The organism is Luteimonas sp. TWI662, assembly GCF_039673825.1.
Lineage (GTDB): Bacteria > Pseudomonadota > Gammaproteobacteria > Xanthomonadales > Xanthomonadaceae > Luteimonas.
In genome coordinates, this window is the sequence record NZ_JBDJMI010000016.1 from 1 (window position 1) to 55722 (window position 55722).

Consider the following 55722-nt stretch of genomic DNA (forward strand, 5'->3'; position numbering starts at 1 on the left):
CCACGCGCCCGTGAGGGCGCGACCCCGGCGACGTGTCAAGCTGGCGCGTTACGCAGACGTTGCAATCCACGCGCCCGTGAGGGCGCGACGGAACTGGAAGTGATCGAGCAGGCGGGCGAGCGCGTTGCAATCCACGCGCCCGTGAGGGCGCGACGACTTGCACGCCGCATCCGTCCCAACGTTGTATCCGTTGCAATCCACGCGCCCGTGAGGGCGCGACTTGCAGGGGTCCGGTAACGGGGTGCGTTTCAGCCTGTTGCAATCCACGCGCCCGTGAGGGCGCGACCGCCGAAAACGCGCCCGACCTGGACACGTACATCGTTGCAATCCACGCGCCCGTGAGGGCGCGACAACTGGACCTGTTGAACGCGCACAACCGCGACCACGTTGCAATCCACGCGCCCGTGAGGGCGCGACCGCGAGCCTGCTACCATCACGGGGGTGTTCAGCGGGTTGCAATCCACGCGCCCGTGAGGGCGCGACGTGCAATCCGGGTTCGTCCGCGAGGGTGATATCGGTTGCAATCCACGCGCCCGTGAGGGCGCGACTACAAGCAATCAATGGCAATCACCCAAGCCTAGAGTTGCAATCCACGCGCCCGTGAGGGCGCGACCGTCCCGACATACCACGCTGGAGCGGTGTACGTCATGTTGCAATCCACGCGCCCGTGAGGGCGCGACGGGTTGAGCCTGGTGGCAATGTCGGTGCTGTCGTGTTGCAATCCACGCGCCCGTGAGGGCGCGACAGCGCCGGCCTGCCCCGTTCGAACGCCTAAGCCAGTTGCAATCCACGCGCCCGTGAGGGCGCGACGTCGAACCCCTCGTCGAACAGCGCGACGTTTAACAGTTGCAATCCACGCGCCCGTGAGGGCGCGACCGCCCCAAGCGTAAGTGTTGGTCGCAATTGGGCCAAACATGGGGATTCCGCGAACCATGACGATCTGGCAAGGGCTATGTGAGACCAGATTGCGTTCGGAGATTGGATTTCCGAAAAATCAATGGGTTGGAGCGGCGCGAACCGGCCGGGGCTTAGTCGGTCGCTTGGGGTTCGCGTCAGAACACCAGCGGTCCCTTGAGGTCGAGCGCAGGCTTGGCGCCGACATGCTCGACACGGCCTTCCCATTTAGCGCCCAACTGATAGAAGCGAAGGCTATCGAGCGCAGGATCGATGAGGTCGCACAAGCGTTGACGCAACTGGACCCATTGGCTCGGTTCGACCTCGATCTCGAATACCGAGTACTGGACGCGCTGTCCCAAGTCGCGGCAAGCCTTGGCCACCCGGCGAAGGCGCTTCTCGCCACCAGGCGAGCTTGTGCTGACATCGTAGCTGACGAGGACCATCATCTTGGGATCTCCGGGTCACTTCCACAGGAAAGGCGGGTAGCCATCGAGGTCGCCGCGGAGGTGACGGGCCAGCAGTTGCGATTGAAGATAAGGCAGCAGACCGATGTCCACCTTTTCCCCGAGATAGAGGTGCTGCAGTTGTTCGCGCTTGCGTTCCTGGTAGGCCACGAGCACTGTTTTTCGGGCATCGTCCTTGAGCTGTACCGCTCCGTTGTCGAATACGACAAAGTCACGCTCGTTGAGCTGGCGGCGGTTGATCATCGACAGGGCCAGGCGCTCGCCCAGCAGCGGGCGGAATTCTTCGGCCAGATCCAGTGCGAGGCTTGGGCGACCTGGCCGATCCCGATGCAGGAAGCCGACGGCGGGGTCCAGCCCGACGGTCTCCAACGCGGAGCGGCAGTCGTGTGTGAGCAAGGTGTACAAGAAGGACAGCAGCGCATTGAATGCATCTCGAGGCGGCCGGCGGTTGCGGCCGCCGAAGCGCAGCAGCGGCGATTCGATGCGGATCAACTGATCGAATACACCGAAGTAGGCTTGTGCTGCTTCACCCTCCAGGCCACGCAGCACATCAACGTCGCGCTCGAGCAGCACACGTTGGGGAATGCGTTTGAGCCGCTTGAGCGCATGCTGAAAGGCGATGCTGTCCGAAAGCCCTTGGCCGTGGTCGCGCCAGCCGCGTGCCAAGACGGCACGCTGGTTGTGGATCTTTCCCGCCAGCAGGTTGCGGACAATGTTGGCGCAGCGTGCCGGATCGTCGCTGTCGCGATACTGCGTGCGGCGCAGCAGGACGTTGCCGGAGACGGGGCCTTCGACGCGGGCAAGAAAGCGACCTTGCGGGGTGAGATAACAGATGCTGATGCCCTGCTCGGAACAGTAGCCCAGAAGCTGGGGTGATACGGCGACACGACCGATGCAGACCAGGCTCTCCAGCATGTGCACGGGTAAGCGGACGCGTTCCTGGCGCTCGACTTCCATGACGATATTGGCGCCGTCCTTGCGCAGCCAGGCGCCATCAGTGCTCACGTACAGGGTGTTGAGCTGGCGTCGCACGGTTCAGTCGTCCTGGTCGGGTTGTAGTTGCCGCTGCAGCCAGGCTTCGACATTGCGTCGGCCGAGCAGGCGCGGCTGGCACAGGTCGATCAGCGAGCAGAGGTCGCAGCGGCGGGGTTCGTAACGGGCGTGCGGCGTCTGGCCGGCGGCGAACATCTCCCGCGTGGCGGCGATAGTGTGTCGGGTGAGGTCGCGCAATTGCTCGTCGAACATCACATCCTTGCGCCGGCGGGTCTGTCCATAGAACAAGGCGCCGGATCCCACTGGTGTGCCGAGCATTGCTTCCAGGCACAGCGCCTGTGCGCACAACTGGACCTCGTCAGCACGATGCGACTTGGGGCGCCCACGCTTGTACTCCACAGGGAACGGACGTTCAGTACCGTTTGCCCGGTGGAACTCGACCACGTCGGCCTTCCCGGTCAGGCCTAGCTCCAGCGCCAGTAACGGCATCGCAGTGACAGTCCGGACGCCCCGCCGACGTTCGGCCTGCGGAGCGTCGGCGCGCTGGTGCAGCAGTCGGCCTTCGGCGGTGTGCCGGCTCTCGGCCCACTGCTGTTCCAGGTGGATCAGCGCACATTGGCGCGGGCAGTACAGATAGTGCTGGAGAGCCGAGAGCGGGATCAGGTCGTAGTCGTCCATGAAGTCAGACCTCGGTCGAACATCAGAACCGCTCGTCGAGCGTCACGCCTGTGGGCAATTCTCGATCGATCTCGACGCGGTAGTCGGAGAACGCGCGCGCCGGCGTATCGGACACGCCATCCACGCGCGTCACCTTCACCTTGTCGAACAGGATGTGCGCAGGCGCGTTACCCATTGGATGTTCGTGCTTGAACACGAGCAGCTTGCGTGCGGCCATTTCTCCGCGCGCGGCAGAGCGGTCATGTTCGAACAGGTTGGTCAGCGCGCGCCAGAGCAGCTCCAGGTCGTCGGCAGAAAAGCCGGTACGCTCGGCCAGCTTGGCGGAGACGAAGCCGTGCACGCGGTACAGCCCATAAGGCAGAATGTGTTTGCGGCCCATCGTGCGTTCCTTCTCGAGGTCCCGCTCATTCGTCACAGCCACGCGGGTGATCGAGACTTCCAGTGGCAGTACAGGGTCGATCGAACTGGCGAAGGCGATCTGAACGGGCCCGCGAACCTGGCCGCTGTTGACCTCTGTGGTCATCACCGCGCCAAAGGTCCGTACGTCGAAGAAGTTGGCGCACATCCATGCGGTCAGTTCGCGCGCCTTTGCTTCGTCCTTGGGCAGCTTCTTGGCCTCATGCTGGATGCCGAGTGCCTCGTAAGCCTGCTTGTGCTGGTTGTTAAGGACCGATTTTTCTTGCATGTAGATCGCATGGCCGGGCTCGCCTTCCTTCTCCAGCGAGACGTAGTTGCGGATCTTGCGCTTGAGCGCCACATCGGTGACCAGGCCGCGATTGGTTTCCGGGTCCAGGCGTGGCAGGTTGCCAGCGTCGGGATCCCCATTGGGGTTGCCGTTGGTCACGTCGAACAGGTAGACGAACTCGTAGCGGTGGGCAATCGCGCTCATGCGGTTTCTCCTTCGGATTCAATCTTGGTGGCGTCCTGGCCTTCGTTGCGGGCGAATCGTGCCTGGGTCTGGTGGTAGTAGCCGATGGCAAAGCGGCCCTGCGCCTCGATCAGCAGGCTGCGAGGGAAGCGGGTGCCGAGCAGGTCGACGATCTGACCGATCTCCTTTTCTAAGTTCACGGCCAGTCCGGCCTTCTCCCTGCGCAGCTTGCCGAGATGATTCTGGGCGTTGCGCAGCAGCATAGGGAACACGCTGGCGGGCGTGGCCGAGGCCGCGCCGTAGTAGCGGTCGCGAATGGTGGCGTTGAGCTGGCCGCCGAGCGCGGCGCGCTGTACGTTCTCCAACGTGGAGAACAGTCGCCCAAGCAGATAGCCGGGGTCGGTGTTGCCGGGTTCGAGACTCACGGGTGGTGCCCCCTTGTCGGTTGACGATCCTTGTTGTGCGCCCAGCCGCGCGTCGCGCGCCAGGACGGCCTTGCACAATGCAACGCGCAGCGGCGTGATCTGTCCGTCCGCGCGGAATCGCATGACAACCGTGCCGAGCACGCTGCGTGGATAGCGCGCGCCGGTGAAGATGGCGCGGGTCAATTCCCCCGCCAGCAACGGCGGGATGTCATCGGTTTTGGGCCGTCCCTTGTCGCCGTGGATCGGTGCGGTCTGGAGGGCGAGATACTGTGGTGTCGGTGGACGATTCCAGGCGCGCGGCTGCAGCGCGAGATCGTCGTGGTGATCGGCCAGGCGCTCGACGAAATTCGCGAGCGACTCGGTTTCCCAGAATCGGATCGACAGGCGTGAGGCGTTCGGTGCAAGGCCGAGCACGAAGACGCGGGTGGCGTCGTCGAGGTCAATGCCGAGTTCACGCAGCGGCCGCGCTTGTCGAATCTGTTCCAAGATGGCCTGCAGCCTTTGATTGGCCTGACCCTCCTGGAGTTCGTCGGCACCTGCGTCATCGGTGCCGAGGAAAGCAGCCAAGAGGTCTTCGGCGCGGGCGCTCTGTGCGTGGCTCTCGGCCCGTGCCCAGAACACGACGGTGGTGTCACCGATCTGCTTGCGGTGGCGCGAGCCACGGCGCAACAGATGATTGAGTGCGGTGGTATAGGCAAAGGCTGCCTGTTCGGATACAGGGGCGTTCTCGCCCTGGATCTTTCTGTACGAAGTGAAGGCGTCCAGATTGAAAGAAACGATGGACGCGCCGGAACTTTGCGCGCCACTCACGCCCTTGATGGCCGGATGCAGACGCGCCAGCGCTGCGTGCTCGCCAGTGACCAGACACATGCCGCGCGTACCGCCGCCAGCTTGGCTTTGCAATCGCTCACAGGCAGCGCGTGCGGCGCTGCGCTGATGCAAGTAGCGCTGTTCGCCGTCGAAACGGAAGACGATATTCGTATCCAGCATTGCCTCGCCGTGGCGTGCGAAATGTGGATCGTCTGCGAACTGCGCCGGTGTCCATCGGTCGAGGAACATCAGCAGCGCGCATAGGGCAGGATCGTCGCTATCGCCCAGTGTCTGGCGGTGCAGGGCCTTGAAGGCCTCGTGTTCCTCCGCGCTGCGCCTGCTGGTCGCGCTGACGCCGAGCGCGTAGCTGGTCTTGTCCCACAGGAAGTTTGACTTCACCGCCACCGTGCGCTTCTGCGGCTGGGGCACATCCAAGGGCCTGGAAACACGTCTCGCGCCGCCGTTGTCGTGTTCGTCGTGTACGTCCACGACACTGCCGTCGGTCGCCAGGACGATCGTGTAGCCGATCTTCTCCTGGCTGTAGCCGGGCGTTGCGATGCCGGAGTCCGGGTCCTCCAGGAGGCGCTGGTAATAGTCGGCGAGGGCGGACAGGATCATGCGTGCACTTCCCCATCGCCTGGCTGCGGCACCTCGACGCGGCCGTCGATCATGCGCGCGCGGAAGAATCGGGGGGTCATGCCGTCGGCGAAGTCGATGTCGTGCAGCATCCAGCCCAGGTCGCGTTCGCCAAGTATTGATGGATCGAGTGGGGGCAGCAGGTAATCCCCCTCGACCAGCGCGAAGTGGGCGGAAAATTCGCGCGTCCCCAGGCATGGCGCCTGGAAACATTGCCCCCGCCGCGCGCGCCTGTTGAAGATGTCCAGATGCTTGCCGACGTTGTCGTCAGGTCCAGCCTTGTCCGTCAATTCGAAGTGCGCGGCAATGACGTAGTGCACATCACGCAGTACTGTGGCCGCGCGTTGCTGTCGATCTTCTTCGACGTAGTGGACCAGCCCGTCGGTACGGCCCGCTTTCATGGCCTTGCCGACGCTGGCTGCCGAAAGCTTGCTCCCGACCTCGTTCCGCCGGATCGACTCGAAACGGATCGGCTTGAGGACCTGGATGCTATCCACCACCCAGCGGATCGCCGGCTTCCAGTGGATCGCCTCGAGGATGCCGCGCGCTGCCGATGGCGTGATGACGTCGTAAGACACCCGCTCGACTTTCATTTCCGGGCGCGTGAACAACGCCCGCTCACCCCAGACGTGGAGCTTCACCCCGTAACTCATCCCTGTTTCCCCTGTCGCGGCTCGGCGCCGCTTTCGATACTACGAATGCCGATCTCGCAAGTTGAGACTCACGCGGCTTGACCATAATCGAAGGCGTGGCGCATGTCGTTGGCGCGCATGGTTTCCCAGCCCAGCATGGCCAATCCGACCGTCCGCGGGATCGGTTTGGCGCCGCTGCGGTAATAGGCCAGCATCCGGCGACTGATATCCAATGCGTGTGCGGCGGCCTCCAGGGTCAGGCCGTGATGCGACATCCAGGCCAGCAGTTGCTGGTGAGAGAAGCCACCAGCCTGCTCGATGGCCAGTGCGCGCAGGTTGTCGCTGGCCAAGCCGAGGTCTTCGTCGCCCGCGAACACGATGCCGCGCTGCCACTCGTCGAGGGCGGCCTGGGCAAAGACGGCGGGATCGGCCACGGGCGCGAGCGCAGGGTGGCGGGCAATGACGTCGCCCAGTTCCACATCGAAGCGCTGCCCGTCGGCGAAGGCAAGCGCAAGGCGGGAGGGGCCGGTGACGTCCAAGCGCGTGATGAAAAACTGCGACTGATTCATGGATTGAGCTCTTGCCACTTGGCGATGAGGGCGTTCGTACGGGTCTGGGCCCAGGCCAGGGCGTCGGCGAGTTCTTTACGCCGGATCGCACCCGACAAAACCCGCAGCGTGCGGATCTCGACAAGCGCCTCGCGTCCATCGTGCGTGCGTACGTGGAAATGTGGTGGCGCGTGATCTGCTGCGTACATCGTGATGGTGCAGCGCTGGAGGCGGACGAGAACAGGCATATGATAATAGTGCAATAGTTGCACTTATTGATGAATGCGGGGCAGCAGTCAGATGACGAGTCCAAGTGCATCAAGGAATTGCGGTTGCTCCCAGTGCAGACCGAATCGCGCGTCGTACAGCCGAGGATTGACCAAGCGCACGAACTGATCGCCATACCGGTCGGGGGCCACCGCCGCGATGGCGTGGGACGCCCACAGCGCCTGGTACGCCTGCTCAGGCACCTGCACCAGCCAGGACTGGAGCTTGCGGGCGATTCCGGTAACGCCGACATCTCCGGCATGTTCCAACTGGCGCAATGTCTCGGCTACATCGGGTGCCTCGTCATGCTGGCCGGCGATGTAAGGCACGATGACCGGACGCATCGTGGTGCGGATCACCTTGAACCTGCGTGCGAGGGTCTCCATGGGCAGGCTGTCGATGGTGCAGTCGCGGAGCAGCGCCAGCAGGTCCTCCCGGTCGAGTCGGCCGTCGCCCAGCCGCCAGTACAGTTCACGGAAGTAGGCGGTGACCGCGTCGATCGCCAGCAGATCGTTGCGATGGGCACGCTCGACGCTGCGGAAGACCTCCGCGAACAGCTTGAGTTCCTTTGGCGGCGCCCAGTCCGGGTTGCTTGGATCGAACACCAGGACCTCGCTGGCGTCGATGTCCCATTCCTTGTTGCGGTTACAGCGGCCCGCAGCCTGCGCGATCGCGTCCAGGCCGGCTTCGGCGCGAAGGACGGTCGGGAAGGAGACATCGACGCCCGCCTCGATCAGGCTGGTCGAGACCAGCCGGCATGGTTGCCCGTCCGACAGCAGGCTGCGCACGTCGGCGAGCACGGCACTGCGGTGCCGGGCGTGCATCAGCGTGGTCAGATGACGCGCCCCGGGATGCTCACCAATGGCTTCGAACAGATGCCGCGCGTGGCGGCGGTTGTTCACGATGCACAGCACCTGTTCTCGTCGATGCAGATGATCGGCGAGGGCGTCATCGTCCAGAACGCCGGCGTGGCGCACGCGCACTCGACGCAGGCGTTCGTACAGTGCGGGCGGGTCGGGCGCGAGTTCACGTACGGCCTCCAGCCCGTCCTTGAAGCCGTGGGACCGCGTCAATGCAGGCTGGGTGGCGGTGCACAGCACTGGGCTGACCCGGTAGTTGCGCGCCAGTTCGTCCAGCAGCGCCACGCACGGGCGCAATGATTCCAGCGGCAGGGTCTGGGCTTCGTCTAGGATCACTACGCTGCCCGCGATGTTGTGCAGCTTGCGGCAGCGCGCAGGGCGATCGGCGAACAGGCTCTCGAAGAACTGCACGGCAGTGGTGACGACGATCGGGGCGTCCCAGTTTTCCATCGCAAGGCGACGCTTGGCGATCGACTGCGGTGCCTTGCCCGGGTCGTCGAAGAACGCGCCGTGATGCTCCAGCACGACGTCGTCGTCGCCGAGCTCGCCGAGCGCATGACGAAACACCCGCGCAGTCTGCTCGATGATGCTGGTGAACGGGATCACGTAGATCACCCGGCGCAGCCCGTGGGCGATGGCGTGGTCCAGCGCGAACGCCAGCGAGGCCAGCGTCTTGCCGCCGCCGGTGGGGACGGTCAGCGAGAACTGGCCTGGATCGAGCCCGGCCTTGGTGCGGACGTCGTGCAGAATGCGGGCGCGTATCGGATTGATACCGCCTTCTGTCGGAAACTTGGCGAGGTGGGCATCCAGGCGTTCCCGCAGTTGGTGCAGCGACGGCTTGTGGCCGGTCTCGGCCTCGCGCAAGGGACGGGCCTTGATGCGGCGGTAGAAATCGTCCGTATCGACGAAGTCTGCATCGACCAGGCACGAGAAGAGCATCCTGGCGAGCAGGGACAATTGGAAAATCCGGCGCTTCGGATCGGGGTGCGGGACGAATCCATCGGGAAGCGGCAAGGTGGCCGGCAGTTGGACCTCCTGATCCCAGTCTGGCAGCAGCGGTGGCAATGAGTACGCATCGGAAAGCCGCTCATGCAGCGAAGTGCGCGACTGATCCTCCTGCCCCGGTCGACCATTCGCGAGTCCGGCATGATGCCCGGCGATGCCGTAGGCCATCAGCGAGCCCAGGTTGCCGTAGCGTTGTCGAGCGATGCGTGCGCCCCAAGTGGCATGGTCGACGCGCGCCGGATCGCCACTCAGACGAGCCTGGAACGCATTGGTGTACTTACCCAGATCGTGCAACTGACCGGCGGCGCGAGCCAATGGCCGGGCGTTGAATGCGGCGGCGTACTCGCCCGCACGTGCGCCGACCGCCTCCAAGTGCGCATCCAGAGCCTGCCAATCAGAGCGATCGACAGACTCTGTGGAATGCGCGTAGAAACGCCGCGAACGCGTCATGTCCTGCTCCCACTGCCGGATTTCCGGCTTCGATCCATCTTGCATCCCCGCGTCGCAAGGATCGAGATCGACGTGCCGGAGAGAGAGCCTCCGCCGCGCTTACCGCTCGTGCCGCCAGTTCACCGAGCCGCGGTTCTCCAGCGTGCTCGACTCGATCTCGACATCGAAGCCGCGGCTGAGCAGGTACTTGAGCGTCAGCACTTGACCTGTGCCCAGCAGCGACACGCCGAAGCCGACATACAGCCGCGGCGAGAGCTGCTTGCCCACGCCCAGCACGCTGCCGCCGAGCGCACGCGACTGGCTGATGCCGGCACTGTCGAGCCCGATCTTGCTGCCGAGCTGGCCTGCGATCAGGTCGCCGCCGGCATTGAGCGCAGCGGCGGCGGCATCGAGTTGCTGGCCCTCGGCGCTGGTCAGGCTGGAGGCCGAGCGGCCCAGCACCAGGTAGGACAGTGCCTGGGAATCGTCGCTGGACGGGTCGGTCCAGACATTGACCTGGGGCGAGGAGGCCCGGCCGCTGACGTCGATGCCGGCGGTGATGTCCTCGGCGTCGATGCGGCGTTCGGCGCGCACATCGAGCACCGGGTCGGCCACCGGGCTGTTGTTGAAGACCAGATTGCCGCGGGTCACCTTCAGTTCCTGGCCGTAGGCCTTGTAGCGGCCGTCGACCGACAGGCGACCGTTGCCGGTCATCTCGCGCCCCGGCACCGCGCGCACGCGCAGTTCGCCGCGCATGCGGCCATCGAATCCGAAGCCGCGCAGGCCGACGTTCTCGCCCACGCCCACCGTCAGGTCGAGTGCCAGCGACGAGGCGGTCCCGCTGTCGTCGGGATCGATGGGATCGAGCACGACCACGTCGGGCGAGGCCGACACGCCCTCGCTCAGGCGCTCGAGATCGAGCAGCGCGACATCGACGAACACCTTGCCGGTGACATTGAGCGGTTGCTGCGCCGCATAGCGCACGGTGATGTCGGGCGAGGCGATGATGTGCATGTCGCTCGTGTCGGCCGCGAGCACGTCGGTGCCGCGCAGGTTGAGCTCCAGCGGCGTCGCCTCGCCGCGCCAGTCCAGCCGGCCGTCGATGTCGAGCGTGCCCTTGCCCGAACGCACGTTGCCACTGATGCGGGCGGTGCCGTCGGGCAGCGCGTCGAGCCCGACGTTGCCGTCTTCGAGCGCGATCGCCAGCGAGGGAATCTCGGTTGTGAAATCGCTCAGCCGTGCCTGCCCGCCGATCGTCGGCTGCGCGCGGGTGCCGCCCAGCTGGATGTCGGCGGTCAGGCGGCCTTTGGGCTCGACGATGTCGGGCGAGAACAGCTCGACGAACGTCAGGTCCTCGATATGGGCGACCAGCGAACCGGACAGCGGCGAATACGCATCCCAGCCGTTGGTGACCTGCGCCTGGATGCGGCCGACCTCGTTGAGCGTTGTCGTCAGGCGCGCGCTGAGCCGGTTGGCGTCGAACTCGGCATCGAGCGCGAGATCGTCGTAGGTGATGACGTCGTTGCGTGCGCGCTCGGACGTGCGCACGCCGCCGCTGGCCGAACGCACGCTGGCGCTGCCGGCAAAGCCGTTGCCGACCGGGCGCGCGCGACCTTCGAGCGTGATCTCGCCGCGCAGTACGAACGCCTGCCCGCCGTCCTGCTCGGGCAGATAGGGCGTCGCGAGCGCCAGTGGCAGGCGGTCGCCGCGTACGCTGACGCCCTGGCGCGGCCAGTCCGCACTGGCGCACAGCGAGCCGCCGCCGCTGGAGGCAAAGCAACTTTCCGACAGCGTGATGCGCGTCCCGGCCTGGGCGAACCGCGCGGGCGCCTGCAGCGCCCAGCTCGCGCCTGTCGTCGGCGCCAGGCGCAGCGTGGCCAGCGTGCCCTGCCAGCCGCCGCTGCGCTGGGTCGCCTCGCCCGACAGCGACAGCGTGCCGATCTCACCGCGCGCGTCGGCCTGCAACTGCAGCGCGGTGATCGCGCCGCGTGCCGACACCTGGACCGCGTCCAAGGCGACACCGGCCTGCACGCCGCTGGCCGAGACTTCCAGCGTGCCCGCATCGCTGCGCCACGGCAGGCGGCCGTCGATCCGTGCGCTGGCTGCGGCGTAGTCGCCGAAACGCAGCGCAGTGCCGGTGAGGTCGGCCGCGATGCCGGGCGCGGTGCGTGCGCCGGTGGCCCGCAGCGTGCCGCGCAGCGTGCCCCCGCCCTGGGGCAGGAAATCGGCCAGTTGCAACGGCGCCAGCTCGGCGTCGATGTCCAGGGTGTCGGCGACCTTGGCGCGCGCATCCACGCGGCTGCCACCGAGCGTCAGTGCGACCTCGCCCTCGAAATCGCTGCGTCCGGCCTCGCCCGCGTCGCTGGCCGGCCCGTGCATCGCAAACGTCGCACGGCCGTCCAGCCGCCGGCCGCGCAGCGTGCCGCCGAGCTGGTCGGCCTCGACGGCCACGTCCAGGCCGCCGTCGTCGCGGGTGTTGCCGGTCGTGGCGAAGCGGCCGTCGACTGCGCCCTTCCAGTCGCGGGCGAAATAGCCCGGATCGAAGCCGGCCAGGGTCGCGGCGATCTCCCATTGCAAGGCCGGCGCCCAGGCCACGTCGCCGGTCGCATCGAGCGTGCCGGTCGGCATCTCGACGTGCGCGGTGTGCAGGCGCATGCGCTCCGAGTCGCCGCGGCCGTCGAAATCGACGCGTGCGCGCAGGCCATCGCGTTCGATCCCCGCCTTGCCGATCGCCGCCCACGCCGCGGTGCTGCCGGCGATGCCCAGATCGGCATCGGCGAGGATCGGCGGCGCAGGGTCGGCGCTGTCGGGGTCGGCGCCGAACTGCAGGCCGCGCGCGTTGACCGCGAAGCGGAACCGCACATCGCCGGGCTCGGCGACATCGGCGTGGCCGCGCAGCGTCACCCGCCCGTCGAAGGCGTCGACCACCAGCCGTTCGACGTCCAGGCGCTGGTCCTCGAGCCGGAGCTTGGAGGGCTGCAGCACCACCGCCAGCGGCGCGGCATCGGGTTCGCCGATCGTGACCTTGCCTTGCAGCGTGGCTGCACCGCCGGTGCCGTCGGCGCGCAGGTCGAAGGCCAGCGGCGTGCCCGGCTCGCCATTGCCGAGCAGCAGCGACGGGTCGAGCCGCGTGGTGTCGGCGCGCAGCGCCCAGCCCGGATCGTCGCGACCGCGCAGGGTGATCAGTGCGCGCAGCGGCGCCGGCGCGTGGCCGATCGCCGCGATGTCCAGATGCGCCAGATCGCCGCGCGCGACCAGGCCGATGCGCGGCCGCGTGCGTCCGGGCGGTGCCGGCATCAGCGCGCTGGCGGTCAGGTCCATCCGGTAGTCGTCGTCCGGTGAGTACACCCCGTCTGCGGTGAACCGGCCGCGGTCGCTGTCGACGACGATCCCGGTCAGCCGCAGCTCACCCTGTTGCGCATCGAGTCCGCCGCGCAGCGTGCGGATATCGATCATCGGCTCGCCCATGCGCGTGACCCGGAAGCCGTCGACGCGGATCGTGTCGGCCTGCAGCGACAGGGGCAGGTCGATGCGCGGCAGCGAATCGGGCCAGCGCGGCAGCTCGAACGGCGTGTCGACCGGCGCCGGCAGTTCCAGCACCGCCTGGTCGACATCGAGCACATCCAGGCGCAGGCGCCGGCCGACCAGCGGCATCAGCGCCGGGTCGATGGTCACGCGTGCGGCGGTGAAGGTCAGCACCCTCGGCTCCTCGCACTGCCCGTAGGGCACCGGCTTTTCCTCGACGTCCGGACAGCTGCGCTGCACGTAGCGCACGTCGTACATCGTCAGTGGTCCCGACGCGGGGCCCTCGGCCGCGCGCCAGGTCAGCTCGGTGCCGGCCGGCAGACGAGCGGCGATCTGGTTGAGCAGGAAGTCGCGGCCGCCGAACGTGGTCAACAGCCACCACACCAGGCCGACGACCAGCACCGCCAGCACGGCGACGCCGATCGCGCTGCGGATCGCCAGCTTGCGTCTGCGCGCGCGTCGGCGCTGGCGCAGTTCGGCGATGCGCGCCTCGCGCGCTTCGGGGGTCAGGTCGTCGGGCAGGCGGTCGCGCCGGAAAGCCATTTCAGAACTCCGCGCCGATGCTCAGGCCGATGGTGAAGGCCGAATCGGGATTGTCGAGGCCGCGACCGATGTCGAGCTTCAACGGGCCGACCGGCGATTTGTAGCGTGCGCCGATGCCCACACCGGTGCGCCAGTTCGGCGAGGTGCCGTCGAACGCGTCGCCGCTGTCGACGAACACCGCCGCGCCGATCGTCTCGGTGAAGTAGCGCTCGAACTCGACGCTGGCCGTCACCACGTTCTTGGCGCCCAGCGCATAGGCCTTGCGGCCGTCGCGTGCGGGAATCCGCGGCCCGACCTCGCGCCAATCGTAGCCGCGGATGCTGCGGTCGCCGCCGGCGTAGAAGCGCAGGCTCGGCGGCATCGCAACCAACGCATTGGTGAAGGTGTGACCGAGCTCGCCGCGGACGATCAGCCGGCTCGACTCGCCGATGCCGCGGAACCAGCTCGCACGCGCATGCAGCTGGGTGAACGTCGCGTCCGAGGCCGCGCCCTCGATGCCGCCGCGCAGCATCACCGAGCCGCCGATGCCGGCAGTCGGGAACAGCCGGTCGTCGACGTCGATGTACTCGGCGCGCAGCGAGGGATAGGCGAACGTGGCGTAGCGGTACAGCGCGCCTGCGAACTCGTCGTCCGGGGCGACCGGGGTGTCGGGGTCTTCCTCGGGCGCGTAGGCCCAGCGCTCGCGCAACAGATGCAGCGAGGCGATCAGGTTCAGGCGGTCGTTGTACTGGCCGCTGCGGCTGCCGACCAGTTCGACGCGGCGCGAATCGATGTAGTCGGTCTGCTCGTCGGCAGCCTGCAGGCTGGCGGTGTACCAGCCGTCGAGCCAGGCGAACGCGGGGATGCGGTACTGCAGCGTCAGGGTCTTGCGGCGTTGCGCGTAGTCGAGTTGCGCCAGTGCCTTGTGGCCGCGCATGTTGACGTAGCGGCGCTCGACGCCGAGCCGGATGCCCGCACCGCTGTCGGTGCCGTAGCTCACGCCGGAGGTGTAGATGCTGCGCTTGGCCGGCGTCAGCGACACCTCGATCGGCACCTCGCGCTCGGCATTGGCATCCTCGACCTTCGGCTCGATGTCGATCGTGGAGAAGTAGTCGAGTCGCGAGAGCGATGTGCGCAGGCGGTCGAGACGACCCTGGTGGTAGTAGCTGCCTTCGTCCCAGTAGACCAGCCGTTCGAGCAGTTCGTCGTTGACGACGGGTTCGGGCGACTGCTTGAAGATCGTCGGGCCCATGTTGTAGCGCTCGCCGCTGGTCCACACCAGATCGATGTCGGCGGCGTGGTCGGCGCGGGTGATCTCGACGCGGCGCGATGCGAATTCGGCGTCGAAGTAGCCGCGCTCGCTGAGGCGGCGGCTGAGCCGGTTGCGGCTGCCGTCGTAGTCGGCGTGGTTGAACACACCGCCTTCGCCGGGCACGAAGCTCGCGACGTCGCGCGCCAGGTAGCGGTCCTGACCGCCGGGGCCGATGATCGCGATATCGCGATTGCGCACGCGCACCGGCTGGCCGGGGTCGACGACGATGCGGACCGCGAAGATGTTCTCCTTGCGTTCGCGTTGCACGTCGATCGTCGGCGAGTAGTAACCGAACGGCTCGAGCGCCTTGCGTGTCTGCGATTCGGCCTCGCGGATCAGATAAGCCATGCGCCGCCCGGACACGTCCTTGCCGATCGCGTCGTACAGCGCCAGCGAGACGCGCACGTTCTCGGTCATCTCCTCGTCGAGGCCGGAAATGTCGACACGATCGACACGCGCGGCCTGCGCCGCAGCCGACGAGAATACGAGAACGGTGGCGGCGAGGCACAACGGAAAGCGAGGCATCGGGCGAGGATACCCGGTGCGCGTCAAGAGTCGATTAACGTCGCGCGCGCCCGTGCGGCTCCACTCAAGCCGACAGGTGCCCGATCGCCGCAACGCTGCCCAGGCGGTCGGCCAGCCCCTGCAGCAGGGCCAGGCGGTTGCCGCGCAGCGCCGGGTCGTCGACGTTGACCATCACCGCGTCGAAGAACGCATCGACCTGCGGACGCAGCCGTGCCAGCCGCGTCAGCGCAGCGACGTAGTCACCCTGGGCCAGGGCCGGCCCGGTCTCGCCGTGCGCGGCCGCAACGGCCTCGGCCAGTGCCGCTTCGGCGGGCTCGCGCAGCAGTGCGGCGTCCACGGCGTCGGGAATCGCGTCGTCGGCCTTGCGCAGGATGTTGCGGATGCGCTTGTCGGCCGCGGCCAGCGCGGCGGCTTCGGGCAACTGCGCGAAGGTGCCGATCGCATCGATGCGCCGGTCGAGGTCGTACAGCGAGGCCGGGCGCAGCGCGGCGACCGCAGACAGGTGCGCGGCCGGCACGCCGCGGTCGGCGTAGTAGCCCTTCAGGCGCTCGAGCACGAAGTCATACAGCTCGCCCGCATCGGCCGACACGGTGGCGCCGTCCTTGCCGGTCGGCAACGCGCCGACGCGCTCGACCGCCGTGGCGAGCAGTCGATGCAGGTCGAGGTCGAAGCCGCTTTCGATCAGCGTGCGCGCCAGCCCCAGCGCGGTGCGGCGCAGCGCGAACGGGTCTTTGTTGCCGGTCGGCTTGAGGCCTGCGGCGAAGCCGCCGGCCAGCGTGTCCAGGCGCTCGGCGATCGCCAGCACCTTGCCCAGCGTCGAGAGCGCGATGTCGTCGCCGGCAAAGCGCGGCTGCCAGGCCTCGTCGAGCGCGTTCGCCAGCGCGCTGCGGTCGTCGTCGGACAAGCCGGCCAGCGCCGGGTCGTGCCGGGCGTAGTCCCGTCCGGCGATGCCCTGCAGTTCCGGGAACTCGCCGACCATCCGCGATTGCAGGTCGGCCTTCGACAGTTGCGCTGCGCGCTGGGCGAGCGCAGCGTCGACGCCGACCTGCGGCGCGATCGCCTGCGCCAGCGCCGCCACCCGCGCCACCTTGTCGGCGATGCTGCCCAGCTTGGCCTGGTAGGTCACCGTCCGCAGGCCCTCGTTCATCGCCGACAGGCCCTGCTTGAGGTCTTCGTCGAAGAAGAACTTGGCATCGGCGAAGCGCGGACGGATCACGCGCTCGTAGCCCTTGGCGACCTCGGCCGGGTCCTTGGAGACGATATTGGCGATGCCGATGAAATGCTCGGTCAGCCGGCCGTCGCGCAGGACCGGGAAGAACTTCTGGTTCGCTTCCATCGTCGCGATCAGCGCCTCCTGAGGCACCGCAAGGAACGCGGCCTCGAACGTACACGTCACCGCGCTCGGCCATTCGACCAGGCAGTTCACCTGCTCGAGATTGTCGGCCTCGATGCGCGCGTGGCCGCCGACCGCATGCGCCGCGGTCTCGACCGCATCGGCGATCGTCCGGCGCCGGGCATCGGGATCGACCAGCACCGAGGCTGCACGCAGCGTCTCGACGTAGTCGCCCGGGGCGGCGATCGCCACCGGCGCATCGTGCATGAAGCGGTGGCCGCGGCTGTCGCGGCCGGCGCGGGCGCCGAACAGCTCGGCCTCCACGACCGTATCGCCGTGCAGCGCCACCAGCCAGTGCACCGGGCGTGCGAACGCGTAAGCGTGGGCGCCCCAGCGCATGGGCTTTGGGATCGGCATCGCGGCGATCGCCTCGCGCAGCACCTCGGGCAGCAGCGCGGCGGTGGTCGCGCCGGCGGTCACCGTGCGATGCACGAAGCGCTCGCCCTTGGCGTCGGTGGTCTTCTCCAGTGCGGTCCAGGCGACGCCGGCCTTCGCGGCGAAGCCCTGCAGCGCCTTGGTCGGCTGGCCGTCGGCATCGAGCGCGATATTGAGATACGGCCCCAGCACCTCGCCGCGCTGTTCGGGCTGCTCGGCAGCGACGCCGGGCAGCAGCACCGCCAGGCGCCGCGGCGTGTACAGCGGCTTGGCATCGCCGCGGACCACGTTGATGCCGCGCTTGTCCAGCGCCGCGATCACACCGTCGAAGAACGCCTGGGCCAGGCCGGGCAACGCCTTGACCGGCAGTTCTTCGGTGCCCAGTTCGATCAGCAGGGGCTTGATGTCGGTCATGCGGAAGGACCCTTTCTCTTTTCGCCCGCCGTGCCCGCGGTGCGGGGGAGGGCCGTGTCGACCGCCGGACGGCGGATCATGGAACGTCTTGGCGCCTAGCCGATCCGGGCAGGTTCAGGCCGCGGCGTCGCGCCTGAGCCTCGGGAACCCGAGCTTCTCGCGCTGCGCGTAATAGGCCTTGGCGACCGCCTGGGCCAGCGTGCGCACGCGCAGGATGTAACGCTGGCGTTCGGTGACACTGATCGCACGGCGCGCGTCGAGCAGGTTGAAACTGTGGCTGGCCTTGCAGACCTGCTCGTAGGCCGGCAGCGGCAGGCCGATCTCGACGAGCTTGAGCGCCTCGGCCTCGCAATGGTCGAAGCGATGGAACAGCTCGGCGACGTCGGCGTGCTCGAAGTTGTAGGTGCTCTGCTCGACCTCGTTCTGGTGGTAGACGTCGCGGTAGGTCACCGGCGTGCCGTCGGGGCCGTGGGTCCAGACGATGTCGAACACGTTGTCGACGTTCTGCAGATACATGCACAGGCGTTCGAGCCCGTAGGTGATCTCGCCCAGCACCGGACGGCATTCCAGCCCGCCGGCCTGCTGGAAATAGGTGAACTGGGTCACCTCCATGCCGTTGAGCCAGACCTCCCAGCCCAGGCCCCAGGCGCCGAGTGTCGGCGATTCCCAGTTGTCCTCGACCAGCCGCAGGTCGTGCACCTGCGGGTCGATGCCCAGCTCGCGCAGCGAGCCGAAGTACAGCTCGACGATGTTGTCGGGATTGGGCTTGAGCGCGACCTGGTACTGGTAATAGCGCTGCAGGCGGTTGGGATTGTCGCCGTAGCGGCCGTCGGTGGGGCGGCGGCAGGGCTGCACGTACGCCGCGTTCCACGGCTCGGGGCCGAGCGCTTGCAGGAACGTGGCCGGATGGAAGGTGCCCGCGCCGACCTCCAGGTCCAGCGGCTGGATCAGCACGCAGCCCTGACGGGCCCAATAGGTGTTGAGCGTGAGGATCAGCTCCTGGAACGTCGGTCCGGTCATCGGAGTGGGCGTGGCGGCGGCGCGCTAGTATAGCGGTCCACGCCATGCCGCCCGCCGCGCCAGGCGGCCGCGGCCACGGAGGAACAGGCTTGAACGACCCCCGGATGCCGCCGTCGTCCGCAGGCCATGAGGCCGGCGCGCCCGCCGCGCGGCTGCCGCCCGCGCGGCTGCCGCCCGGGCGGTTGACGTTCGAGCCGGTCGTCGCCGCGCTGGTCGCCGACGGCCTGCTGGCACCGGCCGACGCCGAGCGCGCGCGTGTGGGCGGGCGCGCGACCCGCGGCCTGGAGGCGGTGCATCCGCTGGTGCTGTTGGCCAATCTCAAGCTGCCTTCGGCGTTGCGCCCCGGGCGCGAGTTGGGTCTGGAAGCGTTGACCCAATGGCTGGCGCAGCGCACCGGGCACGCGTATCTGCGCATCGACCCGACCAAGATCGTCGTGGCCGATGTGACCGACCTGGTCTCGCACGCCTATGCCCGCCGGCATCGCATCCTGCCGGTCGAGGTCACCCCCCAGCACGCGCGCATCGCGACCAGCGAACCGCTGGCGCTCGACTGGCTGCCCGATCTGCAGCGCCTGCTGCGTCGGGACATCGACCTGATCGTCGCCAATCCGCTCGACCTGCATCGCTACACGATGGAGTTCTTCGGGGTCACGCGCTCGGTGCGCGGCGCGCGCGACCTGCGCGACGGGGGCGGCAGCGCGCCGTCGTTCGAGCAGTTGGTCGAACTCGGCCGCTCGGGCGACGTCAACGCCGACGACCAGCACATCGTGCACATCGTCGACTGGCTGCTGCAGTACGCCTACGAGCAGCGCGCCTCGGACATTCACCTCGAGCCGCGCCGCGACGTCGGCCGCGTGCGCTTCCGCATCGACGGCGTGCTGCACAAGGTGTTCGAAATGCCGCCGCCGGTGATGACCGCTGCGGTCAGCCGCATCAAGGTGCTCGGGCGCATGGACCTGGCCGAGCGTCGGCGGCCGCAGGACGGCCGCATCAAGACCCGCTCGCCGGGCGGGCGCGAGGTCGAGATGCGCCTGTCGACGATGCCCACCGCATTCGGCGAGAAGTGCGTGATGCGCATCTTCGATCCCGACACCGCCTTCAAGACGATCGCGCAGTTGGGGTTCGACGATGGCGAGGCGACGGCCTGGAACGCGCTGGTGCAGCGCCCGCACGGCATCGTGCTGGTCACAGGCCCGACCGGCTCGGGCAAGACCACGACGCTGTACTCGACGCTACGCGCGTTGGCCACGCCCGACGTCAACGTGTGCACGGTCGAGGACCCGATCGAAATGGTCGCCGTCGAGCTCAACCAGATGCAGGTGCACGCCGCGATCGACCTGACCTTCGCCCAGGGCGTGCGCACGCTGCTGCGCCAGGACCCGGACATCATCATGATCGGCGAGATCCGCGATCTGGACACCGCGCAGATGGCGGTGCAGGCCGCGCTGACCGGCCACCTGGTGCTCTCGACGCTGCACACCAATGACGCGCCGTCGGCGATCACGCGGCTCCTCGATCTGGGGCTGCCGCACTACCTGATCGCGTCCACCCTCAATGGCGTGCTCGCCCAGCGCCTGGTGCGCACGCTGTGCCCGCACTGCCGGAGCGCGCGCGCAGTCGACCCGGACGGCTGGCGCGCGCTGGTCGGCCCCGACGGACCGCCACCGCCGGCGCAGGCCTGTGGTCCGGTCGGCTGCCTGGAATGCCGCAACACCGGCTACCTCGGCCGCGTCGGTCTTTACGAACTGATGCCGGTGACACCGGCGCTGCGGGCATTGATCCAGCCGGAGATGTCCCTGGCCGGTTTTGCCCACGCAGCAGTCGTCGCCGGCCTGCGCACCTTGCGGATGGCCGGCGCGGAGAAGGTCGCGCAGGGGCTGACGACGGTCGAGGAAGTGATGGCGGTGCTGCCGCCACGCGAGTAGACGCGCCGGCTCGGCCCCACCCGGCGCGCTGCGCACGCCGACCTCCCTTGCGGGCGGGGGAGGTGAGATCTCGACGCAGCGTCCTGCCGGCTCGCGACGCACCGCGCCTTCTCCTGTTTCAAGACGGGAAGAGGCGGGGATGGGCGCTTTTCAGCGTTGAGTCGCTACGCTTGCGCTTCCATCCACGCGCTCACACCACGATGGCTTCCGATCTCCCCATCCTGATCCTGCAAACTGGACGGCCGGTCCCGTCGATGCGTCGCTATGGCGGCTTCGCGCACTGGATCCGGGTCGCGGCCGGGCTGGCGCGCGATCAGGTCGCGGTGGTCGATGTCGAAGGCGGTGCGGCATTGCCGCCGGCCGACGCGGTGCGGGCGACGATCGTCACCGGCTCGGGCGCGATGGTCACCGACCGCGCCGAGTGGAGCGAGCGCAGTGCGGTCTGGCTGCGCGATGCCGCGCAGGCGGGCATGCCGCTGCTGGGCATCTGCTACGGCCACCAGCTGATCGCCCACGCGCTCGGCGGCGAGGTCGGCGCCAATCCCGGCGGGCGCGAGATGGGCACGGTGGAGATCGAGACGCTGGCCGCCGCCAGCGACGATCCGCTGTTCCGCGGCTTGCCGCCGCGGTTCGCCGCGCAGGTCACGCACCTGCAGAGCGCGCTGGCGCTGCCCGCAGGTGCGGTGCCGCTCGCCCGCTCGGCGCTCGAGCCGCACCATGCCTTCCGCTGGGGCGAGCGGGTCTGGGGCGTGCAGTTCCATCCCGAGTTCAGCGCCACGCACATGCGCGGCTACATCCGCGCCCGGGCGCAGCCGCTGCGCGAGGAGGCCGCCGATCCGGCGGCGATGCTGGCCGCGGTACGGGCCGCGCCGCATGCGCGCACGGTGCTGCGGCGCTTCGCGGCCGTCTGCGCTCTGCCACCGAGGCCAGCGGTCGGTGAGCGGCGCTGACCACGTAACAGTGGCGGCTTGGCGTGCGGCCTGCGCGCCGCGTGCATCGGCACTGCAGTACGATGGCCGGCCTCGTGGCACGACGCCACGTGCGGAACGGGAAGCAGCGGGATGACGATTCGGAGCGTGGGAGCGGGCCACGGCTGGCAGTGGCTGGTGCAGGCGGTCAACGTCGGCCGCGGCAATCCCCGGGCGGTGTACGGCGCGGTGGCCATCGTGTCGCTGCTGGCGTTGCTGCCCAGCGTGCTGCAGTTGGTGCTGCAGCTCGCATTCGGGCTCGATGCGCAGTCGCAACTGATGCTGATCGGCGCGCTCTCGCTGGTCTCGATCCTGGTCTACCCGCTGCTGATCGGCGGCGTGTTGCGGGTCATCGATGCGGTCGAGCATGGCCGGCCGGCACGACCGGGCGACCTGTTCTCGGTGTTCTCGGTCGGTGCCGGGCGCCTGGTCGGGTTCGGGCTGTTGATGGGCGCGCTGTACATCGCCACGTTCTACACGCTGGTCAGCCTGTTCGGCGACGGCGTGCCGGAGTGGTACCTGGAGATCATGACGATCACCCAGGAGATGGGCGCCAGCCAGACCCCGCCGTCCGCGCCGCCCGAGCTGCCGATGCCGCCTGCGGGGATCGGTCCGTTGATGGCGCTGGGCCTGCTGTTTGGCATGTTCTATGCGACCGTCTATGCGATCGGGCTGGGCCAGGTCGCGCTGGGCGGGCGCAGCGTGTTCGCGGCGTTCGGCGATGGCGTGCTGGCCACGCTCAAGAACGTACTGCCGGTGTTGGTGATCGCTGCGCTGGCGATGGCGGGCGGTTTTGCGCTGATCCTGGTGTTCGGCGTGGTGGCGTCGCTGGTGACGATCGTCGCCGGGCTGCTGCATCCGGCGCTGGGCGCCTTCCTGGTGCTGCCGATGTACCTGGCGCTGCTGCTGGTGCTGTACGTGGTGATGTTCGGTGCGATGTACGTCATGTGGCGCGACATCTGTGGCGATGCCGCCGCGCCGGCCGGACCGCCCCCGGGCTCGACGATCGAACTGTAGGCCGACGCGGGCGCTTACAGCCCCAGCGTCGCGTCCAGCGCGGCGGTCACGCTGCGGTCGACGGCGTGCATCAGCCAGGCCAACAGCAGGAAGCAGGCCGGCAACTGCAGCGCCAGCCACAGCCGCACGGGCAGGGGCATCGGCCGCGCATCGACGCGGACCACGCGGGTCCCGGCGATCCGGTCGTGCAAGGCTTGGTGGCGCGGGGCGCGTCCGGCCAGCGCATGGCCGATGTTGAGGCTGGCCCACGACAGCAGGCCGGCCGCCTGGCGCAGCGTCGCGCGCACGGGGCCGGGCGGCAGGCCGTCGTCGTCGACCACGCGCAGGCCCAGCAGGCGCTTGCCTGGTGTCGCCTGCCAGCGCGAGCCTTCGAATCCCGCGAACCAGAACAGGGCCAGCAGCGCAAATGCCAGCATCGGCGGCAGCAGCCAGGCGCTGACTGCGACCGACAACTGGCCGACCGCGGCGTGCAGCGCAGGATCGGCCAGCCAGGTCCGGGCCAGCGCCGCCGGTGCGACGCCGCGGTCGGCGGCGTCGGCCATCGTGCCGGCCATCGTCAGGCTCAGTGCGTCGAGCGTCTCGCCGCAGGCGGCCAGCCCCGCGCACAGGCGGCGATGCAGCAGTGCGACGACGACCACGGCGATCGCGGCCGCGTCCAGCGACCAGGCCGCATAGCGGCGCGGCAGCGACGTCGGCGCGCCCGCGCTCATGCGCGGTCTTGCAGCGGGCCGGGCTTGGGCGCCAGCAATCGGGCGGCGATGATGCCGGCCTCGTAGAGCAGGCACATCGGCACGGCCAGCATCAGCTGGGAGACCACGTCGGGCGGGGTGATCACCGCCGCCAGCACGAACACGCCGACCACCGCGTAGCCGCGCGCCTCGCGCAACTGGTCGGTGGTCACCCAGCCCAGCAGCACCAGGATCACCAGCGCCACCGGCAACTCGAAGCTCAGGCCGAACGCCAGGAAGATCACCAGCACGAAGTTCAGGTAGGCGTTGATGTCGGTCATCATCGCCACGCCATCGGGGGTGACCAGAGTCAGGAACCGGAACACCGACGGCAAGACGAAGAAGAAGGCGAACGCGCAGCCGATGTAGAACAGCGCGACCGCCGAAGCCAGCAGCGGCAGCGCCAGCCGCTTCTCGCGCTTGTACAGGCCCGGCGCGACGAACGCCCAGGCCTGGTACAGCAGCCAGGGCATGGTCGCCACCAGCGCGGTGAAGAATGCGAGCTTGAGCGGCGCGAAGAACGGCGAGGCGACCTCGACCGCGATCAGGTGCGCGCCTTCGGGCAGCTTGTCGAGCAGCGGCTGGGCGAGCAGGCCGTACAGGCGATTGGCGAACGGCAGCAAGACCACCAGCACGATGCCGGTGCCGGCCAGGCCGCGCATCAGGCGCATGCGCAGCTCGATCAGGTGATCGACCAGGCTGCCCTCGCCTGCGTCGTCGTCAGCGTGCCGCGCCATCGCCGGCCTCCTGGGGGACGCGTGGGGGCGAGGTCGGATCGGCGGCGATCGCGCCTGGCGGCAGTGCGGGCATCTCGGGGTCGGCGGCGGGCGGGGCCGAGGCCTGCGCCTGGGGCGCAGCCGGGGGGGCGGGCACGCGCCGGGCCTCGTCGGCCAGTTCGGCGGCGCCGCGACGGACCGCGTCGAACTCGTCGCGCACCTTGCTCTGGGCATCGCGCAACTGGGTGCTGACATCGGCGATCGAACGCTGCGCGTCCTGGACGCTGCGCTTGAGCTCCTCGGCCTCGAGTTCGCGTTCCAGTTCGGCCTTGACCGAGTGCCACTGGGTGCGCGCCCGGCGGACCCACAGCCCGGCGAAACGCGCGGCCTTGGGCAATCGCTCCGGGCCGAGCACGATCAACGCGACCACCGCGATGATCAGCAGTTCGCCGGACCCGATCCCGAACATCGTCGCGCGCGTCGACCCGCGATCAGCGCGGGGTGTGGTCTTCGCGTCGCGCGCGGTCGGCGGTCGACTCCGACTCCCGCGAACGGTCGTCGAGACGCTCGGGCGGCACATCGTCGTCGTGCATGCCCTTCTTGAAGCCCTTGACCGCCTCGCCGAGGTCGCGCCCGGCACCGCGCAGCCGCTTGGTGCCGAACACCAGCAGCACGACGAGCAGGACGATGAGCCAATGCCAGATGCTGAAACTGCCCATGGCGGGACCAGTCTGATTCGAGTGGACGGCTAGGATAGCGCACCGACCACGCCCGCCGGCCTCACGCGCCAATGGAGCGCGGGCCCGGCGGTGCTTACGGCAGCGGTTCGACCTGCGCGGGCTGGTCGTTGACGGTCTCGAAGGGCTGCGGCGTCGGGTCGTAGGACTGCGCCGGCAGCGTGGTCGCCTCGGGGACGCCCTGAATCCGCGGCGCCGGCTGCGCGGCACCCGAGGCCACGGCGGCGCCGCCGCGGGCCACGCGCGCGGTGGCGCTGGCCTCTTCCAGACGATCGCGGAAATCGACGATCGCGCCCGACGGCGCCTGACCGGGCCGGTTCTCGAGAATCGCGCGCGGCGTGGTGGTGTTGCCATAGACCGCGACATTGGCCTCGTCGTCGATCGACAGCACCGCGCCGTCGAGCGCGACGCCGGCAAACAGGCCGCGTGCACGCGACCACGACCAGATCTCGGCCTTGAGCTGGCCATCGGTCAGCGCCGCCGCATTGCGGCCCACCGGACCGGCGGCGACGCCGGCATCGGCGCCCAGGGTGAACTTGCCGTTGACGATCGATTCGAGACTGCGTTCGTTGCGGAACACCAGCACCACATCCGAAGACTGCACGCCGGCCTGCAGGCCGATGCTGCCGCCGGTGAGCTTGACGAAGGCGGGGTTGGACCAGGTGCCGTCGGCGGTCCGCACCGACAGCAGGCCATGACCACGACGACCGCCGATGACCAGGCCGGCCTTCACGGTGTCGGGGATCACGATGATCGCGCGGGCCTCGTCGAGCAGTTTGTCCGGGATGCCGGACTCGGGGATCGCCTGGATCTCGTTGAGCACGCGCACCGCATTCTGGGCCCGCGCGTCCTCCCGTGGACCTGCGAGAGCAGGGCCTGCGACGAGCGCGACGGCGAGACCGGCGATCAACAGGGAACGACGCGGGGACAGGCGCATGGAAGGCTCCGGAAAATGAGAAGGGGCGAGGGCGCAACGCGGCGCGGAGCGGCCGATTCAGGCTAGTGACGAGGCCATGAATCGTGCATGAGTTCGGCCGGCTGCGGCGCGGCGATCGTGTCGGCTGCATTGCGGCGGCCAGCCTGCCATCCTATGCGGATGTCCGCTCATCCGCTTCCGCCAGGCGCCGCGCCGGTCGCCACCGCCGTGCTGATCGTCAACCTCGGTACGCCCGATGCGCCCACCGCCGACGCGGTGCGGGCGTACCTGGACGAATTTCTGTCCGATCCGCGCGTGGTGCGCCTGCCGCGCTGGTTGTGGCTGCCGTTGTTGCGCCGGGTGATCCTGCCGCGACGCTCGCCCAAGGTCGCGCACAAGTACGCCGAGATCTGGCTCGATGGCGGCTCGCCGCTGGCGGTGTACACGCGTCGGCTGGCCGAGGCGGTCGATGCGCGGATGCCCGAGCTGCGTGTGGTCCACGCGATGCGCTACGGCCGCCCGGCGCTGGCGCCGACGATGCGCGCGCTGGCCGCCGAGGGCATCGGCCGGATCCTGGTGCTGCCGCTGTATCCACAGTATTCGACGACGACCACCGCCTCGGTCGCCGACCGCATCGCCGAAACCCCGATCGACGGCGTCGAGGTCCGCATGATCGAGGACTACGCACGCGACCCGGGCTGGCTGCAGGCGCTGGCCGCTTCGGTGCAGGCGCATCGCCAGGCGCATGGCCGGGGCGAGGTGTTGTTGTGCTCGTTCCACGGCATTCCCCAGCGCATCGTCGACCAGGGCGATCCCTACGCCGAGCGCTGCGAGGCGACGTTCCGCGGGCTGGTGGACGCCCTGGGCAGCGAAGCCGGCGACTGCCGCATGGCCTACCAGTCCCGCTTCGGCGCCGGCAAGTGGCTGCAGCCGGCGACCGATGCCACCCTGATCGCGATGGCCAAGGCGGGCGTGCGCGAGGTCGATGTGCTGTGCCCGGGCTTTCCGGCCGACTGCCTGGAGACGCTCGAGGAAATCGCGATGCAGAACGCCGAGTTGTTCGTCGCCAACGGCGGCACGCGGCTGCGCTACATCCCCTGCCTCAACGACGCGCCCGCGCATGCCGACGCGATGGCGACGCTGCTGCGCCGCGAACTGGACACATGGGCATGACCGGCGCGGACTTCGCACTGGAGATCGGTATTGGTACCGTCCGCGGCCTGCGCTTCGGAACCCTGGGCGCGCGCCGGGTGCTGGCGCTGCACGGCTGGCTCGACAACGCCGCGAGCTTCGGGCCGCTGGCCGCGCATCTGGACGGGCTCGATCTGGTCGCGCCCGACCTGCCCGGACACGGCCGCAGCGTGCACATGCCCAAGGGGACCGACTACACCTTCGTCGGCGCGGTGCACCAGGTGCTCGATATCGCCGATGCGCTGCAGTGGGACCGCTTCGCGCTGCTCGGACACTCGATGGGCGCGGGCATCGCCAGCCTGGTCGCCGCCGCGTGTCCGGAGCGGGTCGAGCGGCTGGTCGCGATCGAGGCGCTCGGGGCGTTGCCCGAGACCGAGGACAACACTGTCGTGCGGCTGCGCGAAGCGGTGACGTCCGCGCGTGGACTGGGCGAACGGCCCCTGCGCGTGTTTCCCGATCTCGATGCCCCGGTGCGTGCGCGCATGCGGGTCAATGCGCTGTCGGAAGGATCGGCGCGCCGGTTGGTCGAGCGCGGCGTGCAGGCCGTCGACGGCGGCCACGTGTGGTGCAGCGATCCGCGGCTGACCGTGCCGACCGCGGTGCGCATGACGCCCGGCCAGGTCGATGCGCTCGTGGCCGGCATCGACTGCCCGACCCGGGTGATCTATGCCGACCCACCGCAGGACTATCTGCCCGAGCCCGACCGCAGCCGCCGCGCGCGCCTGCTGCCCGATGGCGACCTGGTCGTGATCGCAGGCGGGCACCATCTGCACATGGAGCAGCCCGACGCGGTCGCCGCGGCGATCGGGGATTTCCTCCAGCATTGAGTCCCCTGCGGCGCGCGCGTCGCTCGGCGCTCACCCTGTCAGCAGCGTGTGCAGCGTGCCCTTGAGCCGTCGCCCTTCGCTGCGGAAGTAATCGCGTGCCCGCCGCCAGTCGGGGCAGCGCGCCTCGACCTCGCGCCAGAATGCGCGCGAGTGGTCGGCATGCACCAGGTGGCAGAGCTCGTGCACCAGCACGTACTCGAACGCCGACGGCGTGCCGAGCACCAGGGCCAGGTCGAGCGCGAGCGTGCCGTCGGGCGCCAGTGAGCCCCACTGCGAGGACATCGGCCGGATCCGGATCCGCGACGGCGTACGCGGCAGGCCGGGCAGGTAGCCGGGCAGCCAGCGGGCGACGTCGGCGCGCGCCTGGGCTTCGTAGAACTCCCGCAGCGCGCGCTGCAGCGCCGCCGGACCGGCCTGTGCGGGCGCGGCGAACACCAGATGCTCGCCGTCCGCTCGGACGTGGGCGAAGCGACCGGATTGCCAATCCACCGCGTGCAGCGCGCCGCGCAGCGGCAAGTGCGTGGTCAGGTCGCGGTGCAGCGGCGAGGTCTCGCCGTGTTCGGCCAACTGCTCGGCGAGCCACGCGCGGTGCTGGTACACGAAGGCCTCGCCGGCCGCGAGACTGGCGCGCAGCGGCAGCGTCAACCGCGCGCCACGCTCGCTGACGCTCAGGCGAATGCGGCGCGCACGCGGATCGCGCACGCGCAGCACCTGGATCCGGCGGCCGTCGTCGAGCCGGACCTCGAGCGTGTCGCGACGCACCGGCGTGGCAGCCGGGGACGACGAGGTCAGGCGCGAGGACGGCGGCATGGGCGGAGTGTAAGGCGCGCGCAGGGCGCGCCTGCGCTCATTCGACCTTCGAGAGCTTGAACGCGCCTTCGAGCACCTTGAACAGCCGCTTGAACTCGCCGCGCATCAACGCAAACCGCGCATCGAGTTCGGCCTGGCGGTCGTCGGCGTCGGTGTGCTCGAGCGTGTCGAGGGCGCCGTCGAGCAGCTTGAACTTGCGCACGATCAGGTCCTCGCCGAGCACGAACTCGATCTGGTCGTCGAGCGTGAGCGCCAGCTTGGTCACCTGCTTGCCGGCGTCGAGATGGCGGGTGATCTCCTCGCACTGCAGGTCCTGCCGCTGGCACTTGACGATCGCGCCCTGGTCGGACGGATCCTTCAGCTCGCACTCTTCACCCAGCGCCAGGCCATCGGGCAACGGCTCGCCGGCGATCCAGCCAGTCATCACCGCGCGCGGCGAGGTCTCGGCGTTGAGCGGCAGCGCCGGGAAGCTGCCCATCGCGGTGCGCACCTGGCTGACCACGTTCTCGGCGCTCTTGCGGCTGGAGGTGTTGACCGCGATCACGCCCAGTTCCAGGTCGATCAACGCATCCGAGCGCACCGGGCGCACGAATGCACGCGGCAGCAGCTCCTGCAGGATGTCGTCCTTCATCTGCTTGCGCATCTTACCGCCCGGCTTGCGCGCGTTCTTTTCCTCGTACTCCTCGATGCGCACGGCCAGGAACTCGTTGACCACCGCGCCGGGCAGGATCTTCTCCTGGCCGCCGACGGCCAGCCAGATCCCGTCTTCCATGCGGTGGGTCAGTGCATCGGCCTCGCGGCCCAGCGCCGGCACGAAGCCGTGGGTGGACATCTCCAGCGGGCCGACGTCGCGCAGGCGGAACTCGCCGACCTGGGTCTCCAGTTCGGAGACATCGACGGAGGTGGGGAAGCGGAACAGGGTCAGATTCTTGAAGAACATCGAAAGGCCGTGATTGGGATGGGGGATTGAAAAAGGAACAAGCCGTGGCGCCGCCATCGCGTGCGCGGCCTGCTGCCACGTCACCGGACGCGGCGGCGTCGCGGCTCAGTCGCGAACGTCGTGCGGCGCGCCGGCCAGCCAGTCGTGCGCGTCGGGCAAGGCCGCGCTGCGGCTGCCCAGCGACAGGAAGTCGAACAGTTTCGGATCGCTGAGCTGCGAGGGGCGGATGTCGCCGAGCGCGCGCGCGATGGTTTCGATGCGCCCGGGGTGCGTCTTCTCCCACTGCGCCATCATCAGCCCGACCTGCTTGCGCTGCAGGTTCTCCTGCGAGCCGCACAGATTGCACGGGATGATCGGGAAGGCCTTGGCGTCGGCGTAGGCGACGATGTCGGCCTCGGCGACATAGGCCAGCGGGCGGATCACCACATGCTTGCCATCGTCGCTGCGCAGCTTGGGCGGCATGCCGCTGAGCTTGGCGTGGAAGAACAGGTTGAGAAAGAACGTGGCCACCAGGTCGTCGCGGTGGTGGCCCAGCGCGATCTTGGTGAAGCCGTTGGCCTCGGCGTAGGTGTACAGCGCGCCGCGGCGCAGCCGCGAACACAGCGAGCACATCGTTTTGCCTTCGGGCACGACGCGCGAGACGACCGAATAGGTGTCCTGCTCGATGATGTGGAAATCCACGCCGAGCGTGCGCAGGTACTCGGGCAGGATGTGCTCGGGAAAACCGGGCTGCTTCTGGTCCAGGTTGACCGCGGTGATCGAAAACGACACCGGCGCCTTGGCCTGCAACTGCAGCAGGATGTCGAGCAGTGTGTAGCTGTCCTTGCCGCCCGACAGGCAGACCATCACCTTGTCGCCGTCCTCGATCATCCCGAAGTCGGCAATCGCGCGTCCCACCTGGTGGCGCAGGCGCTTGCCCAGTTTCTGGGTCTCGTGCGCCGCGCGGCGCGGGTCGAGCGTGCGGGGCAGGGGGTCTGGCAGGGGCAGGACGGTGCTCATCGCCCATAGTCTAACGGCGCCGGCCTGCGCGGCTGCGACCTGCGTTCAGCGCGCGTGCCGCGTGCTGCGGGCAGGCGCGCCTTATACTGCGGCCGACCGCCGGCGCCCGTCGCGCCGCCCTTGGGAGACCCGCAGACGTGAAGCACTGAGCCGACATCCGAGCCGCCGTCCTCCGCTCGAGGACGCCATTCGAGTCTGCGCACAGGTCACGTCATGTCCTCTGTTCCGTTCCCGGGCTTCGCCCCGGCCGGCGTCGTCCCGTCGGACGCCGCACCTTCCGATCCGCTGCATGCCCGCAACCTGACGGCGACGCTCGCCGATGGGCGGGTGCTCTACGCCGGTCTCGACCTGCGCCTGCCCGCCGGGCCGAGTGCGCTGGTCGGCGACAACGGCAGCGGCAAGTCGACCCTGCTGCGCCAGCTCGCCGGCGACCGATCCCCCGAGGGCGGCCGGGTGCACCGCACCGCGGACCTGGCCTGGCTGCCGCAGGTACCGGCGACATTGCCGGCGCGGGTGATCGACCTGCTCGGCGACGGTCCGCGCCTGGATGCGCTGCGCCGGCTGCTGGCCGGTGACGGCTGCGCCGAGGATGTGGTGCGCGTCGGCGAAGACTGGACGCTGGAGACGACCTGGCGCGAGCGCCTGGATGCCCTGGGACTGGAGGGCGTCGGCCTGGACGCGGATCCGGCGCGGCTGTCGGGCGGCGAGCGCCAGCAACTGCGCCTGCTGGCGATCGCGCATTCTCCCGCGCCGATCCTGTTGCTGGACGAGCCGAGCACCTTCCTCGACGCCGAGGCCTCGATGCATTGGCAGGACGTGTTCGCGCGTCGCAGCGGCGCGGTGCTCGTGGCGAGCCACGATGCGGCGTGGTTGCACGCGATGCCGCGATTGTTCGAACTGCGTGCCGGCGCGCTGCATCGTGTCGACGGCGGTCTTGCTGCCTGGCGCGCCGTGCGCGCAGACCGCCTGCGCCAGGGCGAGGCGGCGTTGCAGCAGGCCCGGGTCGCGCGCACGCGGACCCAGCAGGCGGTCGCGCGCGAGCGCCAACGTCTGGAACAACGACAGGCCCGCGGCCGCCGCGCCGATCGCGACGCCAATCAGTCGCCGTTGCTGCTCGATCGCCTCGCCGACAATGCCGAGCGCGGCCAGGGCCGTCGGCGGGTGGCGCTCACCCAGCGGCTCGACGCCGGGGAGCAGGCGGTACGCGCGGCCTTCGACGCGCTCGATGCCCCCGCCGCGCCGCAGTTCGTGCAGGCGGCAGTGGCCTTGCCGCCGGGCCGGCAGGTGCTGGCCATCGCGCAGGCGCATCCGACCTGCGCCCATCCGGTCGCCGCACTCGACTGGCAGGCGAGCGGGCCGGTGCGGATCGGGCTGACCGGCCGCAACGGCAGCGGCAAGAGCACCCTGCTGCGTGCGCTGCTCGGCCAGGCCAGGCTCGCCAGCGGGTCTGCCCGGGCGCTGGTGCCGGCGCAGACGCTCGACCAGCACCTCGACGGCCTGCCGGGCGAGACCGGGGCGCTGGACTGGCTGCAGGCGGCGATGCCCGGGCAGGCGCGCGCGACGATCGCGACCCGGCTCGCGTTGCTGGGGCTGGGCCGCGACCACGTCGAACGGCCGATGCGCACGCTCTCGGGCGGCGAGCGGATGCGCGTGGCGATCGCCGCGGCGGCGTGGGTCACGCCGGCCGCACCGTTGTTGTTGCTCGACGAGCCGGCCAGTCACCTCGACCCGGGCAGCGTCGATGCGCTGGTCGCGCTGCTGCGCGCCTGGCCCGGTGCGCTGCTCGTGGTGTCCCACGATGCCGACCTGCTCGAGGCGATCGGGCTCGACATCGGCCTGCGGCTGGATGCGGACGGGCTGCGCCTGCACCCGGTGTGAGGCCGGCGCCCGGGTGTGAGGGGCGCCGGCCGCAGCGTCAGGGCACCCAGACCAGGTTGCGGGTGTTGGCGTCGGTGCTGATGTCGCGCACGCGACCGGACCCGTCGAACAGCACCTGGAACTCGGCGAAGCTGCTGAGCCAGTAGCGCCACAGCGGCGCCTCGAGGTCGGGGTTCTCGCTGCTGATCGGATAGCCGAGCGAGGTGATGACCTGCTCGCGGGTCATGCCCGGGGTGATCTTGGCGCGGCGCACCGCCTCCTGCACCTTGGCCGGCCAGCTCGCGATCTTCGCCGCCGGGTCTTCGGTCACGACGTAGCGGCGTGCGAAGGTGTCCAGATCGAGGTCGCGGCTGTAGTCGTTGCCGATCGACTGGCGTTGGCCGTCGATCCGGACGTTGACGCGGTAGCGGCCGTGGCCGGTGACGCTGGCCGGGGTGCCGGCCGGGATCACGCGCTTGCCGTTTTCGGCATAGTTGCTGTCGCTGATCCAACTGCCGTCGCTGCGCAGGTTGCAGCACAGGTAGCCGTCGTACTTGGACTGGGCGCTGGCGGAGGTGGCGCAGGCGGCGAGCAGCGCGGCGCAGGCGATCGACAGAGAGCTTGCTTGGATTCGCATCGTGTCTTTCCGAAAGCGGACGCGGCCGGAGGCGCCGCGGATCGACGATGGACGACGCGCCATCCCCCGACTGGCGCGATCGCATTCTTGCAGGGCCGGGCGCAGGCGCCAAGCGGGGCCGCGATCGCTCGGGTAAGCTCACGACCATGGCCTTCGAGCGTGCCGACGACTCCCCTGCCCAGCGTCTTGTCGCGTTGCGCGGCGAGCACCGCGAGCTCGATGCACTGATCGACCGTTTGCAGCACGATCCGCTGCACGACGAGGTCATGCTCAAGCGCCTGAAGAAGCGCAAGCTGGCGCTGCGCGATGCGATCGCGCAGCTCGAATCGTCGCTGATCCCCGACGAACCAGCCTGACTCGCCCGTGCCGGCCGCAGGCGCCCGTCGGGCCGGGCGACTTACCAGATCAGCATGTAGCCCAGTCCGTGCACCGTGCGCAGCGGCAGGTCGGTCCCGGCGCGTCGACTGCACTTGCGCCGCAGTCGATGGACCAGCACTTCCAGGCGGTGCGGGTCGAAGGTGTCGATGTCATCGGCCAGGCAGTGGATCAACGTGGCGCGCGCCACCGGGTGTCCGGGGCATACGGCCAGGCGCGCCAGCAGGCGCTGTTCGGCGAGCGTGAGGTCGATGCTGTGGCCGTTGGGCGACACGAGGTGCCAGCCGTGCCCGTCGAGCCGCCAGGTGCCGGTGTCGCGGCCGGCGTCCGGTGGCGTGGACGATGCTGGATGCGCGGGACTGGTGTCGGCGTCGGCCGGCGTTCGAGGCGGCGTGTCCTGATCGGGCGCGTCGCGCTGCGCCGGGGTCTCGACCACGGCTTCGCCTGCGGGAAAAAGGTGGCGGATCGTCAGGATGGCGCCGTCGTCGAAATGCAGGCGCAGACCGTCGCCGACGCGCTCGAAGCGCCCGGCCGCGTCGGGACCGATCCGGGAGGCGACCACGCGCCACTGGGACGCGTCGTCGCCATGCACGGCCGGGGCGATGGGGGGCGGGACCTGCTGTAAGGGGGGAGTAGGCATGCCTGGCTGCTCGGAAAATCGGACATCGGTTGCGGGGCGTGCGCGGGCGGTGGACGGTCGAGCGGGGGCTCGGCCATCGATGCGCGGCGGTGCGGGCCGCGCGCGCGCAGCCTCTGTCCAGTTGATTCGCGAAAAGCCGCCGGAACAGGACAACCCGGTCGACGAACGCTGCGTTCAGCCGTTAGGCGCGATCGCCCGTCGGCTGCGATGGCCCGGGACGCGTGCCGACAGGACGGTCCAGTTGCGCCTGCAGGAACGCGCGCGCCTTGCGCCAGTCGCGTCGGACGGTGCGCACCGCAACGTCGAGCAGCGACGCGATCTCGGCTTCGTCCAGTCCGGCGAAGTAGCGCAGCTCGACGACCTGCGCCAGGCGCGGGTCGAGGGTCTCGAGCGCCTGCAGGGCGCTGTGGATGCTCAGCAGTTGATCGAGTTCGAGCGCGTCGCCAGGCACAGCGCGTGCTTCGGCGCTGGCGACGACCAGGATGTCCCGCCCCCGCTTGCTGGCAGTCGCCCGACGCGCCTGGTCGACCAGCACGAACCGCATCGCGCGCGCGAGCAGTGCGACGAGGTGCGCGCGCGAGTCGGCCGGGACATGCGCGCGTGCGAGCTTGATCCAGGTCTCGCTGATCAGCGAGGTCGGCGAGTGGCTGGCGATCGCCAGCCGGCGGATTTCCGACTTGGCGATCCGATGCAGATCGTCGTAGAGCAGACGGTAGATGGTGTCCCAGGCAGCGGCATCCCCATCGCCGGCCTCGGCAAGCAGGCGGGCGATGGCCGGATCGAGCGCATCGCCATCGCGCAGCGCGGTCGTATCCGACCGCGCCGGGGCGGGATGTACGGTCGCGTTCATGGGCCCGGTTGGTGTCCACTCCTGACTGCCGATCGCGGTCGATGCATGCTAGTGCATCCCCACCGATCCGGTGCGCACGCAGGAGAGTTGCCATCGACACGCCGTTGTCTTCCGAGCCTGCGGTCCAGCGACGGGCGCTGGAGCTGTTCGATGCCTACGTGCGCCTGCCGGGCTGGTGGCGAGCGCGGAAGCTGGCCCGTCTGGCCCAGTCCGATCCTGCGTTGCACGCGGCGCTGTCGGCACTGCTCGCGGCCGATCATCGGGGGCGCTCGATCGCACGCGCCCCGTTCCCGGCGATTTCGGGACTGCTGGAGACGCAGGCGGCACATCCCGACACCGATCCGCATCTGGGGACCCGGATCGGCGCCTGGGAGATCACCGGCGTTCTGGGACGCGGCGGCATGGGCACGGTCTACCGGGCCCGCCGCTGGGACGCACAGCTGCGGCAGGTCGCCGCGCTCAAATGCATCCGCGACGACCTCGTTTCTCCGCGCCTGGTCGAGGCCTTCCTCGCCGAACGCAATGTCCTCGCCGAGCTCACGCATCCCGATATCGTGCCGTTGCTCGACGGCGGCGTCGACGATGCCGGACGACCCTGGTACGCCATGCAACTGATCGACGGCGTCGCAATCGACCAGTGGTGCGACGCGCGGGCGCTGTCGATCCGCGATCGCGTCGCGTTGTTCGTCGAGGCCTGCGGCCAGGTCGCCTACGCCCACGCGCGCGGCGTCGTGCATCAGGACATCAAGCCGTCCAACCTGCTCGTGACCCCCCAGGGCCGCCCGCGGCTGCTGGATTTCGGCCTCTCGATGCTGATGTCCTCCGACGCGCTCGCGCCGGCGCAGCGGCTGGCGATGACGAGCGGTTACACCGCCCCCGAGGCGCTGGCGAGCGGGGCGCGGGACATGCGCGTGGACGTCTACGCGCTGGGCGTGCTGCTGTGCCGGCTGCTGTGCGGCGACGGCCCCTGCGCTGCGCCTCTGGCGTCGGCGCAGCCGCGTGCGCCGTCTTCGCTGGTGGCTGCACTCGATACCTCTGCTGTCCGCGTGCGTGGCGCCGGGTCGGCATCCGCGCTGGCGCGACAGTTGCGCGGCCCGCTGGACGCGATCGTATTGCAGGCCGTCGCCGTCGATCCCGAGCGCCGCTTTGCGAGTGTCGAGGCCTTGACCGACGCGCTCACGGCCTGGTCGCGGCGCGGCCGGCCGGCACCGAGGTCCCGCGCGCGCAGGGCGCTGGTGCTCGCAGGCGCGGCGACGGCGGTCGCGCTTCTCGGTCTGCTTGGTGGGCATGTGTGGCAGGGCAGCCGGGAGGCGGTGATCGCCAGTCAGGCCGACCGTTTCTTCGAATCCATGCTGGGCATGGCCGCGATCTCGGAGTTGGGCGACCTGCCGCCGACCCGGTCGGCGCTGCTGGTTTCGCTCGAGCAGGGCCTCCGCCGGCAGGCCGTCGGCTCCGATGCGGACGGCATGCGAGCCAGGGGCCTGTCGGTGCTCGCGCGCAGTTGGGCCGTCGCCGGCGACTATGCGCGGGCCGAGGCGCTGGCGCGCGAGGCCGGAGAGGTGATCGATCCGCGCGATCCCCTGGCCGCGGCTTTCAACCTGGCCACGTTGGCGCAACTCCAGAGTCTGCAGGCCCGACATGCCGATGCCGAGGCGACGGTCGCCGCAGGCCTGGCGCGGTTGCCCGTCCGGCTGACCGAGCAGCACCGGCTCGCCCACTTGCGGCTCCTCGCGCAGCGCGCGGTGGCCGAATCGGGACAAGGCCGTTCGCAGGACGCCTTTGCAACGCTGGACACGGCGATCGCCGAGGCGCGTTCGCTGCCCGCGGCGGTCGCCGACAACATCACCGCGCAACTGCTGACCCAGCGCGGGATCTGGCTGCGCTGGCGCATGCGCATGGAGGAATCGGAGGCCGATCTGCTGCGCGCGATCGCCTTGACCGACGACGCGGCGCCGATCCTGGCCGACGATGCCCGCGAATCGTTGATCCGTACCGTGCGGGCGTCGCGCAAGCCCGGGCGCGAGCAACGCGCGCTCGCACTGGCGAACCAGTTGATCTCGCGGCGTCGCGCGAGCCTGGGCGAGCGGCATCCGCAGACCGGAATGGCCCTGGCCGAGCTGGCCTTCATCCAGATCCTCAACGCCGATCTGGCCGGCGCGGGCGAGACCGCGGCTCTCGCCGAGCGCATTCTGTCCGAAGCGCTCGGCGCCGAGCATCCGGCGGTCGCGCGCGCCTACATGGCCCAGGCGCATCTGGCTGCCTACGCGCGCGACATGGACCGAGCGTTCGAACGGACCGGACGGGCACTGCGCATTTACGAGCGGCACTACGGCCCGGATCAGGAGTTCACGCTCGAGGCGCGTTTTCTGAGGGCGAGCAATCTGTGGGCACGGGCCGGAAACGCTGCCGATGATCCGGACCTGATCCGTGCGCGCGACACGCTCGGGGCGGCGATCGCGAGCAGTGTCGCGGCGCACGGCGAAGTCTCGGCGCATCATCGGGGGGGCTACGCGATGCTGCTCGCGACCACCGGTCGCAAGGACGAGGCGGCGCAGCAACTGGCGCTGGGCAAGCGCGACGCCGCACGTCAGTTCGGGACCGACAGCCAGGACGCGATGATGGTCCGGTTGGCCGAGTGCGGATTTCTCGTCCGTTATGGCGAGAACGACGCTGAAACCTTCGACGCGTTGACCGTGCTGGAACGCGATGCGGCCCAGACCGGGACGATGTTCGCCGATGGCATCGCGCACAGTGCGCTATTGATGCAGACGCGCTGGCTGACCGAGCGGCAGCGCCACACCGAGGCGCTGGACGCCGCGCAGCGCACCCGCGCGATCGCGGTCAAGCTGGACAAGCCGGCATTGATCGCCGACGCCGATGCCAAGATCGACGCCCTGCGTGCCGCCATCGGCAGCGACGCCGCGCCCGTCGACCGGGCATCGGCGCAGGTGCGTTAATCGGCCGTGTTGGCCGCCTCGGTCGATGCCGGCTCGGCGCGCACTGCTTCCGGACTGACCTTCTCGATCGAATGCCGCAGCTCGCGGCCGAGGATCACTTTCGCATCCTTGGCCAGGGCGGTCAGCCGCTCGTCGAACACCAGCTTGCTGTTGCCGTCGAGCCGGACCAGACCCAGTTCGCGCAGCTTCTGGATGAAGCCGCGGAATAGCGACTTGTCGAAAAACTCCGGCGCAGCCGGTGCATACAGCAGCGACAGGCGCTGCGCGGCCAACTGGCACAGGCCCTCGAGTTCGCCGGCGCCCAGCGTGCCCGGGCCGTTCTTGGCCAGTACCGAGATCGCGATGTAGTAGCGCTCGAAGGCCTGCTGCAGCGGGTGGCTGAGCGCACGCAGCCGGAAGACCTCGTCGCTCTGTCCGGCATTGCGGCCGTAGACCGGATCACCGTCATGGTCGTCGGCGAGCGGTTCGAGCAGCCCCTCGCGCACGAAGGTGGCCAGCGTGCGCGCGATGCGGTCGGCGAAGGCGTCCTCGGTCCAGGGCAGGAACAGTTCGGCCTGCAGGAACGGATACATCGTGCGGCCCAGCCGCAGCAGCGTGTGCCGGCTCATGCGGCGGTTGTGCAGGAAACAGCAGGCGATCCACGCTGAGGCGGTGTACAGATGCAGCACGTTGTTGCGGAAGTAGGTCAGCAGCACCGCCTGCTCGTCGTCGCCGACCCGCAGGACATCGCCCAGCGGGTGGGCGACGCGTTCGAGCACGCCGATCTCTTCGCCGTGGGCGACGATCTCCGCCGGCGTGTGCGGGGTCAGCGTGACGCGGTCGGAGTACGGCACGTCGGCGAGCAACTGCTTGGACAACGCGATCTGCGCCAGCAGGTCGGCCTCGCCCATCGCGTGCTTGGGCGTGGACAGCAGCGCGAGCGAGAGCAGGTTGATCGGATTGACGTCGGCTGCGCGGTTGATGTTGACGTGGATGCGCTGGGCCAGCACGTCGATGGTGTTGGCCAGCCACGTCGGCTTGGCGTCCTCGGGCACGGCGCGGCCGTCCCAGTCGGGTGCCAGTTCGGCCAGCACCGCGTTGAGGTGGATCGGCTCGCCGAAGTTCACCACCACTTGGCCGTAGTTGCTGCGCAGCACCTGCGGGATGCCCCACAGCAGCCGCCAGATCGATTCCTTCTTCTTGGCCTTGCCCGACAGCTCGTCGAGATAGCTGCTGCCCTCCATCAGCTTTTCGTAGCCGATGTATACCGGCTGGAACAGCACCGGCTTGCGCGGCTCGCGCAGGTAGGCGCGCAGGGTCATCGCCAGCGCGCCGCCCTTGGGTGGCAGCAGCCGACCGGTCCGCGAGCGGCCGCCCTCGATGAAATACTCGATCGAGTAGCCGCCGCCGACCAACTGCGCCATGTACTCGGAGAACACCGCCGAATACAGCGCATTGCCGCGGAAGCTGCGCCGGGCGAAGAACGCGCCGCCCTTGCGCAGCAGTGTGCCGATCACCGGCAGGTTGAGATTGACGCCGGCGAAGATGTGCGGCGGCACGATGCCGCGGCCGTAGAGCAGGTACGACAGCAGCAGGTAGTCCATGTGGCTGCGGTGGCTGGGCACGTAGACGATCTCGTGCCCGGGCGCGGCCTCCTTGAAGCGGTCCAGGTGGTGGACCAGCACGCCGCGGAAGATCCGGTTCCACACCGTGGTCAGCAGGAAGCTGGCCGAGCGCACCAGCGGATGCGAGTAGTCGGCAGCGATTTCGTAGGCGTAGGCGTGGGCTTTCTTCCACGCGTCCTCCGGCCGGCTGTTGTCGCGCCGCGCCTGGTCGGCGATCGCGTCCTTGACCGACGGCGACGCCAGGACCTTGTCGACCAGCAGCCGACGAGTCGACAGGTCGGGGCCGATGATGGCCTCGCGCATGCGGTTGAAATGCGTGCGCAGCACGCGCGAGAGCTTGCGCACCGTACGTTCGGCGCCCAGGTCCTCGTCGAGCAGCGGCCGCACCGCGACCGGCTCGGCGAAGCGCACCAGCGTGTCGCGGCCATTGAGCAGGATCGACAGCAGGCGCCGGAAGCGGCCGACGATCGTCCAGTTCTCCGAGAACAGCACCGAGAACCAGCCGTTGGCCTTGTCGGGCGAGCGACCGACGAAAATCGAGACGGGCACCACCTGCACATCGAGGGTGGGATCGAGTCGGTGCGCCTCGAGCAGGCGCGACAGCGATTCGGAATGTGTCGACTTGGACGGCGGCTTGCCGGCCGCCAGCGCCAGCGCACTGCCGGCGTTGCGCCGCGACAGCGCGACATAGGCGCGCTTGCGCCCCAGCGGGTCGCCGGGCAGCGGCTGCAGCGGCGACGGCAGGCCGGCGTCGCGGCAGGCGCGTTCGAGGATCAACGCGTTCGACAGGCCGTAGTCCTCGAGCACGTAGCAGACCGGACGATGGTCGACCAGCGTCTCGGGGGCCTGCGGTTCGACCTTCAGCCCGATCCAGGGGCGCAGCAGCCGGTCGAGCAGGCCGGCCCACCACGGCCGGCGCGCGGTCCGGCGCGGCGCGGCCGGATGGCGCGCCACGAGGGGCGTACGCGCGTCCGTGGCCGGGGTCGCATCGGCAGCCTGCGCCGGGTCCGCAGCGGTCGCCTGGGCGGCCGCGTGCGCGGCGCGCGCGTGTGCGTCGGCCGGCGCAGGCGCGGCATCCGGCGGCTGGGCCGCAGGCGTCCGGTCGGTGTCGTCGCCGTCGCGCCGGGCGCGCGGGTCGTCGGGAAAGGGGAAGGTCGGTTGGTCGGGCATCGGCGGCATTATGCCCAAGCGGCCCCGTGCGGCGGACGTCAGGGGGCCGGCGGGGGGGCGGCCGCGGCGCGGGCGTGGCGCAGGAAGTCGGCCACGTACCAGCGCCCGTCCACACGCTCGACGCCGATCTGGGCATCGATCGAATGGCCATGGAGCAGGTAGCGCAGCCGCACCCGCGCCTGGTCGCCGGTCTGCGAGGCCAGCGTCGGCTCGACGCTGTCGAAGCTCGCATCCAGATCCAGGCCGTAGGCGCGCAATTGCTGCTTGCCGGCCTCGAACACCGGCGACAGGCGGCGCAGCCCGGCCGCCATGCCGGCCCGGCCGAGCGCGGCGTCGCTGTCGAGCGCAGTGCGCCGGACCGCAGTGGCGAGCGCTTCGACGGTCAGCTGGGCGAGGGCGCGGTCGGCCAGCGGCGCCTGGGCCGCCCACTCACCGGTGGCTGCGACCAGTTGCGTGTAATGCCGACGTTCGTCGTCGCTGAATCCCGGCGACTGGGTCAGGTACTGGGTCGCGAACACAGCCAAAGCCCGCGCCGTCGAGCGCAGTTCGCCTTCGGCGCCGGCGAACTGCCGATCGAAGGTCGCCAGCAGCGCACGCTCGGCGTCCGGCGCGTGCAGCGCGGCCAGCGCTGCGGGAATCTGGCCCGACAGCGGCAACTCCGACAGCGGCCACCGGGTGCGGTCCTCGCGCCAGGCCTGCTCGAGCGCCGGCGCCAGATCGGCCGGCAGCGCATCGCGGGCGAACGCGGCCAGATCCCCGTCGCGCAGGTGTCCGGTCAGGCGCGTGACCGCCTCGACCGGTGTCGCGCCGCCGGTCGGCGCTGGTGCGGTGTCGGGCGCGGGCCGGTCGCAGCCGCCCAGCCACAGCAGCAGCGGCAACAGGGCCGTGCACCCACGATGCGGGCGCCGGCGGGGCCGGCGGCGGGTCGGCGCGTGCGCATGCATCCGGCGATTCTCCTCGGCCCCCTCAGGCCGGCCATCCTGCAATGGCCGGGTCGCTCACGACAAGTCAGACGTCCTGACCGCGCTCACAGATCGTGCGTGACCCAGCCGCGTGGGGTGTCGGCCGCCGCGGCATCGAGCGCGGCCTGGGCGATCTCGTCGGGCGTGCGTCCGGCGCGCCAGGCCGCGGCGATCGCGGCCAGCCGCTCGCGCGTGGCGCGGGTGTAGGCGCCTTCCAGTTCGTTCTGGGCATCGGCGGCGAGCTTCTGCGGATACAGCGTGCGCGCATCCTCGCTGCGGTTGAGCAGCGCGATCATCCCGGCCAGGCTCTTGCGGAAAGTCTGCGCCGACAGCGCGGTGCGTTGGGTCCGCTGCAGGTGCCAGACTGTCAGGTACTCCACCGGCCCGAGCAGGCGGCGCGGGGTGCCGCCGAAGAACTGGCCGGAGAACGCGCTGGCCGCGACCGGGCCGCTGGCATCGGGCAGGCGGGTCGCGCCCCACGAACTCAGCGCGCCGCCCGGCAGGTCCATGCGGCGCAGAGCCGTTCCGAAAGTGTCGGCAACCAGGCGCTGCGCGTGGCTGTCGTCGCTTTCGGCAACCACCTCCAGCAGGCGCAGGAACAGCGGATAGCGGTCCTCGCCCAGGCGCCGTGCCAGGCGCTTGAGCACGGTCAGCCGGTACTCGGGATCGGGATGCGTGGCGAGCGCCGAGACCAGGCGGTCGGCGGCAGTACGCAGGGATTGCGCGGAGGGCACGGCGTTCATCGGGTTGCAGCCAGCAAGGACGACGGCACTCTAGCGCGTCGTGCGCGCGCCGCCCTAGCCGAGCGCGTCGAGGATCGCGTCGGTCCCGTGGTCGGCGGCGGCGGCCAGGTCCATGCCGGCAAGACGGCCTTCGAGCGCGCGATCGCCGGCGAACAGCCGCGATCCGGCCGGGACGTCGTTCCAGGCGACGGCATTGAGCATGTCCTCGCCCGGATCGGCCTGCGGACCGCGGGCTGCGAGCGCGCTGTCAGCCTCGACCAGACCGACCAGGCCGCTGCCATCGGGCTGGCGCAGGTCGTCGAACGCGACCTGGCTGCCCAGCCGTTCGAGGCTGGCGGCGGTGAAGCCGGTGTTGGAGGAGATACCGCTCATACCGTGTCCGCTCGGGTCCGTGGAGGCCGCTCATGGCGACGATGGCGCGACTGTAACGCCGGTGCCACATGCGGGCTATCTCGGGCTGGCCCTAGGGGGGTGCCCGATGGCCGACGGCCGGCGGCTTCAACATGAATGCACGATGGCCGGCGCCCCGTTTGCGCCTGGCCCGCGCACTGCGCGTTGCCTGCGCGCTGCATGCTAGCCTCAGACCCCCGTGATGCGCCGGTGCAGGCCCGCATGGCAGAGCAGAACGAAGGCGCCGACAAAACCGAAAAACCGACCAGCAAGAAGCTCAAGGACGCCCGCAAGGAAGGCAATGTCAGCAAGAGCCGGGAACTGACCAGCACCGTGCTGGTGATGGGCTGGCTGGTCGGCGGTTGGCTGTTGATGGGCTTCATGTTCCGGCGCGTGCGCGGCCTGTTCGAGCAGGCGCTGGAGGTCATGAACCAGCCGTTCGACATCGCGCTGCGCACCGTCGTGCCGCTGGCCGCGCAGGCCTTCGTGTCGATGACCCTGCCGCTGCTGCTGATGGCGGTGCTGCTGGGCCTGCTGGTGGAGTTCCTGCAGGTCGGGCCGGTGGCCTCGATGAAGAAGGTCACGCCTGACCTGGCCAAGATGAACCCGGTCAGCGGCATCAAGAAGATGTTCTCGATGGACAATCTCGTCGAGCTGGTCAAGTCGCTGTTCAAGAGCGCGGCGCTGATCGCCATCGGCGGCTTCGTGCTGTGGGGCATGATCCCCAACCTGCTGCACCTGCCGTTCGCGCAGCCGGCCGCGATCGGCAGCGCGATCTGGCACGCGCTCAAGTGGATCGGCATCTGGACGATCTTCGTGTTCTTCTTCGTCTCCGCGCTCGATGCCTCGTACCAGAAGTACTCCTACATCAAGAAGCTGCGCATGAGCCGGCGCGACATCAAGCAGGAGGTCAAGGAGAACGAAGGCGACCCCTACGTCAAACAGCGGCGCAAGCAGTTGCACCAGGAGTGGTCGCAGCAGAACATGCTCAATGCCGTCCGCGGATCGAGCGTCGTCGTGACCAATCCCACCCATATCGCCGTCGCCCTGCAATACGAGCAGGGCACCGACGACCTGCCGCTGGTCGTGGCCAAGGGCGAGGGCCACATGGCCGAGGAGATCCGGCGGGTGGCCGAGGAGTCGGGGGTGCCGATCCTGCAGAACGTGCCGCTGGCACGCGGCCTCAATGCGCGCGTGGAGATTGACGACTACATCGGCAACGAGTTCTTCGAGGCGGTCGCCCAGGTGCTGTACTGGGCCGAGGGCATGCGCTCGGGCGAGTCGCGCCCCGAGCCGCCGGAGTTCGTGCCGCCCGAGGACATGCGCGAGGAGATCGGCCTTGTCGACGCATCCGCACCGGCGCCGCCGCTGGCCGACGATCCCTCGGTCGCCGAGCGATTCGAGGATCCGCGCGATCCGATGCGCTAGTGGGCATCCGTCGCCGGTTCGCCCCGTCTATCCCCCGAACGCGCTCTTCAAGGCGTTCACCAGGCCGCTGTTGTCGACCAGTCGGCGCATCACGATCTCGACGAACACGCCGAGCATCAGCAGGATGATCGCCGTCGCCAGCCAGGCCTTGATCGGCATCGTCAGCGCGAACACGTTGAGCTGCGGCGCATAGCGGTTGACCAGGCCGAACGACAGGTCGATGACCAGCAGGATCACCATCGCCGGGGCGGCGAGCAGCAGCATCGCCGTCATCAGGTAACTGAACTGCCCGACGAACAAGGCCATGCCGCTGAGCCGGATGTCGGGAAAGAAACTCATGACCGGCCACACGGTGTAGCTGGTCATCAGCAGGTCGAGGAACACCAGGAATGCGCCGCTGGCCATGAACAGCCACGACGAGAGCTGCGACAGGAACTCGCCGTGCAGCGAGGTCTGGTGGCCCTGGATCGGATCGAAGATCTGCGCCATCGACATGCCCACCTGGGTGTCGATGATCGTGCCGGCCGAACTGATCGCCCAGAACACGATGCCGTAGCAGAAGCCGATCGAGATGCCGATGAAGGTTTCCTTGAGCACGATCGCCGACCAGTGCGCGGTGCCCGCGGCCTCGATCGGCGGCGCACCGGCCAGCGCGATCGGGATCGCCACGATCGCAAGGCTGACCATGAAGCTGTTGCGCACCATCGCCGGCACCGTTTCGGTGGTCAGCAGCGGCAGCATCAAAAACGCCCCGGCCACGCGCGGCAGCGTCAGCGCGAGCGCCAGCAGCGGGTTCTGCGCAAAGTCGAACATCAGCGCCGGACGAGGCCGGGGAAGTCGAGGAAAATGCGGTCGGCGAACACGTACAGCGTGCCGCCGATCAGCGATCCGGTCACGAACAGCATGATGACCACGGTCAGAAATTTCAGCGCGTAGGGGAACGTCTGCTCCTGCAGCTGCGTGGCCGCCTGCAGGAACGCGACCACCAGGCCGATCAGCGCCGCGGCCGCGACCGGCGGTCCCGACAGCAGCAGCACCAGCCACAGCGCTTCCTTGGTGAACTCCAGGACGTCGCCCATCAGGTCGTTCCGTAAGTGAGCACGAGGCCGTGCACGAGCTTGGCCCAGCCGTCGATCAGCACGAACAGCAGCAGCTTGAACGGCAGCGACACGGTCGTGGGCGAGAGCATCATCATGCCCAGCGCGAGCAGGATGTTGGCCACCACCAGGTCGATGATCAAAAACGGCAGGAAGATCAGGAAGCCGATCTGGAACGCGGCGGTGAGTTCGCTGACGGTGAAGGCCGGCACGACGACGATGAAGTCGTCCGGGGTCAGGTCGCCGCGGCGCTCGGCCGGCAGCATGCGCTGCACGCTGCGCAGGAAGAACGCGCGCTCGGCATCGCTCGAATGCTGGATCAGGAACGTGCGCAGCGGCTCCTTGCCGGCGTCGATCATCGTCAGCAGCCGGTTGGTGTCGAACGCACCGCTCGCCGCCGGTGCCGCGCTCGGCGTGGCCGGCTGGGTGATCTCTTCGGCCAATGCCGGCAATGCCGGCTCGCGCGCTTCGGGCGGGTCGTTGCTCGAGCCGCCACGCACCGCGCTGAACATCGGATCGGGCGCCGGGCCGGTCTCGCCGCGGGCCTGGGCTTCGGCGGCCAGGCCGTCGGCCGCGGCCGGGCTGGTCGCCGTTGCCTCAGCCTGCGGCGGGGCGGTCGTCGCCGCGGGCCGGACCTCGATCGCGCGACCCTCGCGTATGGCCTGCTGCTGGGCGCGCGCCTCGATCTGGCGCTGCACCGAGACCGGCGGCGGACGGCCTTCGAGCCGCGCCTCGACGGCGGCGTTGACGTCGAGGATCACCGGGTACATCACATAGATCGACAGCACGATCGCCAGGCCGTTGATGACCACGTTCGGCGGCACCTGCTGCAGCCCGAGCGCGTTGCGCAGCAGGCTCAGCACCACCACGATCTTGGTGAAGGAGGTCACCATCACCGCCACGAACGGCGCCAGCGCCAAGCTGACCACCGTCACCAGGACGAGGGCGGGCGAGAACGTGCTGAAGTCCATGCCTCAGCTCCAGGACAGCAGGCGCACGCCGAGCGTGTCGCCGACCGCGACCAGTTCCCCTTGGCCGGCGATACGGCCGTTGGCGCGGATCGTCACGTTCGCGCCTTCCAGGTGCGCGGGCAGGGCGAACACGTAGCCCGGCTGCAGGCCGGCGACGTCCCCCAGCCGCAGCTCGACCTTGCCCAGTTCGAACGCCACCTCCACCGGCAGGCGGCTGGCCGGGTCCTCGACGGGCGCGGGCGCCTCGGCGGCGGGCGTGTCGGGGGCGTCGGGGGCGTCGGTGTCACTCATCGGGGCACTCTCCTGGAATCGGGGTTGGGGGCTCGGGGGGCCATCGATCCGCCAGCCTTCGGCGCCGGGCCGGATCGGCCAGCGCATGCCGACGGCATCGGCATGCAGCGTCGGCTGGCGGGTCGACCCGACGATCACCACGTCGCCAGGACGCAGGTTGCGCAGATCGGCGGCGGTCAGTGGCGGGCCAGCCAGCGCCAGCGACACGACGGCCGGCAGCTGGCGCCAGTGGCCGGTATCGGCGGCTGCGGTATCGATCGCCGCGTCGCGGCCGAGCGCGGCCGTGAGCCAGTCGACGCTCGCGCGCAGGCTCCCGGTCAGCAACGCGCCATCGTCGGCGCGCAGTTCGAAGTCGACCCAGACCACATCGACGGCCGGTGCCGGCGGCGGGTCGGGCAGCGGCAGCAATGAGGTGCCCAGCGCCTCGCTCAGACGCACCAGCGCGGTTTCGTGCGCCAGGCTCCAGGCGAGCACGCGTGCGCGCCCCTGGTGGTCCTGCCAGCGCAGCGCATCGTCGTCGTCGGCCGCAGGCATTGCGCTCAGGCGCAGGCCCACCCGGCTGCCGTCGGCATCGAGCTCGAACACGCTCGCCGGATCGCCCGGGCGGCCTTCGCGCAGGACCAGCGTGCCGGCGGTCGACGGCCACTGCCGGCGCCGGCGGTGCAGCGCGCGCAGTGCCTGCGCCTGGGCCGTGGTCAGCTGGGGAATGCGCTCGCGCAGCGAGGTCGCGTTGCGGGAGCGCGCCGATGCGCCCGAGTCAGCCATGTCCAAGCGCCACCTTCATCAGTTCGGGCAACGAGCGTACGCCCAGTTTGCTCATCATGTTCGCGCGATGCAGTTCCACGGTCTTGATGCTGATGCCCAGGATGTCGGCGATGATCTTGTTCGGCTTGCTGGCCACCACCAGGTCGAGCACCTGGCGCTCGCGCGGGCTCAGTTTCGCCAGGGCCTCGCCCTGGGGTGCCCCCGCCTGGCGGCGTTCGCGGCGCAGCGCATGACCGATCGCCTCGACCAGCGCCTCGTCGCTGAAGGGCTTTTCGAGGAAGTTCGATGCGCCCTTGCGCATCGCCTCGACCGCCAGCGGCACGTCGCCGTGCGCGGTCACGAAGATCAGCGGCAGCGAGGAACCGCGCCGCAGCAGTTCGTCCTGCAACTGCAGGCCGCTCATCTCGGGCATGCGGATGTCCGACACCAGGCACTCGTCGTCGCCGTGGCGGGTACTGTCGAACACGGTCAGAAAGGCGGCAGCGGAGGCGAATGCCCGCACCTCGAAGTTCGCCGTCTCCAGCAGCCAGGCCGTGGAGTCGCGGAAGCCATCGTTGTCGTCGACCAGATAGACGCAAGGCGTGCCGGGCATCGCTAGATCCTCCTGTCGGGCGTGGGCAGCGTGAAACCGAACACGCTGCCGCCGCCATCCCTGGCCTCGAAGAATAGCCGCCCTTCGTGGTATTCGATGATCGACCGGCAGATCGCCAGGCCAATGCCCAGGCCATCGGACTTGGTGGTGTAGAACGGCGAGAACAGTTGCTCGCTCTGTGCCGGGCTCAGGCCCGGACCGCGGTCGCAGACCCGGACCTCGATCTCGTCGTCCAGATTGACCCGGGCCTCGATCCGCAGGCCGCGCTGCGCGGCGGGCACCTCGCGCATGGCCTCGATCGCGTTCTTGACCAGGTTCAGCAGCACCTGCTCGATCATCACCCGGTCGGCGTAGACCGGCGGCAGCGAGGCCGGCAGCGCCAGTTCCACGCGCAACTGCTGGCGCTCGGCCTCCAGCCGCAGCAGCTCGAGCACGGTATCGACGATCAGCGGCAGCTCCTGGGCGTCGCGGCGCGGCTCGCGAGCGCGGACGAACTCACGCACACGTGCGATCACCGCGCTCGCATGCTCGGCCTGGGTCCGCGCGGCCTGCAATGCGCGCTCGACCTGGACCGGGCCGCCGGCCTGGCCGACCAGCCGCAGGCTGCCGTTGAGGTAATTCACGATCGCCGCCAGCGGCTGGTTGAGTTCGTGTGCGAGCGTGGCGGCCATCTCGCCGACCGACATCATCCTGGAGGTGAAGAGCAGCTTTTCCTGCTGCGACTTGTGCGAATCCAGCGTTTCGATGCGTTCGCTGATGTCGACGGCAGTCAATAACGACAGTGCCTGGTCGCCGCAGTCGAGATCGCGCCAGTGCAGCGCATACCAGCGGCCGCTGTGCGGCGCGCGTACTTCCTCGCCGCGCGCCTCGCCGGTCAGGTCGCCATACAGGCTGGCGAGCAGCGCATCGCGCTGGCCGTGGCCGGGCAGCGCGCCCAGGTCGGCCGAGAAGCGCGGATTGGCGGCCACCAGCGCGCCGCTGCGCCGGTCGAAGGCGGCGCAGGCGAACGGTACGGCCGCCAGCACGGCGGCCAGTGCTTCGGATTGCGCACCGCGCCCGGTCGATTGGGAGCGGGAGGCGCGCGCCGGGCCAGCTGCCCGTGTCATGCGGCGGCGGCAGTCCGCACGGCGCTGATACCGTAGGCCGGCACCGCTCCGGTGCGCACTCGCCCAGATGCCATGACCCGTGCCGCCTGCCCGTCCCGTTTCTCTGCATTGTGCCGGGCATCCGGCTTGCTGGCCGTCGCTTGGTTGCCGGGATGGGCGGCAGCTGCGCCAGCGGCGCCCGCGGCACCGGCCAGCGATTCATTCGTCGGCGAAATGCTGGCCATCGTGTTGCCTTTGGTCTTCATCATCGCTGGCCTGTTGTTGCTGCTGCGGCTGCTGCGCCGCCGCTATGGATTGTCGGGAGGGGACACGCCGTTGACGGTGGTGCAGATCCTGCCGGTCGGCCCCCGGGAACGGCTGGTGGTGGTCCGGTCGCGCGCCGGCCGGGCATTTGCCATCGGTGTCGGCGGTCAATCCGTGACGTTCGTCACCGATCTGGACGCCGATGACCTGGCACCAGCCAACGAGGCGACAACGCGTACGGACGCGCGCTTCAATATCGCTGGCGATCGTTAAGCCTGCGTGACGCCAGGCGTCACCCGGTCCGCCGGGCCCGCCGCGACCTTCACATTGCTTGCGCCCGGCCTTGCGACACGCTTGCAACATCCGGTTGACCACTTCCTAACATCGGTAGGGTATCGTACAAGGGCAAAAAGTGACGCACGAGGTCAGGGGCAGATGCGCCGAATGAAGTCCAGCTTGCGCGGAGTGCGGAATTGCGCGGTGCCCGCGTCGCGGCGCGTGCCCGCGATCCAATGCCAGGGAGTGGCGGCATGAAGGCCCTGTTCGCCACCCTGACCGGCGCACCGGCCGGCGCCGCGCCCCGCGGCAAGTTCGGCTACAGCGACGTCATCCTGGCGTTCGCGGCGGTCACCATCATCAGCGTGATGATCCTGCCGCTGCCGCTGGTGATCATCGACATGCTGGTGGCGGTGAACATCTCGATCGGCTTCGGCCTGTTGCTGCTGGGCATCTACATCCCGACGCCGGTCGCGTTCTCCAGCTTCCCCAGCGTGCTGCTGCTGACCACCCTGTTCCGGCTGGCGATCTCGATCGCGATCACCCGGTCGATCCTGCTGCACGCCGAAGGCGGCCACATCGTCGAGACATTCGGCACGCTGGTCGCCGGCGGCAATCTGGTCGTGGGCATGGTGGTGTTCTTGATCATCACCGTCGTGCAGTTCATCGTCATCGCCAAGGGCGCCGAGCGCGTGGCCGAAGTCGCGGCGCGCTTCACGCTGGACGCGATGCCCGGCAAGCAGCTGTCGATCGACTCCGATCTGCGCGCCGGCCTGATCGACAAGGACGAGGCGCGCCGCAAGCGTCGCCTGCTCGAGACCGAGAGCCAGCTGCACGGCTCGCTCGATGGCGCGATGAAGTTCGTCAAGGGCGATGCGATCGCCGGCATCGTCATCATCCTGATCAACCTGCTCGGCGGCCTGGCCATCGGTGTACTGCAGAAGGGCATGCCGCTGGCCGAGGCCACGCATGTCTACAGCATCCTGACGATCGGCGACGGCCTGGTCTCGCAGATCCCGGCGATTCTCGCCACAATCGCCGCCGGCCTCGTCGTCACCCGCACCACTGGCGAGATCGACGATCGCCACTTGGGCGACGCGATCACCCGCCAGGTGTCCGGACAGCCGCGCGTGCTGCTGATCACCGGCATCCTGGCCTTGCTGATGACGCTGGTGCCTGGATTCCCGTGGGGCGTCTTCCTGGTGCTGGGCGTCGGCCTGCTGACCTTGAGCGCCTGGCGCTATCGGCATCAGTTCGAGCTGTTGCGCCGCGCGTTCCGGGTCAGCGAGGACGAGGTCGTCGCCGAAGCGCAGCAGGCAACCGAGCGTGACGATCTCGCGCCGCCCGCGCCCCTGCAACTGCAGGTCTCGACTGCGCTCGCGCAGGCACTGGGTGGGCACAATCTCGAGGTGCGCATCGCCGAGACCGCGCAGCGCTTGCGCGAAGAATACGGCGTGCCGGTGCCGGTGCCCTCGATGCGCATCGTGCCGACTCTGGCCGACGACGAGTACCGCTTGACCGCATTCGGCGCGCGGATCGCGACCGGGCGTCTGCGCACCGACGCCTGGCTGCAGCCGCAGCCGGCGAGCGCTGCCGGCGCGGCGAAACAGCCCGGTTTCTATCCGGCGATCGTCGCCGGCGAGTGGACACAGGCGCAGGCCGACGGCGCCCAGGCGCCGATCGACGTGCTCGGCCACCATGCCGATGCGGCGATCCGCCGGCGCATGGGGGGGTTTCTGGGCATCCAGGAAACATCGAACCTGTTCGCGCGCATGCAGCGCGACTATCCCGATCTGGTCAAGGAAATGCTGCGTGTGGTCGCGCCGCAGCGTGTGGCCGATGTGCTGCGGCGGCTGTCGGAAGAAGGCGTGCCGATCCGCAACCTGCGCGATGCCTTCGAGGCGATCACCGATGTCGGGGGTCGCGAAAAAGATGTGGTGCTGTTGACCGAATACGTGCGCGTCGCGCTCAAACGCGAAATCGCCGACCGCTATTCAGACGACGAGCGCACGCTGCATGTACTGTTGATCCATCCCGAACTGGAAGACAAGCTGCGGCAATCGGTCCGCGTGGCGGGTGGTGCCAGCCAGCTTGCGATCTCTCCGGAACTGGCCGGTCGGCTCGGCAACGAGGTGCGTGCGCACCTGGGCCGGCAAGCGCCCGGCGTCAGACCGGTGCTGTTGTGTTCGCTGGACGTGCGCAGGCATCTGCGCAAGCTCATGGAGGTCGATTTCTTCGACCTGCCGGTGCTCTCGTACCAGGAACTGGCGCCGGACCTGCGCATCGTGCAGGCGGGGCAGATCAATGCGTGACCATGTCGTATCAAACCGGGGCGCATGCCGCCGGGCCGCACGGATGTTCGCGGTGCCGCGCGCAGCGTACGCCAAGCGAGGACAGTCATGACGCAACGCAACGACAATCCGGCGCGGCCCGTGCATCAGGTGCTGCGCATCGTCGACGGCCTGCATGCCGGCGCAAGCCGCGTGCTCGGTGCCGAGGAAATGATACTGGTGGGCAGTGGCGAGGATTGCGACATCGTCCTCGCAGACGACGGCGTGGCCAGCCACCATGCGCTGGTGACGCTGGTCGGCGGCCGCTTCCTGGTCCGCGCGCTCGACGCGCCGGTCCAGGTCGGCGCCACCCAGGTCGAGCCCGGCGATCCGGTTGAACTGGCCACGGTGCAGCCCGTGCGGCTGGGCGAGGCCGCAATCGCGTTCGGCCGCGAGGACGACCCGGACTGGGACGGCTTTGTGACCGTCTTCGCGCCGCCCGACGAGGTCGCGCCGCGGCGCTCGGGCTTCGTTCGCCGTCTGCCGCTGATCGCCGGCATCGCCGCACTGTCGCTCGCTTCGCTGGCGATCTTCGCCGCAGTGCTGCCGGGTTCGCAGACCACGGTCGATCCGCGCGATCGGCTCGACGCACTGCTCCAGGAGCATCGTGTGATGAATCCGGGGATCTCCGATGGCGTCGATGGGCGGCCGTCGGTGACCGGCGCGGTCGACAGCGCGGCGACGCTCGAGCGGCTGCGCGCGCAACTCCAGGCTGAAGGCATCGCAGCTTCGCTGCAACTGCGCACTGGCGAGAACATCGCCGCCGACGTGGCCGAGATGTTCCGCGGGCACGGCATCCCGGTGAAGGCCCGCTACACCGGCAATGGCGATGTCGAAGTGGTCGGCGAGTTCGAGGACGGCGCCGAGATCGAGCGCCTGGCCCGCTCGCGGGCGGTCAGCGAAATCTCCGGCGTGGCCCGGATCCTGCCGCGGACGCCCGATGGCCAGGTGCCGCGCACCGCGCTGCAAGGGCAGGCGCCCGAGGAGCCCCCGCCGCACATCGTCTCGATCGTGCGCGGCGAGGACCCGCACTTGATCGCGTCCGATGGCCGGCGCTTCGTGCCCGGCGACGAACTGCCCGGCAAGGGGCGATTGATCTCCATCGGTGCGTCTGCCCACGTGCTCAACGCGCGCGGCGACCTGGTCAAGATCACCCCCGGCCCGGTGGCCACGCTCGACGACACCGCGACCGCATCGGCGCCGGCTGCCGAGCAGGTCGACCCGCGATTCGTGCAGGTCGTCGCCGGCGTCACCGCCGGTAGCCGCGGCGTGGTCGCGAGTACCCGCAACGGCGCGACCCAGGGCCGCCCGGCCGCCACCACCCAGTAACCCCCAGGCGCGCGTGCGCCGCGTTCGTTCCCTAAGCCCCCTTTTGCAGACGACAGGAGCCACGACATGACCACCATCTCCAACGACGCGATCGGCAACTTCATCGGTCGCGCATCGATGCACAACGATCAGAACACCCTGCGCGGCACCCGCACCGGCGGCGCTGGCGGCGGTAGCTCGAGCTGGTACGAGGCGATGTCGCGCGCATGGGGGCAGACCCTCGACGCACAGGCCACGCGCATCACCAACCTGTCGGACGTGATCGGCCAGGGCGGCGACCAACCGTCGAACGTCGTCGCACTCACCGCCGAGAGCCTGCGCATGCAGTTCCTGTCCAACAACGCCTCGACCTCGCAGAACAGCGTCGGCCAGGCCCTCGAGACGCTGGGTCGCAAGCAGTAAGCGACACGCGCCCATAGCTCTAAGGAGATCATCATGGTGGACGCAATCCAGGCCGTCGGCATCGAGCCCGCGGCACAGGGGGCAGGCGCACCGGGCGGTGGACAGCCGGTCGCCGATGCCTATGAAGTCAACCAGTTCGCCGAGGCGATGAACCGCGCCGGCGGCAGTCCCTCGGCCGCCAATGCAACGCCCGACGTCGCCAGCGTCGGCGCGTCCGAGCCATCGCAGGGCATGCGGATGCTGATGTCGGCGGTCGACAACCTCAATGGCGGTGCCGAAAGCATCAACTCGCTGGCCAAGACCATGACCCAGAACACCGGGGAGCTGACGCCTGGCCAGGTCATCGAGATGACGATGAAGTCGCACCACTTCCTGTTCCAGTGCGAAATGACATCGAACGTCGCCAACCGCACGTCCGACGGCATCCAGCAGCTGTTCCGCCAGCAGTCCTGACGAGGTGACCTGGATGCGTCTTTCCAACCGTAATCGATGGTCGGGCTGGCTGCTGGTGTTGCTGGCGTGCCTGGTGCTCGCCGGCTGCGGCGGCAGCCCGTTGTACAGCGCGCTCGAGGAGCGACAGGCCAACGAGATGATGGGCGCGTTGATCGGCTCGGGCATCCAGGCCAAGAAGAAGCCGTCGGCGACCAAGGTCGGTTGGGACGTCGTCGTGGCCGAAAGCGACATCCCGCAGGCGATGGCGGTGCTGGAAGCCCGGGGCCTGCCACGGCAGCACTATCAGAACCTCGGCGACATCTTCAAAAAGGAAGGCTTCGCCTCATCGGCCACCGATGAGCGCGGCCGCTACATCCACGGCCTGCAGCAGGAGATCTCGCACACCTTGAGCATGCTGCCGGGCGTGGCCAACGCGCGCGTGCACATCGCGCTGCCCGAGCGCGATCCGCTGGGCGGGTCGACCGGCAAGACCTCGGCGGCGGTGTGGATCTTCGAACAGCCCGGCGCCAGCGTCCGCGACCGCGAGGCCGACATCAAGATCGTGGTCAAGGACGGCGTCGAAGGCCTGACCGACATCAACCAGGTCTCGGTCAAGTTCGTCGCGATGCCGGCACCGCCGGAGGCCGGGCAGAGCGGTGGCACCGCGATGGCGCTGTCGGCGGTGAGTCCGCTGGCGATCGGCATCGCGGCGGCCGTGGTCGTGATCATCGCGCTGCTGCTCGCGTTCGGCGGCCGCCTGCGCGGGCGTAGCGCCGCGCCTGCCGAGCCGGCACCGAAGCGCTGGCAGGGCTGACCATGTCGCTGCGGGCGCTGCTGGCCGAGGTCCATCCGGCCTGGCATGAGGCCAGCGACGGCGGGCTCGATCCCGCTCTGCTGCGTCGCGCCTGCGACAGTGCACTGGGACGCCGGCTGCTGGCCGCCGCGCTTGCGGCGGGCCCGGCATCGCATCTGCTGGCCCCCTCGCCTGACGGTCCGGGCGCACTGATCGCGCGCTGGAGCCGGGCCCGCCTGGATGCGCTCCATCGCGATCTGGGTGTGCTCGCCTATGCGCCGGCAATCCGGGCGGAGATCGGACGCGAGCCGGTACGCCGGCTCAAGGCGGCGCTGGGCAGCAGCTATCTGCTCGCGCTCGATCGCAGCGTCTGGGACGCGAAGGTCAAGCCGGAGGTCCAGACACGGCTCGTCGAAGGCCTGCGCCATGCCCTGTCCGTGACCGACGGCGAGACGACGCTGCTGCGCACCTTCGCCCACCAGGGCCGGGCCGAACTCCAGGCCTGGGCCAGCCATCGCGACCCGGCGCTCGCGCAATGGGCGCGGTTACTCCACGCGCCCGAAGCACTGCCCTCTGCGCACCTGCCGGAAAAACCCGTGCTCGTGGTGCAGACCCATCACCAGAACCGCGCTGTCGCCGACTGAGCGGCGCCGACCACCGGAGTTTCGAACCCCCTATGCCGACCGCCGCTCCTCCTCAGCGCCACAAACCCGCGGGCAGCGCCGCTGTCTTCGAGCGCCGCCAGTTCCAGCGCGGCGTTGCCGGACCGATCGTCCGGGCGGCCGAGTGGCGATCGCTGGGCGAGCTCGATGCGCTGCTCGAGCGTGTCAACGCGCTTTACGACGAGGCGGGCGCAGAGGTCCAGAAGGCGCGCGAGCAGGGGTATGCAGAAGGCTTTTCCGAAGGCCTGGAGCGGGCCAAGCAGCAGATGACCGAGCAGCTCGCCTCGCTCAACGAGCGTCGCGCCCGCGTGCTGGCCGATGCCGCAGGGCGGATCGGCGATCTCGCCTGCGCGATCGTGCAGCGACTCGCCCCCGGTTTCGACGCCGCCGCCGTCGTGCCCGCCCTGGTGATGCAAGCGGTCGAATCGGCGCAGGCCGAGCAGTTTCT

Annotated in this window: 51 protein-coding genes and 1 CRISPR repeat array (1 of these 52 only partly in view); of the genes, 17 read left to right on the top strand and 34 right to left on the bottom strand. The window is 69.4% G+C overall.

Going from position 1 to position 55722, the window contains the following annotated elements; genetic code table 11:
* Positions 1-58 precede the first annotated feature (58 nt).
* Positions 59-876: direct repeats of the CRISPR family, unit length 31 nt; unit sequence GTTGCAATCCACGCGCCCGTGAGGGCGCGAC.
* Between the two features lie 176 nt (positions 877-1052).
* The 13 genes from cas2 to glyQ form a co-directional block, all read right to left on the bottom strand.
* Positions 1053-1343 (bottom strand): CRISPR-associated endonuclease Cas2, encoded by a 291-nt coding sequence (gene cas2, locus ABE488_RS11885; protein WP_346441873.1) that lies wholly within the window; start codon positions 1341-1343, stop codon positions 1053-1055.
* A 15-nt stretch (positions 1344-1358) separates the two neighbouring features.
* Complete coding sequence (gene cas1c / locus ABE488_RS11890; RefSeq protein WP_346441872.1) at positions 1359-2393, bottom strand: type I-C CRISPR-associated endonuclease Cas1c; 1035 nt, start codon at positions 2391-2393, stop codon at positions 1359-1361.
* 3 nt (positions 2394-2396) lie between these two features.
* A complete protein-coding gene (gene cas4 / locus ABE488_RS11895; RefSeq protein WP_346441871.1) occupies positions 2397-3032 on the bottom strand; it encodes a CRISPR-associated protein Cas4 in 636 nt (211 codons plus the stop codon).
* 22 nt (positions 3033-3054) lie between these two features.
* Positions 3055-3921, bottom strand: a complete 867-nt coding sequence (gene cas7c, locus ABE488_RS11900; RefSeq protein WP_346441870.1) for a type I-C CRISPR-associated protein Cas7/Csd2 — start codon at positions 3919-3921, stop codon at positions 3055-3057.
* Entirely contained in the window at positions 3918-5753 is a 1836-nt protein-coding gene (gene cas8c / locus ABE488_RS11905; RefSeq protein WP_346441869.1) for a type I-C CRISPR-associated protein Cas8c/Csd1, read from the bottom strand. The genes cas7c and cas8c overlap by 4 nt, the downstream gene beginning before the upstream one ends.
* Positions 5750-6424 (bottom strand): type I-C CRISPR-associated protein Cas5c, encoded by a 675-nt coding sequence (cas5c, locus tag ABE488_RS11910; RefSeq protein WP_346441868.1) that lies wholly within the window; start codon positions 6422-6424, stop codon positions 5750-5752. Before cas5c ends, cas8c begins: the two co-directional genes overlap by 4 nt.
* Before the next feature lie 68 nt (positions 6425-6492).
* Positions 6493-6972, bottom strand: coding sequence for a hypothetical protein (locus ABE488_RS11915; RefSeq protein WP_346441867.1), 480 nt, complete (start codon positions 6970-6972; stop codon positions 6493-6495).
* Positions 6969-7160 (bottom strand): DUF4160 domain-containing protein, encoded by a 192-nt coding sequence (locus tag ABE488_RS11920; RefSeq protein ID WP_346448562.1) that lies wholly within the window; start codon positions 7158-7160, stop codon positions 6969-6971. Before ABE488_RS11920 ends, ABE488_RS11915 begins: the two co-directional genes overlap by 4 nt.
* An 87-nt stretch (positions 7161-7247) precedes the next feature.
* Positions 7248-9533, bottom strand: a complete 2286-nt coding sequence (locus tag ABE488_RS11925) for a CRISPR-associated endonuclease Cas3'' (RefSeq protein WP_346441885.1) — start codon at positions 9531-9533, stop codon at positions 7248-7250.
* 99 nt (positions 9534-9632) lie between these two features.
* Positions 9633-13580: a translocation/assembly module TamB domain-containing protein gene (locus tag ABE488_RS11930; RefSeq protein WP_346448564.1), complete on the bottom strand. Its 3948-nt coding sequence runs from the start codon at positions 13578-13580 to the stop codon at positions 9633-9635.
* A 1-nt stretch (position 13581) separates the two neighbouring features.
* On the bottom strand, positions 13582-15396 hold the full coding sequence (locus tag ABE488_RS11935; protein WP_346448566.1) for an autotransporter assembly complex family protein: 1815 nt from the start codon (positions 15394-15396) through the stop codon (positions 13582-13584).
* A gap of 64 nt (positions 15397-15460) precedes the next feature.
* The gene (gene glyS, locus ABE488_RS11940; protein WP_346448567.1) at positions 15461-17578 is read right to left on the bottom strand and encodes a glycine--tRNA ligase subunit beta; all 2118 of its coding nucleotides are present in this window, start codon (positions 17576-17578) and stop codon (positions 15461-15463) included.
* A gap of 114 nt (positions 17579-17692) precedes the next feature.
* A complete protein-coding gene (glyQ, locus tag ABE488_RS11945; RefSeq protein ID WP_346448569.1) occupies positions 17693-18598 on the bottom strand; it encodes a glycine--tRNA ligase subunit alpha in 906 nt (301 codons plus the stop codon).
* Between the two features lie 104 nt (positions 18599-18702).
* Between glyQ and ABE488_RS11950 the strand changes: the two genes are divergently transcribed.
* From ABE488_RS11950 to ABE488_RS11960, 3 genes are all read left to right on the top strand, one after another.
* Positions 18703-20523, top strand: coding sequence for a GspE/PulE family protein (locus ABE488_RS11950; RefSeq protein WP_346448606.1), 1821 nt, complete (start codon positions 18703-18705; stop codon positions 20521-20523).
* Between the two features lie 200 nt (positions 20524-20723).
* Positions 20724-21473, top strand: a complete 750-nt coding sequence (locus tag ABE488_RS11955; protein WP_346448570.1) for a glutamine amidotransferase — start codon at positions 20724-20726, stop codon at positions 21471-21473.
* Positions 21474-21584: 111 nt separating this feature from the next.
* Positions 21585-22508, top strand: coding sequence for a hypothetical protein (locus ABE488_RS11960; protein WP_346448572.1), 924 nt, complete (start codon positions 21585-21587; stop codon positions 22506-22508).
* A 14-nt stretch (positions 22509-22522) separates the two neighbouring features.
* On the opposite strand, the gene ABE488_RS11965 is transcribed toward ABE488_RS11960, so the two are convergent.
* From ABE488_RS11965 to ABE488_RS11985, 5 genes are all read right to left on the bottom strand, one after another.
* Positions 22523-23218: an RDD family protein gene (locus ABE488_RS11965; RefSeq protein WP_346441859.1), complete on the bottom strand. Its 696-nt coding sequence runs from the start codon at positions 23216-23218 to the stop codon at positions 22523-22525.
* A complete protein-coding gene (gene tatC / locus ABE488_RS11970; RefSeq protein WP_346441858.1) occupies positions 23215-23973 on the bottom strand; it encodes a twin-arginine translocase subunit TatC in 759 nt (252 codons plus the stop codon). Before tatC ends, ABE488_RS11965 begins: the two co-directional genes overlap by 4 nt.
* Positions 23957-24421: a Sec-independent protein translocase protein TatB gene (gene tatB, locus ABE488_RS11975; RefSeq protein WP_346448574.1), complete on the bottom strand. Its 465-nt coding sequence runs from the start codon at positions 24419-24421 to the stop codon at positions 23957-23959. Before tatB ends, tatC begins: the two co-directional genes overlap by 17 nt.
* Positions 24422-24443: 22 nt before the next feature.
* The gene (gene tatA, locus ABE488_RS11980; protein ID WP_346441856.1) at positions 24444-24671 is read right to left on the bottom strand and encodes a Sec-independent protein translocase subunit TatA; all 228 of its coding nucleotides are present in this window, start codon (positions 24669-24671) and stop codon (positions 24444-24446) included.
* A gap of 94 nt (positions 24672-24765) precedes the next feature.
* The gene (locus ABE488_RS11985; RefSeq protein ID WP_346448575.1) at positions 24766-25626 is read right to left on the bottom strand and encodes a lipid-binding SYLF domain-containing protein; all 861 of its coding nucleotides are present in this window, start codon (positions 25624-25626) and stop codon (positions 24766-24768) included.
* 159 nt (positions 25627-25785) lie between these two features.
* Here ABE488_RS11985 and hemH point away from each other — a divergent pair, with 159 nt between their 5' ends.
* Together hemH and ABE488_RS11995 are read left to right on the top strand one after the other, a co-directional pair.
* Positions 25786-26778, top strand: a complete 993-nt coding sequence (gene hemH, locus ABE488_RS11990) for a ferrochelatase (RefSeq protein ID WP_346448577.1) — start codon at positions 25786-25788, stop codon at positions 26776-26778.
* On the top strand, positions 26775-27623 hold the full coding sequence (locus ABE488_RS11995; protein WP_346441853.1) for an alpha/beta hydrolase: 849 nt from the start codon (positions 26775-26777) through the stop codon (positions 27621-27623). Before hemH ends, ABE488_RS11995 begins: the two co-directional genes overlap by 4 nt.
* 30 nt (positions 27624-27653) lie before the next feature.
* On the opposite strand, the gene ABE488_RS12000 is transcribed toward ABE488_RS11995, so the two are convergent.
* The 3 genes from ABE488_RS12000 to ttcA form a co-directional block, all read right to left on the bottom strand.
* Entirely contained in the window at positions 27654-28433 is a 780-nt protein-coding gene (locus ABE488_RS12000) for a SprT family zinc-dependent metalloprotease (protein WP_346441851.1), read from the bottom strand.
* A gap of 37 nt (positions 28434-28470) precedes the next feature.
* Positions 28471-29373 (bottom strand): recombination-associated protein RdgC, encoded by a 903-nt coding sequence (locus ABE488_RS12005; RefSeq protein ID WP_183425268.1) that lies wholly within the window; start codon positions 29371-29373, stop codon positions 28471-28473.
* A gap of 105 nt (positions 29374-29478) precedes the next feature.
* Entirely contained in the window at positions 29479-30372 is an 894-nt protein-coding gene (gene ttcA, locus ABE488_RS12010) for a tRNA 2-thiocytidine(32) synthetase TtcA (protein ID WP_346441849.1), read from the bottom strand.
* A gap of 213 nt (positions 30373-30585) precedes the next feature.
* Here ttcA and ABE488_RS12015 point away from each other — a divergent pair, with 213 nt between their 5' ends.
* Positions 30586-32250, top strand: a complete 1665-nt coding sequence (locus tag ABE488_RS12015; RefSeq protein ID WP_346441848.1) for an ATP-binding cassette domain-containing protein — start codon at positions 30586-30588, stop codon at positions 32248-32250.
* Positions 32251-32287: 37 nt separating this feature from the next.
* Here ABE488_RS12015 and ABE488_RS12020 read toward each other — a convergent pair whose 3' ends face one another.
* Positions 32288-32866, bottom strand: a complete 579-nt coding sequence (locus ABE488_RS12020; protein ID WP_346441847.1) for a hypothetical protein — start codon at positions 32864-32866, stop codon at positions 32288-32290.
* 146 nt (positions 32867-33012) lie between these two features.
* On the opposite strand from ABE488_RS12020, the gene ABE488_RS12025 reads away from it, so the two are divergent.
* The gene (locus ABE488_RS12025) at positions 33013-33222 is read left to right on the top strand and encodes a YdcH family protein (RefSeq protein ID WP_241944581.1); all 210 of its coding nucleotides are present in this window, start codon (positions 33013-33015) and stop codon (positions 33220-33222) included.
* A 41-nt stretch (positions 33223-33263) separates the two neighbouring features.
* Here the strand turns inward: ABE488_RS12025 and ABE488_RS12030 are convergent, their stop codons facing one another.
* Positions 33264-33881 carry a helix-turn-helix domain-containing protein gene (locus ABE488_RS12030; protein ID WP_346441845.1) on the bottom strand — a complete coding sequence of 206 codons (618 nt, stop codon included), beginning with the start codon at positions 33879-33881 and terminating at the stop codon, positions 33264-33266.
* Positions 33882-34062: 181 nt separating this feature from the next.
* Positions 34063-34731: an ECF-type sigma factor gene (locus tag ABE488_RS12035; protein ID WP_346448580.1), complete on the bottom strand. Its 669-nt coding sequence runs from the start codon at positions 34729-34731 to the stop codon at positions 34063-34065.
* Between the two features lie 104 nt (positions 34732-34835).
* Here ABE488_RS12035 and ABE488_RS12040 point away from each other — a divergent pair, with 104 nt between their 5' ends.
* Complete coding sequence (locus ABE488_RS12040) at positions 34836-37688, top strand: protein kinase (protein WP_346448582.1); 2853 nt, start codon at positions 34836-34838, stop codon at positions 37686-37688.
* Here the strand turns inward: ABE488_RS12040 and plsB are convergent.
* The 4 genes from plsB to ABE488_RS12060 form a co-directional block, all read right to left on the bottom strand.
* Entirely contained in the window at positions 37685-40471 is a 2787-nt protein-coding gene (plsB, locus tag ABE488_RS12045) for a glycerol-3-phosphate 1-O-acyltransferase PlsB (RefSeq protein WP_346448583.1), read from the bottom strand. The two genes, ABE488_RS12040 and plsB, sit on opposite strands and share 4 nt — an antisense overlap.
* A gap of 29 nt (positions 40472-40500) precedes the next feature.
* Positions 40501-41406 (bottom strand): hypothetical protein, encoded by a 906-nt coding sequence (locus ABE488_RS12050; protein ID WP_346448585.1) that lies wholly within the window; start codon positions 41404-41406, stop codon positions 40501-40503.
* 83 nt (positions 41407-41489) lie between these two features.
* Positions 41490-42167 carry a hypothetical protein gene (locus ABE488_RS12055; RefSeq protein WP_346441840.1) on the bottom strand — a complete coding sequence of 226 codons (678 nt, stop codon included), beginning with the start codon at positions 42165-42167 and terminating at the stop codon, positions 41490-41492.
* Positions 42168-42221: 54 nt separating this feature from the next.
* The gene (locus ABE488_RS12060; RefSeq protein ID WP_346441839.1) at positions 42222-42539 is read right to left on the bottom strand and encodes a hypothetical protein; all 318 of its coding nucleotides are present in this window, start codon (positions 42537-42539) and stop codon (positions 42222-42224) included.
* Between the two features lie 240 nt (positions 42540-42779).
* On the opposite strand from ABE488_RS12060, the gene sctU reads away from it, so the two are divergent.
* Positions 42780-43985, top strand: a complete 1206-nt coding sequence (gene sctU, locus ABE488_RS12065) for a type III secretion system export apparatus subunit SctU (RefSeq protein WP_346441838.1) — start codon at positions 42780-42782, stop codon at positions 43983-43985.
* A 27-nt stretch (positions 43986-44012) separates the two neighbouring features.
* Here the strand turns inward: sctU and sctT are convergent, their stop codons facing one another.
* The 6 genes from sctT to ABE488_RS12095 are packed head-to-tail and all read right to left on the bottom strand — an operon-like array spanning position 44013 to position 48807.
* A complete protein-coding gene (gene sctT / locus ABE488_RS12070; RefSeq protein ID WP_346441837.1) occupies positions 44013-44798 on the bottom strand; it encodes a type III secretion system export apparatus subunit SctT in 786 nt (261 codons plus the stop codon).
* Positions 44798-45064, bottom strand: coding sequence for a type III secretion system export apparatus subunit SctS (gene sctS / locus ABE488_RS12075; RefSeq protein ID WP_047136761.1), 267 nt, complete (start codon positions 45062-45064; stop codon positions 44798-44800). The genes sctT and sctS overlap by 1 nt, the downstream gene beginning before the upstream one ends.
* Complete coding sequence (locus ABE488_RS12080) at positions 45064-46053, bottom strand: EscR/YscR/HrcR family type III secretion system export apparatus protein (protein WP_346441836.1); 990 nt, start codon at positions 46051-46053, stop codon at positions 45064-45066. The genes sctS and ABE488_RS12080 overlap by 1 nt, the downstream gene beginning before the upstream one ends.
* A gap of 3 nt (positions 46054-46056) precedes the next feature.
* Positions 46057-47109, bottom strand: coding sequence for a type III secretion system cytoplasmic ring protein SctQ (sctQ, locus tag ABE488_RS12085; RefSeq protein ID WP_346448587.1), 1053 nt, complete (start codon positions 47107-47109; stop codon positions 46057-46059).
* Positions 47102-47701, bottom strand: coding sequence for a response regulator (locus ABE488_RS12090; protein ID WP_183425283.1), 600 nt, complete (start codon positions 47699-47701; stop codon positions 47102-47104). Before ABE488_RS12090 ends, sctQ begins: the two co-directional genes overlap by 8 nt.
* A 2-nt stretch (positions 47702-47703) precedes the next feature.
* A complete protein-coding gene (locus ABE488_RS12095; protein ID WP_346441834.1) occupies positions 47704-48807 on the bottom strand; it encodes an ATP-binding protein in 1104 nt (367 codons plus the stop codon).
* Between the two features lie 72 nt (positions 48808-48879).
* Here ABE488_RS12095 and ABE488_RS12100 point away from each other — a divergent pair, with 72 nt between their 5' ends.
* From ABE488_RS12100 to ABE488_RS12135, 8 genes are all read left to right on the top strand, one after another.
* Entirely contained in the window at positions 48880-49323 is a 444-nt protein-coding gene (locus ABE488_RS12100) for a flagellar biosynthetic protein FliO (protein WP_346441833.1), read from the top strand.
* A gap of 257 nt (positions 49324-49580) precedes the next feature.
* Positions 49581-51638 (top strand): type III secretion system export apparatus subunit SctV, encoded by a 2058-nt coding sequence (gene sctV / locus ABE488_RS12105; protein ID WP_346441832.1) that lies wholly within the window; start codon positions 49581-49583, stop codon positions 51636-51638.
* An 87-nt stretch (positions 51639-51725) separates the two neighbouring features.
* Positions 51726-52985: an FHA domain-containing protein gene (locus ABE488_RS12110; protein ID WP_346441831.1), complete on the top strand. Its 1260-nt coding sequence runs from the start codon at positions 51726-51728 to the stop codon at positions 52983-52985.
* A 66-nt stretch (positions 52986-53051) separates the two neighbouring features.
* A complete protein-coding gene (locus ABE488_RS12115) occupies positions 53052-53387 on the top strand; it encodes a hypothetical protein (protein WP_183425288.1) in 336 nt (111 codons plus the stop codon).
* Between the two features lie 33 nt (positions 53388-53420).
* A complete protein-coding gene (locus ABE488_RS12120; RefSeq protein WP_346441830.1) occupies positions 53421-53840 on the top strand; it encodes a hypothetical protein in 420 nt (139 codons plus the stop codon).
* 13 nt (positions 53841-53853) lie between these two features.
* Complete coding sequence (gene sctJ, locus ABE488_RS12125; RefSeq protein WP_346448589.1) at positions 53854-54633, top strand: type III secretion inner membrane ring lipoprotein SctJ; 780 nt, start codon at positions 53854-53856, stop codon at positions 54631-54633.
* Positions 54634-54635: 2 nt separating this feature from the next.
* Positions 54636-55256 carry a hypothetical protein gene (locus ABE488_RS12130; RefSeq protein ID WP_346448591.1) on the top strand — a complete coding sequence of 207 codons (621 nt, stop codon included), beginning with the start codon at positions 54636-54638 and terminating at the stop codon, positions 55254-55256.
* Positions 55257-55288: 32 nt separating this feature from the next.
* Positions 55289-55722, top strand: the 5' portion of a protein-coding gene (locus tag ABE488_RS12135) for a FliH/SctL family protein (protein ID WP_346448593.1). Its footprint extends 232 nt past the window's final position; 434 of the gene's 666 nt are visible here — the first part of the coding sequence; it begins with the start codon at positions 55289-55291; its stop codon lies beyond the right edge, outside the window.

What these genes read in the sequence shown, in the direction of transcription:
- ABE488_RS12090 (WP_183425283.1), bottom strand. Translation starts at nt 47,701, where the DNA reads ATGCCCGGCACGCCTTGCGTCTATCTGGTCGACGACAACGATGGCTTC.
- ABE488_RS12050 (WP_346448585.1), bottom strand. Translation starts at nt 41,406, where the DNA reads ATGCATGCGCACGCGCCGACCCGCCGCCGGCCCCGCCGGCGCCCGCAT.
- ABE488_RS12030 (WP_346441845.1), bottom strand. Translation starts at nt 33,881, where the DNA reads ATGCCTACTCCCCCCTTACAGCAGGTCCCGCCCCCCATCGCCCCGGCC.
- ABE488_RS12130 (WP_346448591.1), top strand. Translation starts at nt 54,636, where the DNA reads ATGTCGCTGCGGGCGCTGCTGGCCGAGGTCCATCCGGCCTGGCATGAG.
- tatB (WP_346448574.1), bottom strand. Translation starts at nt 24,421, where the DNA reads ATGTTCGGGATCGGGTCCGGCGAACTGCTGATCATCGCGGTGGTCGCG.
- glyS (WP_346448567.1), bottom strand. Translation starts at nt 17,578, where the DNA reads ATGACCGACATCAAGCCCCTGCTGATCGAACTGGGCACCGAAGAACTG.
- sctJ (WP_346448589.1), top strand. Translation starts at nt 53,854, where the DNA reads ATGCGTCTTTCCAACCGTAATCGATGGTCGGGCTGGCTGCTGGTGTTG.
- cas7c (WP_346441870.1), bottom strand. Translation starts at nt 3,921, where the DNA reads ATGAGCGCGATTGCCCACCGCTACGAGTTCGTCTACCTGTTCGACGTG.
- sctQ (WP_346448587.1), bottom strand. Translation starts at nt 47,109, where the DNA reads ATGGCTGACTCGGGCGCATCGGCGCGCTCCCGCAACGCGACCTCGCTG.
- ABE488_RS12020 (WP_346441847.1), bottom strand. Translation starts at nt 32,866, where the DNA reads ATGCGAATCCAAGCAAGCTCTCTGTCGATCGCCTGCGCCGCGCTGCTC.
- sctS (WP_047136761.1), bottom strand. Translation starts at nt 45,064, where the DNA reads ATGGGCGACGTCCTGGAGTTCACCAAGGAAGCGCTGTGGCTGGTGCTG.
- ABE488_RS11930 (WP_346448564.1), bottom strand. Translation starts at nt 13,580, where the DNA reads ATGGCTTTCCGGCGCGACCGCCTGCCCGACGACCTGACCCCCGAAGCG.
- ABE488_RS11925 (WP_346441885.1), bottom strand. Translation starts at nt 9,533, where the DNA reads ATGACGCGTTCGCGGCGTTTCTACGCGCATTCCACAGAGTCTGTCGAT.
- ABE488_RS11985 (WP_346448575.1), bottom strand. Translation starts at nt 25,626, where the DNA reads ATGCGCCTGTCCCCGCGTCGTTCCCTGTTGATCGCCGGTCTCGCCGTC.
- ABE488_RS11920 (WP_346448562.1), bottom strand. Translation starts at nt 7,160, where the DNA reads ATGTACGCAGCAGATCACGCGCCACCACATTTCCACGTACGCACGCAC.
- ABE488_RS12055 (WP_346441840.1), bottom strand. Translation starts at nt 42,167, where the DNA reads ATGAACGCCGTGCCCTCCGCGCAATCCCTGCGTACTGCCGCCGACCGC.
- ABE488_RS12015 (WP_346441848.1), top strand. Translation starts at nt 30,586, where the DNA reads ATGTCCTCTGTTCCGTTCCCGGGCTTCGCCCCGGCCGGCGTCGTCCCG.
- sctT (WP_346441837.1), bottom strand. Translation starts at nt 44,798, where the DNA reads ATGTTCGACTTTGCGCAGAACCCGCTGCTGGCGCTCGCGCTGACGCTG.
- ttcA (WP_346441849.1), bottom strand. Translation starts at nt 30,372, where the DNA reads ATGAGCACCGTCCTGCCCCTGCCAGACCCCCTGCCCCGCACGCTCGAC.
- ABE488_RS12100 (WP_346441833.1), top strand. Translation starts at nt 48,880, where the DNA reads ATGACCCGTGCCGCCTGCCCGTCCCGTTTCTCTGCATTGTGCCGGGCA.
- ABE488_RS11965 (WP_346441859.1), bottom strand. Translation starts at nt 23,218, where the DNA reads ATGAGCGCGGGCGCGCCGACGTCGCTGCCGCGCCGCTATGCGGCCTGG.
- cas8c (WP_346441869.1), bottom strand. Translation starts at nt 5,753, where the DNA reads ATGATCCTGTCCGCCCTCGCCGACTATTACCAGCGCCTCCTGGAGGAC.
- ABE488_RS11995 (WP_346441853.1), top strand. Translation starts at nt 26,775, where the DNA reads ATGACCGGCGCGGACTTCGCACTGGAGATCGGTATTGGTACCGTCCGC.
- ABE488_RS12035 (WP_346448580.1), bottom strand. Translation starts at nt 34,731, where the DNA reads ATGAACGCGACCGTACATCCCGCCCCGGCGCGGTCGGATACGACCGCG.
- ABE488_RS12005 (WP_183425268.1), bottom strand. Translation starts at nt 29,373, where the DNA reads ATGTTCTTCAAGAATCTGACCCTGTTCCGCTTCCCCACCTCCGTCGAT.
- ABE488_RS12060 (WP_346441839.1), bottom strand. Translation starts at nt 42,539, where the DNA reads ATGAGCGGTATCTCCTCCAACACCGGCTTCACCGCCGCCAGCCTCGAA.
- hemH (WP_346448577.1), top strand. Translation starts at nt 25,786, where the DNA reads ATGTCCGCTCATCCGCTTCCGCCAGGCGCCGCGCCGGTCGCCACCGCC.
- cas2 (WP_346441873.1), bottom strand. Translation starts at nt 1,343, where the DNA reads ATGATGGTCCTCGTCAGCTACGATGTCAGCACAAGCTCGCCTGGTGGC.
- glyQ (WP_346448569.1), bottom strand. Translation starts at nt 18,598, where the DNA reads ATGACCGGACCGACGTTCCAGGAGCTGATCCTCACGCTCAACACCTAT.
- sctU (WP_346441838.1), top strand. Translation starts at nt 42,780, where the DNA reads ATGGCAGAGCAGAACGAAGGCGCCGACAAAACCGAAAAACCGACCAGC.
- ABE488_RS11955 (WP_346448570.1), top strand. Translation starts at nt 20,724, where the DNA reads ATGGCTTCCGATCTCCCCATCCTGATCCTGCAAACTGGACGGCCGGTC.
- ABE488_RS12080 (WP_346441836.1), bottom strand. Translation starts at nt 46,053, where the DNA reads ATGGACTTCAGCACGTTCTCGCCCGCCCTCGTCCTGGTGACGGTGGTC.
- plsB (WP_346448583.1), bottom strand. Translation starts at nt 40,471, where the DNA reads ATGCCGCCGATGCCCGACCAACCGACCTTCCCCTTTCCCGACGACCCG.
- ABE488_RS11950 (WP_346448606.1), top strand. Translation starts at nt 18,703, where the DNA reads ATGCCGCCGTCGTCCGCAGGCCATGAGGCCGGCGCGCCCGCCGCGCGG.
- ABE488_RS11915 (WP_346441867.1), bottom strand. Translation starts at nt 6,972, where the DNA reads ATGAATCAGTCGCAGTTTTTCATCACGCGCTTGGACGTCACCGGCCCC.
- ABE488_RS12120 (WP_346441830.1), top strand. Translation starts at nt 53,421, where the DNA reads ATGGTGGACGCAATCCAGGCCGTCGGCATCGAGCCCGCGGCACAGGGG.
- ABE488_RS12095 (WP_346441834.1), bottom strand. Translation starts at nt 48,807, where the DNA reads ATGACACGGGCAGCTGGCCCGGCGCGCGCCTCCCGCTCCCAATCGACC.
- ABE488_RS12110 (WP_346441831.1), top strand. Translation starts at nt 51,726, where the DNA reads ATGACGCAACGCAACGACAATCCGGCGCGGCCCGTGCATCAGGTGCTG.
- ABE488_RS12000 (WP_346441851.1), bottom strand. Translation starts at nt 28,433, where the DNA reads ATGCCGCCGTCCTCGCGCCTGACCTCGTCGTCCCCGGCTGCCACGCCG.
- tatA (WP_346441856.1), bottom strand. Translation starts at nt 24,671, where the DNA reads ATGGGCAGTTTCAGCATCTGGCATTGGCTCATCGTCCTGCTCGTCGTG.
- cas5c (WP_346441868.1), bottom strand. Translation starts at nt 6,424, where the DNA reads ATGAGTTACGGGGTGAAGCTCCACGTCTGGGGTGAGCGGGCGTTGTTC.
- sctV (WP_346441832.1), top strand. Translation starts at nt 49,581, where the DNA reads ATGAAGGCCCTGTTCGCCACCCTGACCGGCGCACCGGCCGGCGCCGCG.
- ABE488_RS12115 (WP_183425288.1), top strand. Translation starts at nt 53,052, where the DNA reads ATGACCACCATCTCCAACGACGCGATCGGCAACTTCATCGGTCGCGCA.
- ABE488_RS11960 (WP_346448572.1), top strand. Translation starts at nt 21,585, where the DNA reads ATGACGATTCGGAGCGTGGGAGCGGGCCACGGCTGGCAGTGGCTGGTG.
- ABE488_RS11935 (WP_346448566.1), bottom strand. Translation starts at nt 15,396, where the DNA reads ATGCCTCGCTTTCCGTTGTGCCTCGCCGCCACCGTTCTCGTATTCTCG.
- ABE488_RS12025 (WP_241944581.1), top strand. Translation starts at nt 33,013, where the DNA reads ATGGCCTTCGAGCGTGCCGACGACTCCCCTGCCCAGCGTCTTGTCGCG.
- tatC (WP_346441858.1), bottom strand. Translation starts at nt 23,973, where the DNA reads ATGGCGCGGCACGCTGACGACGACGCAGGCGAGGGCAGCCTGGTCGAT.
- cas4 (WP_346441871.1), bottom strand. Translation starts at nt 3,032, where the DNA reads ATGGACGACTACGACCTGATCCCGCTCTCGGCTCTCCAGCACTATCTG.